Source organism: Streptomyces sp. NPDC048258, assembly GCF_043201995.1.
Classification (GTDB): Bacteria; Actinomycetota; Actinomycetes; order Streptomycetales; family Streptomycetaceae; genus Streptomyces.
Map to the genome: position 1 here is coordinate 1 of NZ_JBICZH010000029.1, position 55,531 is coordinate 55,531.

General features: G+C 73.1%; 53 protein-coding genes and 1 pseudogene (1 of these 54 cut by a window edge). 12 read left to right on the forward strand and 42 right to left on the reverse strand.

The features are described from left to right. The 17 genes from ACGFYQ_RS37590 to ACGFYQ_RS37670 form a co-directional block, all read right to left on the reverse strand. Window positions 1-728: adenosylhomocysteinase (locus ACGFYQ_RS37590; RefSeq protein WP_393751109.1), on the reverse strand; the 728-nt coding region annotated here is incomplete at its 3' end. Window positions 729-763: 35 nt separating this feature from the next. Next, the gene (metF, locus tag ACGFYQ_RS37595) at window positions 764-1,693 is read right to left on the reverse strand and encodes a methylenetetrahydrofolate reductase [NAD(P)H] (RefSeq protein WP_393751111.1); all 930 of its coding nucleotides are present in this window, start codon (window positions 1,691-1,693) and stop codon (window positions 764-766) included. A 43-nt stretch (window positions 1,694-1,736) separates the two neighbouring features. After that, a complete protein-coding gene (metH, locus tag ACGFYQ_RS37600) occupies window positions 1,737-5,186 on the reverse strand; it encodes a methionine synthase (protein ID WP_393751113.1) in 3,450 nt (1,149 codons plus the stop codon). Further along, window positions 5,183-6,175 carry a carbohydrate kinase family protein gene (locus ACGFYQ_RS37605; protein ID WP_393751115.1) on the reverse strand — a complete coding sequence of 331 codons (993 nt, stop codon included), beginning with the start codon at window positions 6,173-6,175 and terminating at the stop codon, window positions 5,183-5,185. The genes metH and ACGFYQ_RS37605 overlap by 4 nt, the downstream gene beginning before the upstream one ends. A gap of 98 nt (window positions 6,176-6,273) precedes the next feature. Further along, window positions 6,274-7,497 carry a methionine adenosyltransferase gene (gene metK, locus ACGFYQ_RS37610; RefSeq protein ID WP_393751117.1) on the reverse strand — a complete coding sequence of 408 codons (1,224 nt, stop codon included), beginning with the start codon at window positions 7,495-7,497 and terminating at the stop codon, window positions 6,274-6,276. An 83-nt stretch (window positions 7,498-7,580) separates the two neighbouring features. Continuing rightward, window positions 7,581-9,713: a condensation domain-containing protein gene (locus tag ACGFYQ_RS37615; RefSeq protein ID WP_393751119.1), complete on the reverse strand. Its 2,133-nt coding sequence runs from the start codon at window positions 9,711-9,713 to the stop codon at window positions 7,581-7,583. A gap of 46 nt (window positions 9,714-9,759) precedes the next feature. Further along, entirely contained in the window at window positions 9,760-10,575 is an 816-nt protein-coding gene (locus ACGFYQ_RS37620) for a 4'-phosphopantetheinyl transferase family protein (RefSeq protein WP_393751121.1), read from the reverse strand. After that, on the reverse strand, window positions 10,572-12,398 hold the full coding sequence (locus tag ACGFYQ_RS37625) for an acyl-CoA dehydrogenase (protein ID WP_393751123.1): 1,827 nt from the start codon (window positions 12,396-12,398) through the stop codon (window positions 10,572-10,574). The genes ACGFYQ_RS37620 and ACGFYQ_RS37625 overlap by 4 nt, the downstream gene beginning before the upstream one ends. A gap of 9 nt (window positions 12,399-12,407) precedes the next feature. Further along, window positions 12,408-13,364, reverse strand: coding sequence for an aromatase/cyclase (locus ACGFYQ_RS37630; protein WP_393751125.1), 957 nt, complete (start codon window positions 13,362-13,364; stop codon window positions 12,408-12,410). Window positions 13,365-13,661: 297 nt separating this feature from the next. Further along, window positions 13,662-14,951 carry an FAD-dependent monooxygenase gene (locus ACGFYQ_RS37635; protein WP_393751127.1) on the reverse strand — a complete coding sequence of 430 codons (1,290 nt, stop codon included), beginning with the start codon at window positions 14,949-14,951 and terminating at the stop codon, window positions 13,662-13,664. Between the two features lie 16 nt (window positions 14,952-14,967). Next, window positions 14,968-15,240, reverse strand: a complete 273-nt coding sequence (locus tag ACGFYQ_RS37640) for an acyl carrier protein (protein WP_328930729.1) — start codon at window positions 15,238-15,240, stop codon at window positions 14,968-14,970. Between the two features lie 31 nt (window positions 15,241-15,271). Then, on the reverse strand, window positions 15,272-16,552 hold the full coding sequence (locus tag ACGFYQ_RS37645) for a ketosynthase chain-length factor (RefSeq protein ID WP_393751129.1): 1,281 nt from the start codon (window positions 16,550-16,552) through the stop codon (window positions 15,272-15,274). After that, window positions 16,549-17,817, reverse strand: coding sequence for a beta-ketoacyl-[acyl-carrier-protein] synthase family protein (locus ACGFYQ_RS37650; protein ID WP_393751131.1), 1,269 nt, complete (start codon window positions 17,815-17,817; stop codon window positions 16,549-16,551). Before ACGFYQ_RS37650 ends, ACGFYQ_RS37645 begins: the two co-directional genes overlap by 4 nt. Window positions 17,818-17,949: 132 nt before the next feature. Continuing rightward, a complete protein-coding gene (locus ACGFYQ_RS37655; protein ID WP_393751134.1) occupies window positions 17,950-18,921 on the reverse strand; it encodes an aromatase/cyclase in 972 nt (323 codons plus the stop codon). Further along, window positions 18,921-19,724, reverse strand: coding sequence for an SDR family NAD(P)-dependent oxidoreductase (locus tag ACGFYQ_RS37660; protein WP_393751136.1), 804 nt, complete (start codon window positions 19,722-19,724; stop codon window positions 18,921-18,923). Before ACGFYQ_RS37660 ends, ACGFYQ_RS37655 begins: the two co-directional genes overlap by 1 nt. Then, window positions 19,721-21,436 carry an FAD-dependent oxidoreductase gene (locus ACGFYQ_RS37665; RefSeq protein ID WP_393751138.1) on the reverse strand — a complete coding sequence of 572 codons (1,716 nt, stop codon included), beginning with the start codon at window positions 21,434-21,436 and terminating at the stop codon, window positions 19,721-19,723. Before ACGFYQ_RS37665 ends, ACGFYQ_RS37660 begins: the two co-directional genes overlap by 4 nt. Before the next feature lie 50 nt (window positions 21,437-21,486). Continuing rightward, window positions 21,487-23,100, reverse strand: coding sequence for a class I adenylate-forming enzyme family protein (locus ACGFYQ_RS37670; RefSeq protein ID WP_393751140.1), 1,614 nt, complete (start codon window positions 23,098-23,100; stop codon window positions 21,487-21,489). A gap of 106 nt (window positions 23,101-23,206) precedes the next feature. Here ACGFYQ_RS37670 and ACGFYQ_RS37675 point away from each other — a divergent pair, with 106 nt between their 5' ends. Next, the gene (locus ACGFYQ_RS37675; RefSeq protein WP_393751142.1) at window positions 23,207-23,668 is read left to right on the forward strand and encodes a nuclear transport factor 2 family protein; all 462 of its coding nucleotides are present in this window, start codon (window positions 23,207-23,209) and stop codon (window positions 23,666-23,668) included. 13 nt (window positions 23,669-23,681) lie between these two features. On the opposite strand, the gene ACGFYQ_RS37680 is transcribed toward ACGFYQ_RS37675, so the two are convergent. The 11 genes from ACGFYQ_RS37680 to ACGFYQ_RS37730 form a co-directional block, all read right to left on the reverse strand. Next, entirely contained in the window at window positions 23,682-24,941 is a 1,260-nt protein-coding gene (locus tag ACGFYQ_RS37680) for a beta-ketoacyl-[acyl-carrier-protein] synthase family protein (RefSeq protein WP_393751144.1), read from the reverse strand. Then, window positions 24,938-25,717, reverse strand: coding sequence for a thioesterase II family protein (locus tag ACGFYQ_RS37685; RefSeq protein ID WP_393751146.1), 780 nt, complete (start codon window positions 25,715-25,717; stop codon window positions 24,938-24,940). Before ACGFYQ_RS37685 ends, ACGFYQ_RS37680 begins: the two co-directional genes overlap by 4 nt. A 26-nt stretch (window positions 25,718-25,743) precedes the next feature. Beyond that, window positions 25,744-26,565, reverse strand: a complete 822-nt coding sequence (locus tag ACGFYQ_RS37690; protein ID WP_393751148.1) for a BTAD domain-containing putative transcriptional regulator — start codon at window positions 26,563-26,565, stop codon at window positions 25,744-25,746. Between the two features lie 271 nt (window positions 26,566-26,836). Then, the gene (locus ACGFYQ_RS37695) at window positions 26,837-27,604 is read right to left on the reverse strand and encodes a 4'-phosphopantetheinyl transferase family protein (RefSeq protein ID WP_393751150.1); all 768 of its coding nucleotides are present in this window, start codon (window positions 27,602-27,604) and stop codon (window positions 26,837-26,839) included. Further along, window positions 27,601-29,298, reverse strand: a complete 1,698-nt coding sequence (locus ACGFYQ_RS37700) for a polyketide synthase (protein ID WP_393751152.1) — start codon at window positions 29,296-29,298, stop codon at window positions 27,601-27,603. Before ACGFYQ_RS37700 ends, ACGFYQ_RS37695 begins: the two co-directional genes overlap by 4 nt. A gap of 16 nt (window positions 29,299-29,314) precedes the next feature. Then, entirely contained in the window at window positions 29,315-30,007 is a 693-nt protein-coding gene (locus ACGFYQ_RS37705) for a phosphopantetheine-binding protein (RefSeq protein WP_393751154.1), read from the reverse strand. Window positions 30,008-30,039: 32 nt separating this feature from the next. Continuing rightward, the gene (locus ACGFYQ_RS37710) at window positions 30,040-30,699 is read right to left on the reverse strand and encodes a ScbR family autoregulator-binding transcription factor (protein WP_393751156.1); all 660 of its coding nucleotides are present in this window, start codon (window positions 30,697-30,699) and stop codon (window positions 30,040-30,042) included. A 67-nt stretch (window positions 30,700-30,766) separates the two neighbouring features. Then, a complete protein-coding gene (locus tag ACGFYQ_RS37715) occupies window positions 30,767-31,633 on the reverse strand; it encodes a BTAD domain-containing putative transcriptional regulator (protein ID WP_393751158.1) in 867 nt (288 codons plus the stop codon). A 295-nt stretch (window positions 31,634-31,928) separates the two neighbouring features. Continuing rightward, window positions 31,929-32,600 (reverse strand): ScbR family autoregulator-binding transcription factor, encoded by a 672-nt coding sequence (locus tag ACGFYQ_RS37720; protein ID WP_393751160.1) that lies wholly within the window; start codon window positions 32,598-32,600, stop codon window positions 31,929-31,931. A 109-nt stretch (window positions 32,601-32,709) separates the two neighbouring features. Continuing rightward, window positions 32,710-33,381: a ScbR family autoregulator-binding transcription factor gene (locus tag ACGFYQ_RS37725; protein WP_393751162.1), complete on the reverse strand. Its 672-nt coding sequence runs from the start codon at window positions 33,379-33,381 to the stop codon at window positions 32,710-32,712. 102 nt (window positions 33,382-33,483) lie between these two features. After that, window positions 33,484-34,746 carry a cytochrome P450 gene (locus ACGFYQ_RS37730; RefSeq protein WP_393751164.1) on the reverse strand — a complete coding sequence of 421 codons (1,263 nt, stop codon included), beginning with the start codon at window positions 34,744-34,746 and terminating at the stop codon, window positions 33,484-33,486. A 459-nt stretch (window positions 34,747-35,205) separates the two neighbouring features. Between ACGFYQ_RS37730 and ACGFYQ_RS37735 the strand changes: the two genes are divergently transcribed. Beyond that, a complete protein-coding gene (locus tag ACGFYQ_RS37735) occupies window positions 35,206-36,210 on the forward strand; it encodes a ScbA/BarX family gamma-butyrolactone biosynthesis protein (RefSeq protein WP_393751166.1) in 1,005 nt (334 codons plus the stop codon). A 48-nt stretch (window positions 36,211-36,258) separates the two neighbouring features. Here the strand turns inward: ACGFYQ_RS37735 and ACGFYQ_RS37740 are convergent, their stop codons facing one another. Continuing rightward, complete coding sequence (locus ACGFYQ_RS37740; RefSeq protein WP_393751169.1) at window positions 36,259-37,194, reverse strand: NAD-dependent epimerase/dehydratase family protein; 936 nt, start codon at window positions 37,192-37,194, stop codon at window positions 36,259-36,261. A 90-nt stretch (window positions 37,195-37,284) separates the two neighbouring features. Here ACGFYQ_RS37740 and ACGFYQ_RS37745 point away from each other — a divergent pair, with 90 nt between their 5' ends. Beyond that, window positions 37,285-38,052, forward strand: coding sequence for an SDR family NAD(P)-dependent oxidoreductase (locus tag ACGFYQ_RS37745; protein WP_393751171.1), 768 nt, complete (start codon window positions 37,285-37,287; stop codon window positions 38,050-38,052). Between the two features lie 19 nt (window positions 38,053-38,071). Here the strand turns inward: ACGFYQ_RS37745 and ACGFYQ_RS37750 are convergent, their stop codons facing one another. Then, a complete protein-coding gene (locus ACGFYQ_RS37750; protein ID WP_393751173.1) occupies window positions 38,072-38,911 on the reverse strand; it encodes an alpha/beta fold hydrolase in 840 nt (279 codons plus the stop codon). A 168-nt stretch (window positions 38,912-39,079) separates the two neighbouring features. Here ACGFYQ_RS37750 and ACGFYQ_RS37755 point away from each other — a divergent pair, with 168 nt between their 5' ends. Next, complete coding sequence (locus tag ACGFYQ_RS37755) at window positions 39,080-39,493, forward strand: MarR family transcriptional regulator (protein ID WP_393751223.1); 414 nt, start codon at window positions 39,080-39,082, stop codon at window positions 39,491-39,493. Here ACGFYQ_RS37755 and ACGFYQ_RS37760 read toward each other — a convergent pair. Then, complete coding sequence (locus tag ACGFYQ_RS37760; RefSeq protein ID WP_393751175.1) at window positions 39,441-40,430, reverse strand: thioesterase II family protein; 990 nt, start codon at window positions 40,428-40,430, stop codon at window positions 39,441-39,443. The two genes, ACGFYQ_RS37755 and ACGFYQ_RS37760, sit on opposite strands and share 53 nt — an antisense overlap. Then, the gene (locus ACGFYQ_RS37765; RefSeq protein ID WP_393751177.1) at window positions 40,427-41,779 is read right to left on the reverse strand and encodes an AMP-binding protein; all 1,353 of its coding nucleotides are present in this window, start codon (window positions 41,777-41,779) and stop codon (window positions 40,427-40,429) included. Before ACGFYQ_RS37765 ends, ACGFYQ_RS37760 begins: the two co-directional genes overlap by 4 nt. 182 nt (window positions 41,780-41,961) lie before the next feature. Between ACGFYQ_RS37765 and ACGFYQ_RS37770 the strand changes: the two genes are divergently transcribed. Next, a complete protein-coding gene (locus ACGFYQ_RS37770) occupies window positions 41,962-42,459 on the forward strand; it encodes a DUF1772 domain-containing protein (RefSeq protein ID WP_393751179.1) in 498 nt (165 codons plus the stop codon). On the opposite strand, the gene ACGFYQ_RS37775 is transcribed toward ACGFYQ_RS37770, so the two are convergent. Then, window positions 42,447-42,989 (reverse strand): anthrone oxygenase family protein, encoded by a 543-nt coding sequence (locus ACGFYQ_RS37775; protein WP_393751181.1) that lies wholly within the window; start codon window positions 42,987-42,989, stop codon window positions 42,447-42,449. The two genes, ACGFYQ_RS37770 and ACGFYQ_RS37775, sit on opposite strands and share 13 nt — an antisense overlap. Before the next feature lie 84 nt (window positions 42,990-43,073). On the opposite strand from ACGFYQ_RS37775, the gene ACGFYQ_RS37780 reads away from it, so the two are divergent. After that, window positions 43,074-43,571: a GNAT family N-acetyltransferase gene (locus tag ACGFYQ_RS37780; protein WP_393751183.1), complete on the forward strand. Its 498-nt coding sequence runs from the start codon at window positions 43,074-43,076 to the stop codon at window positions 43,569-43,571. Here ACGFYQ_RS37780 and ACGFYQ_RS37785 read toward each other — a convergent pair. The 5 genes from ACGFYQ_RS37785 to ACGFYQ_RS37805 all read right to left on the reverse strand — a co-directional run bounded on the left by ACGFYQ_RS37785 (window position 43,564) and on the right by ACGFYQ_RS37805 (window position 46,740). Further along, a complete protein-coding gene (locus ACGFYQ_RS37785; RefSeq protein WP_393751185.1) occupies window positions 43,564-44,556 on the reverse strand; it encodes an AraC family transcriptional regulator in 993 nt (330 codons plus the stop codon). The two genes, ACGFYQ_RS37780 and ACGFYQ_RS37785, sit on opposite strands and share 8 nt — an antisense overlap. 32 nt (window positions 44,557-44,588) lie before the next feature. Beyond that, window positions 44,589-45,431 carry an NAD(P)H-binding protein gene (locus tag ACGFYQ_RS37790; RefSeq protein ID WP_393751187.1) on the reverse strand — a complete coding sequence of 281 codons (843 nt, stop codon included), beginning with the start codon at window positions 45,429-45,431 and terminating at the stop codon, window positions 44,589-44,591. A 127-nt stretch (window positions 45,432-45,558) separates the two neighbouring features. Next, the gene (locus ACGFYQ_RS37795; protein ID WP_393751189.1) at window positions 45,559-45,771 is read right to left on the reverse strand and encodes a DUF4287 domain-containing protein; all 213 of its coding nucleotides are present in this window, start codon (window positions 45,769-45,771) and stop codon (window positions 45,559-45,561) included. 38 nt (window positions 45,772-45,809) lie between these two features. Then, entirely contained in the window at window positions 45,810-46,361 is a 552-nt protein-coding gene (locus ACGFYQ_RS37800) for a dihydrofolate reductase family protein (protein WP_393751191.1), read from the reverse strand. A 199-nt stretch (window positions 46,362-46,560) separates the two neighbouring features. Next, complete coding sequence (locus tag ACGFYQ_RS37805; protein WP_393751225.1) at window positions 46,561-46,740, reverse strand: hypothetical protein; 180 nt, start codon at window positions 46,738-46,740, stop codon at window positions 46,561-46,563. On the opposite strand from ACGFYQ_RS37805, the pseudogene ACGFYQ_RS37810 reads away from it, so the two are divergent. Further along, window positions 46,657-47,031 (forward strand): annotated as a pseudogene (locus tag ACGFYQ_RS37810) (alpha/beta fold hydrolase); the annotation flags it as partial. The gene ACGFYQ_RS37805 and the pseudogene ACGFYQ_RS37810 overlap by 84 nt on opposite strands. Window positions 47,032-47,104: 73 nt before the next feature. Here the strand turns inward: ACGFYQ_RS37810 and ACGFYQ_RS37815 are convergent. Beyond that, window positions 47,105-47,521 (reverse strand): SgcJ/EcaC family oxidoreductase, encoded by a 417-nt coding sequence (locus ACGFYQ_RS37815; RefSeq protein WP_393751193.1) that lies wholly within the window; start codon window positions 47,519-47,521, stop codon window positions 47,105-47,107. Window positions 47,522-47,580: 59 nt separating this feature from the next. On the opposite strand from ACGFYQ_RS37815, the gene ACGFYQ_RS37820 reads away from it, so the two are divergent. Next, the gene (locus ACGFYQ_RS37820; RefSeq protein ID WP_393751195.1) at window positions 47,581-48,129 is read left to right on the forward strand and encodes a flavoprotein; all 549 of its coding nucleotides are present in this window, start codon (window positions 47,581-47,583) and stop codon (window positions 48,127-48,129) included. A gap of 23 nt (window positions 48,130-48,152) precedes the next feature. Here ACGFYQ_RS37820 and ACGFYQ_RS37825 read toward each other — a convergent pair whose 3' ends face one another. From ACGFYQ_RS37825 to ACGFYQ_RS37835, 3 genes are all read right to left on the reverse strand, one after another. Continuing rightward, window positions 48,153-48,659, reverse strand: a complete 507-nt coding sequence (locus tag ACGFYQ_RS37825; RefSeq protein WP_393751197.1) for a DinB family protein — start codon at window positions 48,657-48,659, stop codon at window positions 48,153-48,155. A 33-nt stretch (window positions 48,660-48,692) separates the two neighbouring features. After that, complete coding sequence (locus ACGFYQ_RS37830) at window positions 48,693-49,865, reverse strand: epoxide hydrolase family protein (protein WP_393751199.1); 1,173 nt, start codon at window positions 49,863-49,865, stop codon at window positions 48,693-48,695. 840 nt (window positions 49,866-50,705) lie between these two features. Further along, window positions 50,706-51,500, reverse strand: a complete 795-nt coding sequence (locus ACGFYQ_RS37835; protein WP_393751201.1) for a TetR/AcrR family transcriptional regulator — start codon at window positions 51,498-51,500, stop codon at window positions 50,706-50,708. A 91-nt stretch (window positions 51,501-51,591) separates the two neighbouring features. On the opposite strand from ACGFYQ_RS37835, the gene ACGFYQ_RS37840 reads away from it, so the two are divergent. The 4 genes from ACGFYQ_RS37840 to ACGFYQ_RS37855 all read left to right on the forward strand — a co-directional run. Continuing rightward, complete coding sequence (locus ACGFYQ_RS37840) at window positions 51,592-52,872, forward strand: FAD-dependent monooxygenase (RefSeq protein WP_393751204.1); 1,281 nt, start codon at window positions 51,592-51,594, stop codon at window positions 52,870-52,872. A 104-nt stretch (window positions 52,873-52,976) separates the two neighbouring features. Then, window positions 52,977-53,435, forward strand: coding sequence for a carboxymuconolactone decarboxylase family protein (locus ACGFYQ_RS37845; protein ID WP_393751206.1), 459 nt, complete (start codon window positions 52,977-52,979; stop codon window positions 53,433-53,435). Between the two features lie 262 nt (window positions 53,436-53,697). Next, the gene (locus tag ACGFYQ_RS37850) at window positions 53,698-54,345 is read left to right on the forward strand and encodes a ScbR family autoregulator-binding transcription factor (RefSeq protein ID WP_393751208.1); all 648 of its coding nucleotides are present in this window, start codon (window positions 53,698-53,700) and stop codon (window positions 54,343-54,345) included. A 171-nt stretch (window positions 54,346-54,516) separates the two neighbouring features. After that, window positions 54,517-55,531: the 5' portion of a ParA family protein gene (locus ACGFYQ_RS37855; RefSeq protein WP_393751211.1), read on the forward strand. The gene runs 242 nt beyond the window's last position; the window shows 1,015 of its 1,257 coding nt (coding positions 1-1,015); its start codon is at window positions 54,517-54,519; its stop codon lies off the right edge, out of view.

Genomic DNA, 55,531 nt, shown 5'->3' on the forward strand with positions numbered 1-55,531 from the left:
TTGATGCCGTCGATCAGGGAGTGCCGGCAGCCGTACTTGTTGTCGAACTTCGACTTGGTGACGGCGTCGTTCACGTTGATCGCCGGGAAGAGCAGCGCGCCCGCCTGGTGCATCTCGTACAGGCGGTGGACGCCGGTGGTGGTCTCCTCGGTCACGCCGCGGATCTCCGCCGCCAGCGCCGTCCAGTCGAGGGTGGTCTTCCGCAGCAGGTCCAGGACCAGCGCCATTTCCTCGTTGTCCGCGGTGGACGGGTCCGGAACGGCGCCGGCCTTCTGGTACTCGACGCCCTTGTGGACGAGGAGGGTGGCGTCACCGCCGTCGTCGAGGATCATGTTCGGACCCACGTGGCCCGGCCAGGTCAGCGCCTGCTCCGTGCACCACCAGTACTCCTCCAGCGTCTCGCCCTTCCAGGCGAAGACGGGGATGCCGGCCGCCGCGATCGCCGCCGCCGCGTGGTCCTGCGTCGAGTAGATGTTGCACGACACCCAGCGGACCTGCGCGCCGAGCGCCACCAGCGTCTCGATGAGCACGGCGGTCTGCACGGTCATGTGCAGGGAGCCAGTGATGCGCGCCCCGGCCAGCGGCTGGGCCGCCGCGTACTCGGCACGGATCGACATCAGGCCCGGCATCTCGTGCTCGGCCAGCGTGATCTCCTTGCGGCCGAACGCGGCAAGGGACAGGTCGGCGACCTTGAAGTCGGTGAACTCGGCTGTGGACTGGCTGGGCATGGACTACTCCGGTGTGTGGGCGTCGAGGTTCAGGGTCAGTTGACGTTGAGGTTCTGGTGGATCTCTCGGGTCGCCGTCGAGCGGTTGAGGGTGATGTAGTGCAGGCCCGGGGCGCCTTCGGCCAGCAGCCGTTCGGCCATGGCGGTCGCGTATTCCACTCCGATGGCGTGGCCGGCGGCCGGGTCGTCGCGCACCGCGTCCAGGCGCCGGGCGAGGTGTTCGGGGAAGCGGGCGTCGCTCAGCTCGGCGAAGCGGCGGATCTGCCGTACGTCGGTGGCGGGCATGATCTCGGGGATCACCGGGGTGAGGCAGCCGACGGCGGCCAGCCGGTCGCGCAGCCGCAGGTAGTCCTCCACCTGGAAGAACATCTGCGTGATCGCGTAGTCGGCGCCCGCCTCGCACTTGGCGGCGAAGTGCCGGATGTCCTCGGTCCAGCCCGGTGAGCGCGGGTGGCGCTCGGGGAAGGCGGCCACGCCCACGGTGAAGTCCCCCAGCCGGCGGATCAGGCCGACCAGTTCGTGGGCGTGCGTGAAGCCCTGCGGGTGCGGGGTCCACACGCCCTTCGGGTCGCCCGGCGGGTCGCCGCGCAGGGCGAGGACGTCGCGGATCCCGGCGTCGGCGTACTGGCCGATGATGTGGCGCAGCTCGGCGACCGAGTGCCCGACCGCGGTCAGGTGGGCCACCGGGCGCAGCGTGGTCTCGGTCGCGATCCGCTTGGTGACCTCGACCGTGCGGTCGCGGGAGGAGCCTCCCGCGCCGTAGGTGACGGAGACGAAGGACGGTGCGAGGGCCTCGATCCGGCGGATCGCGTCCCACAGGGTGCGCTCCCCCGCCTCCGTCTTCGGCGGGAAGAACTCGAAGGAGTACGAGCGCCGGCCGCTGGCCAGCAGTTCGCGTACGCCCGGCCGCGCGGGCCCGGGCTTGGGGTGCGCGAGCGCCGGGCGCTCGGTGAGGACTGCTGCCATGGCTCACTTCCGTTCATCGACCGGTATCCGGCGTCCGGAGGGGTCAGCGTGCGTTGAAGTACGTCGCTTCGGGGTGGTGGATCACGATGGCGTCCGTGGACTGCTCGGGGTGGAGCTGGAACTCCTCCGAGAGGTGGACGCCGATCCGCTCCGGCCGCAGGAGGTCGGCGATCTTGGCGCGGTCCTCCAGGTCGGGGCAGGCGGGGTAGCCGAGGGAGTAGCGGCAGCCCTGGTACTCGGTGCGGAACATGCCGTCCATGGAGGCCGGGTCGGATCCGGCGATGCCCAGTTCGGCGCGGACGCGGGCGTGCCAGTACTCGGCGAGGGCCTCGGCCAGCTGCACGGAGAGGCCGTGCAGTTCCATGTACTCGCGGTAGGCGTCGGCCGCGAACAGCCGGGCGGTCTCCTCGCCGATGCGGCTGCCGACGGTGACGACCTGGAGGCCGACGACGTCGGTCTCACCGGATTCCTCGGAGCGGAAGAAGTCCGCGAGGCAGAAGCGGCGGCCGCGCGTCTGGCGGGGGAAGGAGAAGCGGGTCCGCTCGGATCCGTTCTCGTCCAGGATGATCAGGTCGTCGCCCTTGGACACGCAGGGGAAGTAGCCCTGGACGACGGCGGCCTCCAGCAGCCCGTCGGTGTGCAGCCGGTCCAGCCAGCCGCGCAGCCGGGGCCGGCCGTCCGTCTCGATGGTCTCGGCGTCCTTGAGGCCCCACTGGCCCTTGAACAGGGCGGTCTCGTCCAGCCAGGAGGCGTACTCCTTGAGCGGGATGCCCTTGATGACGCGGGTGCCCCAGAACGGCGGGGCGGGGACGGGGTTGTCGACGGCCACGTCGGAGCGGCCGCCGTCCACCGGTTCCGCGACGAGGAAGGGGGTGTCCCGCTTGGGCACGCGGCGCTGCTTGAGGGGCGGGAGTTCCACGCCGGGGACGCCGCGCTTGACGCCCATGAGGGCGTCCATCAGGCGCAGGCCCTCGAAGGCGTCGCGGGCGTAGCGGACTTCGCCCTCGTAGATCTCGTGGAGGTCCTGCTCGACGTAGGCGCGGGTCAGCGCGGCGCCACCGAGGATGACCGGGTAGTCGGCGGCCAGCTTGCGCTGGTTCAACTCTTCCAGGTTCTCCTTCATGATGACCGTCGACTTCACCAGCAGACCGGACATGCCGATCACGTCGGCCTTGTGCTCCTGCGCCGCTTCGAGGATCGCGGAGACGGGCTGCTTGATGCCGATGTTGACGACGTTGTAGCCGTTGTTGGAGAGGATGATGTCGACGAGGTTCTTGCCGATGTCGTGGACATCGCCGCGGACGGTGGCCAGCACGATCGTGCCCTTGCCCTCGTCGTCCGTCTTCTCCATGTGGGGTTCGAGATGGGCGACGGCCGTCTTCATCACCTCGGCGGACTGGAGCACGAAGGGCAGCTGCATCTGACCGGAGCCGAAGAGCTCGCCGACGACCTTCATGCCCTCCAGGAGCGTGTCGTTGACGATGTCCAGCGCCGGACGGGTCTGCAGGGCCTCGTCGAGGTCGGCCTCCAGGCCGTTCTTCTCGCCGTCGATGATGCGGCGCTGCAGACGCTCGTCCAGCGGCAGCGCGAGGAGCTCCTCCGCCCGCCCGTCCTTCAGGGACTTCATGTTGACGCCCTCGAAGAGCGCCATCAGCTTCTGCAACGGGTCGTAGCCCTCGGCCCGCCGGTCGTAGATCAGGTCCAGGGCGACCGTGACCTGCTCCTCGTCGAAACGGGCGATCGGCAGGATCTTGCTCGCGTGCACGATCGCCGAGTCCAGGCCGGCCTTGACGCACTCGTCGAGGAAGACCGAGTTGAGCAGCACGCGTGCGGCCGGGTTCAGGCCGAAGGAGATGTTGGACAGACCGAGGGTCGTCTGGACGTCCGGGTGGCGGCGCTTGAGCTCGCGGATCGCCCCGATGGTGGCGATGCCGTCGCCCCGGGACTCCTCCTGGCCGGTGCAGATGGTGAAGGTCAGGGTGTCGATGAGGATGTCCGACTCGCGGATGCCCCAGTTGGTGGTGAGGTCGGTGATCAGGCGCTCGGCGATGGCGACCTTGTGCTCGACGGTGCGGGCCTGGCCCTCCTCGTCGATGGTCAGCGCGATCAGCGCGGCGCCGTGCTCCTGCGCCAGCCGGGTGACCTTCGCGAAGCGGGACTCGGGACCGTCGCCGTCCTCGTAGTTGACGGAGTTGATGACGGCCCGGCCGCCCAGCTTCTCCAGACCCGCCCGGATGACGGGAACCTCCGTCGAGTCCAGGACGATCGGCAGCGTCGAGGCCGTCGCGAAACGCCCGGCCAGCTCCTCCATGTCCGCGACACCGTCACGGCCCACGTAGTCCACACACAGGTCGAGCATGTGCGCGCCCTCACGGATCTGGTCGCGCACCATCTCCACACAGTCGTCCCAGCGCGCCTCCAGCATCGCCTCCCGGAACTTCTTCGACCCGTTGGCGTTCGTCCGCTCACCGATCGCCATGTACGAGGTGTCCTGGCGGAACGGCACCGTCTGGTACAGCGACGCGGCGCCCGGCTCCGGCTGCGGCTTCCGCTCGGTGACGGCAGCGCCGCGCACCCGCTCCACGACCTGGCGCAGGTGCTCCGGCGTCGTACCGCAGCACCCGCCGACGAGGGAGAGTCCGTACTCGCGGACGAAGGTCTCCTGCGCGTCGGCGAGCTCGGCCGCCGACAGGGGGTAGTGCGCCCCCTCGCTCGTGAGCACGGGCAGGCCGGCGTTCGGCATGCAGGAGAGCGGGATGCGGGCGTTGCGGGCGAGGTAGCGCAGGTGCTCGCTCATCTCCGCCGGACCGGTCGCGCAGTTCAGCCCGATCATGTCGATGCCCAGCGGCTCCAGCGCCGTCAGCGCGGCACCGATCTCCGAACCCAGCAGCATCGTGCCGGTGGTCTCCACGGTCACCGAGCAGATCAGCGGAACGGAGACGCCCAGCGCCTCCATCGCCCGCCGTGCGCCGATGATGGACGACTTGGTCTGCAGGAGGTCCTGGGTGGTCTCGACGAGCAGCGCGTCCGCGCCGCCGGAGAGCAGCCCCTCGGCGTTGATCTGGTAGGCGTCGCGGATCTTCGCGTACGTGATGTGGCCGAGGGTGGGCAGCTTGGTGCCCGGGCCCATCGAACCCAGGACCCAGCGCTGCTGCCCCGTGGAAGCGGTGAACTCGTCCGCGACCTCACGCGCGATACGGGCACCGGACTCCGACAGCTCGAAGTTGCGCTCCGCGATGTCGTACTCGGCGAGCGCCGCGAAGTTCGCACCGAAGGTGTTCGTCTCGACGCAGTCCACGCCGACGGCGAAGTACGCCTCGTGCACGGTGCGGACGATGTCGGGGCGGGTGACGTTGAGGACCTCGTTGCAGCCCTCCAGCTGCTGGAAGTCCTCCATCGTGGGGTCCTGCGCCTGGAGCATCGTTCCCATGGCTCCGTCGGCGACGACCACCCGGGTGGCGAGCGCCTCTCGGAGGGCATCGGCCCGGTTCACGACGCGCCTCCCCGGGACCCCAGTACGCCGTCCAGCCGCCGCTCCGCCGCGGGCCCGTACACGGCCCGGATCGTGTCGAGCAGCGCGGCGGGCTCGACCTCGTACGCCTGCGAGCCGACGGCCCGCAGCACCAGCGCCGCCATCGCGCAGCCGAGCTGGGCGGCGGCCTCCAGCGGCAGTCCCTTGCTCACCGCGGCGAGGAAGCCCGAGCGGAAGGCGTCTCCGACGCCCGTCGGGTCCTCGGCGGGCACGTCCGGAACCGCCGCCACGGTGAGGACGGCAGCGTCCTGGCGGTCGATGCGCACGCCCTTCGCGCCGAGGGTGGTCACCCAGGTGCCGACCCGGGCGAGCACGTCCTCGGCACTCCACTCGGCCCGCTCGCGCAGCAGCGCGGACTCGTACTCGTTCGTGAAGAGCCAGCGGGCCCCGTCGACGAGGCTGCGCACCTCGTCCCGGGAGAGGCGGGCCAGCTGCTGGGAGGGGTCGGCGGCGAAGGGGATGCCGAGCCGGCGGCAGTCCTCGGTGTGGCGGACCATCGCGGCCGGGTCGTTGGGCGAGACGAGGACCAGGTCCAGGGGGCCGCCGCGGGCGATGACCCCGCGCAGGTCGATCTCGGCGGCCTCCGCCATCGCGCCCGCGTAGAAGGAGGCGATCTGGTTGGAGTCCTGGTCGGTCATGCACATGAAGCGGGCGGTCTGGTGCCCGGCGGAGACGTGCACCCCGCCGGTGTCCACGCCGTGCTCCTTGAGCCAGACCTCGTACTCGCCGAAGTCGGGGCCGACGGCTCCGACGAGTACGGGGTCCAGCCCCAGCACGCCGAGCCCGTAGGCGATGTTGGCCGCCACCCCGCCCCGCCGGACCTCCAGGGAGTCGACCAGGAAGGACAGGGAGACGTGCTCCAGCTGGTCGGGAAGCAGCTGGTCGACGAACCGGCCCGGAAAGGCCATGAGGTGATCCGTGGCGATGGATCCTGTCACCGCTATACGCACGTTCTCTCCTGAGGGCAGGTGGGGCCGGACTCCCGCCCGTGGGCGGGGCGGGGCGGGGTGGGACGGGACGGGACGGGGTGGGGTGGGACGGGGCGCTGTCAGCGGGCGGCGGCGGCCTTGAGCGCCTCGGCCCGGTCGGTGCGCTCCCAGGTGAAGTCCGGCAGCTCGCGCCCGAAGTGGCCGTAGGCGGCGGTCTGGGCGTAGATCGGCCGCAGCAGGTCCAGGTCGCGGATGATCGCGGCCGGGCGCAGGTCGAAGACCTCGCCGATCGCGTCCTCGATCCGGTCGGTGGCGACCGTCTCCGTACCGAAGGTCTCGACGAACAGGCCCACCGGTTCGGCCTTGCCGATCGCGTACGCGACCTGGACCTCGCAGCGCGAGGCCAGCCCGGCGGCGACGACGTTCTTGGCGACCCAGCGCATCGCGTACGCGGCGGAGCGGTCGACCTTGGACGGGTCCTTGCCCGAGAAGGCGCCGCCGCCGTGACGGGCCATGCCGCCGTACGTGTCGATGATGATCTTGCGGCCGGTCAGGCCGGCGTCGCCCATCGGGCCGCCGATCTCGAAGCGGCCGGTCGGGTTCACCAGCAGCCGGTAGCCCTCGGTCTCCAGCTTGATGCCGTCCTGCGCCAGTTGGGCCAGCACGTACTCGACCACGTGCTCCTGGATGTCGGGGGCCAGCAGCCCCTCCAGGTCGATGTCGGAGGCGTGCTGCGAGGACACGACCACGGTGTCCAGGCGCACCGCCGCGGCGCCGTCGTACTCGATGGTGACCTGGGTCTTGCCGTCCGGGCGCAGGTACGGGAGCGTGCCGTTCTTGCGGACCTCGGACAGCCGGCGCGAGAGCCGGTGCGCGAGGTGGATCGGCAGCGGCATGAGCTCGGGGGTCTCGTCGCAGGCGTAGCCGAACATCAGGCCCTGGTCGCCGGCGCCCTGCTTGTCCAGCTCGTCACCTTCCTCACCTGTGGCGGCACCCTCGACCCGGCTCTCGTACGCCGTGTCGACACCCTGCGCGATGTCCGGGGACTGCGCGCCGATCGAGACGGACACACCGCACGAGGCGCCGTCGAAGCCCTTGGCCGAGGAGTCGTAGCCGATCTCCAGGATCTTGTCGCGGACGAGCTGCGCGATCGGCGCGTACGCCTTCGTCGTCACCTCGCCCGCGATGTGCACGAGGCCCGTGGTGATGAGGGTCTCCACGGCCACGCGCGAGGCCGGGTCCTCGGTGAGGAGCGCGTCGAGGATCGTGTCGCTGATCTGGTCGGCGATCTTGTCGGGGTGGCCCTCGGTCACAGACTCCGAGGTGAACAGACGGCGGGACATGTCACTCCTGGTGGGTTGGGACGGAGGGCAGAGGGGACGGGGAAGCGGAGAGGGCAGAGGGAACGGAAGGGACGGCGGGCAGGTCATCCGGTGCCCAGCCGCGGGCTGCGCGCCGCGGCCGTCAGCGCACGGGCCAGCGCCCGCAGCAGGCCGGTTCCGCCGTCCGCGGCGCCGGCGACGGCGACCAGCGGCGGTTGCCAGCCGTGCGCGGCGATCCGCTCGGCGGCCCGCCAGGCGGCGTCGCCCGCGCCGGAGGCCCCGCCGAGCCACACCGGCTCCCCGCGTGCCAGCGCGGGCCGCAGGGCCTGCAGGTACAGGGCCGGGTCGTCCCCGCCGGGCAGGGTGACCAGGGCCTGCGGGCCGGCGTAGAACTCGGGGAGCCCGTCGTAGCAGCCGGGCGGCGAACCCGGCGCGGGCAGCAGGCAGATCGTGCCCGCCCCGGGACGGGCGGCCGCGCGCAGGACCCGCACCGCGGCGGCCGGGCGGGGCCGCACCCGCGGTACGGGGATGCCGTCGAGCAGTTCCAGGGCCCCGGACACGTCCAGGGCGCCCCGGCCGTCGGGAAGGGTGCGCAGCAGCAGGGCCGCCTGGGAGAGGAGGCCGGCCGCGTCGGCGTCCTGGAACCTGGCGCGGTCGTGGACCGAGGTCAGGACCAGTCCGCCCGCGGTGTCGTGGTGGGCGAAGAGGGTGAACGGCAGGGCGGTGTGGGCCGCGAGCACCTCCGGCGGGTCCAGCTGTACGCCCGCTTCGGCGAGTTCGTCCACGACGGCGTCACACCCGGGTCCCGTACCGCAGGAGCCCCAGCCAGTGTGGCCGGCGGCGGCCCGCGGTTCGAAGACGACGAGGGACTCGAAGGGCGCGTCCGCCGGGCCGCGGCGGCCGGTCCAGTCCTCGATCTGCCCGGCGGACACCCACTCGTACGCCGCGCGGTCCAGGGCGTGGCCGCTCAGCGTGTCCAGCAGCAGCGCCACCGGCATGCGGCCCCGTACGTCCACGTCCAGCGGAAGGGAGTTGCCGAGCGCGCCGGAGAGCAGCTCGACGCCGGGGAGGGTGATGCCGCGGCCCGAGACGGCCACCGAGAACGCGACGGTCACCGGGTCGGGGAGCTGTGCGCGAGCGGCGGCCCGGTACAGCAGCAGCGCCCACACCGCGTTCAAGGCCGTCGACTCGGTCGCCCCCTGCACGGCCGCCCAGGCCCGCAGCCGCGCCGCCTCCACCGGGGTGAGCCGCGCCCGGGTCCGCCCGTGGCCGGGCCCTTCCTGCGGTACGCGGGCCAGGGTGTCCGGATCGTCGGACGGCAGGGCGGGCAGGGTGACGGCGTCCGGCGGCGGGGCGGCCAGCGACCAGAACTCCCGTGCGGCCGAGGTGTCCTGGCGGGCCAGCCAGTGCGCGTGGTCGCGGACGTCGGGGCGGCGCTCGCCGCCGAGCGGCCTGCCGTCCGCGAGGTAGGCGCGCAGGAAGGCCCGCAGCAGGCCGCGCACGCTGCGCTCGTCGAGGAAGGCGCGGTGGTAGGTGAACAGGATCCGGGTGGGCCCGGACGGGCGCGCCCGCCCGGGCGGTGCGTCCTCGTCCAGCAGCGCGATGCGCAGCTGGCCCGGGTCGCGCAGGTCGAACTCGCGCAGCCGCTCGCGCAGGACGAGGGTGTGCCAGTCGGCCCCGCCGACGCCGTGGTGCTCGATCCGCGGGTCCACCCACGGGTGGACGACCATCGACGGCGGTGCTCCCGCGGAGTCGGCCAGCGCGGTGCGCAGGGCCGCGTCACCGTCGTAGACCGTGCGCCAGGCCGCGGTGAAGCGCGGCAGGTCCAGCGGCCCGTACCAGCGCGCCAGCAGCTGCTCGACGTGGAGTCCGGCGCCGGGGCGCACCAGCGTGTCGAGCAGCAGGTCCCGTTGGAGCGGGGACGCGGGTACGGGCAGCGGGCGCGGGCCGCGGCCCGGACCGGCGGCCCGGGGCCGGGTGGCGGCCGGGCCGGTGGATCGGGTCCGGGGACGCGGGCGCGCGGGCGCCGCGGTGAGCAGGTCGGACAGCAGCCCGACGGGGAAGGGGTGGGGCGCCACGGTGAGGGTGTGGTGGGTGTCCGAGTGCCGTTCCAGGGTGGGCTCGCAGGCCGGGAGGAGGGCGAGTGCCGCCTCCAGGTGTGCCGCCTCCAGCGGCCCGTGCAGCTCCAGCGAGGGAGGCGGGCCGGGCACGAGGACGACCGCCATGGCCGTGATCATCGGATCCTTCCTCCTCTCCTGTCAGGGTTGTCTCGTCACAAGGGGTTCAGCCGGCCTCGAGCTCCTCCTCCACGGCGCTCATGAACCCCTCGTCGAACATCGTGTCCGCCGCCGTGTCACGTGCGGTGTCCAGTCCGGTGTCGGAACAGGCCGTGCTGAGCAGGTACCGCCTCAGCACCCGGTGCGTCCCGAACGACCACGCGCCGCCCCCCGCCGGACTGCCGTCGGGCCCCAGCAGTCCGCCGTCGGCCAGACCGAAGCCGAACTCCGTGAAACCCAGCCTCAGCCCTTGTCCCAGGGCCTTGGTATAGGCCTCCTTGAGGGTCCACAGCCGGAGCATCTCGGCGACCTGCCGCTCCGGGGGCATCCGGTCGAGCTCGGCGGCCTCGGCGGGGATGCACACGCGGTCCCGCAGCAACTCGAAGGACATCCGCCGGTCGGCCGGCTCCACGTCCACGCCGATCCGTCCGGTCCTGCTGATGCCGACGGCGATGAGGTCCTCGGTGTGGCTGAGGCTGACGTCGATCTGGCTCATGCCGCGGATGTACGGGCGTCCGCCGAGCCGGTACGACAGGTCCAGCGCGGCCGGATCGGTGCGCAGCGCCGCCGCCGCCGTGTACTTGACGACCATGCGCGAGGTGACGAAGCGGTAGCGGACCGCCGCGTCCGGGGTGCGCCGGTAGCGCTGCCAGTCCCGGCCCAGCAGCGGGCGCAGCGCGGTGTCCGCGAGCGCCGCGGTCAGCCACTCCCCCCACGTCGCGTACACCACGACGCTGCCGCGCCGTTCGAGTCCCGCGGAAACCGCTTCCCAGGGCCCGTCGGGGCCGGTGACGTGAAGGGGAGGCGCGCCTGCGGGGTTCATCGGGTGAGCTCCGTGCCCTCGAGGTCGCAGCTGCGACCGGTGCGGAACCGGCGGATCAGCTCGTCGAGCACCTGCGCGAGGCAGCCCTCGGGCAGGTCGGGTACGGCGATGCCGAGGCGGCCGCCGATCCGCGTCAGCGCGAGCACGGCCCAGGCGGGGTCGGCGAGGAAGCCGTCCGTGCCGTCCTGCGCCTCCCAGACGCCGAGCACCGAGGCGGCCGCCAGGATCAGCGCGTACCGGTCGGTGAGCACGGCCACCCCGGGCCCGGCCAGCGCGGCCCGTTCGGCGGGCAGCGCCGCGCAGTCCGCGCGCAGCCCGCGCAGTTCGTTCACGAAGCCGTCGGCGAGGTCGCTGAGCGCGGCCATCTGCCCGCCGACCCGGCGGGTCGCGGAGAGCCGGTCGGCCGCGCCCACCAGCGAGGCGGTGAGGAAGTCGTCGCCCCCGGCGATGCCCAGCAGCCGGTAGTCCAGGTCGGGCAGGTGCGGTCCGCCGCGGAACAGGCCGGGCGGCGGCTCGGGCAGGCTGAACCAGGAACGGGCGGCCAGGGAGCGCAGCTGCGGGACGATGACGGCCTGGCAGGCGGCCGTTCCGGCGTGCCCGAGGCCGGCCACCGGCAGGTCGCGGACCAGTTTGTCGAGGGCGCCGTACTGGGCGTCGCCGTGCGCGTAGCCGTGGCCGCCGAGCACCCCGGCGAGCTCCTCCAGGTTCTCGCGGAGCATGTCCGGTACGACGTACTTGACCGCCGCGGCCAGCACGTTGACGTGTCCGGGCAGCAGGCTCAGCGCGCGCAGCGACACGGTCGCCATGCTGTCGGCGGCCAGCAGGTCGGCGAAGACCCCGGCGAGCGGCTTGTGCCAGCGCCGGGCGACCGGGGCGGTGCGGCCCGCGGTGACGGCCCGTACGGCGGAGTGCAGGACGGTGTCCGCCGCGGCGACGGCGACGGCCGGGATCAGGCACCGGTTGACCTGGAAGGTGCGCAGGGCCAGGGCCACGCCCTCGCCCTCGCGTCCGACCAGGGTGCGGCCGGGCAGCAGGCAGTCGCTGAACTCCAGCCCGGAGAAGAGGCCGCCACGCATGCCGGGCGTGGGGACACGGGGCAGGTGGGCGAGCTGTCCGGAGGCGCGCGCAGCCGCGAGTACGTCGGCGTCGAGCAGGAAGACCGAGTGGCTGCGCGGGCCGCGGGCGGGCGCGGTCCGGGCGTAGACCACGTACGCGCCGGACCGGGCGGCGTTCATGATGACGTCCTTGCGGCCGCTGAGCCGGTAGCCGCCACCGGGCCGTCCGGGCCCGCCCTGAGGCTCCGGCTCGGGCTCGGCGGTGAACTCGTCGCGCAGGATGCCGTTCGCGTGGGCGATCTCGTGGTGGACGATCGAGGCCCGGCCGCCGGCCAGCAGCGGCGCGGCGGCCGCGGCCCGCTGCTCGGGCGTGCCCGCGGCCCATACGGCGGCGGTCGCGAACAGCGAGGTGATGCCGTAGCCGAAGCCGAGGGCGACGTCGCGGCGGAAGACGGGGCGCAGCACCTGCGCGAGCAGGTCGGCACGGGTCAGCCGGCCGCACGAGCCGGCGGGCACGAACTCGGCCCCGAGCCCGGCCGCGGCGAGGAGTTCCTCGGTGGCGGCGGGCGGTTCCCGCCGGGCGTCGGCGGCGGCGAGGGCGGCGATGCCGTGCGGATTGGCGGGGTCGTGCGGGTCCCCGAGGAGGCTTTCCAGGCGTGCGGCACGGGTGGCGGCACCGGCCGCGTCGAGCGCGTGGGGCGCACGGGGCGCGTCGGGCGCGGACATGGGCGGGCGGGGTTCCAGGGAGATCGTCATCGTGGTGCTCAACTCCCCGTTTCAGAGGGTACGGACAGCGGATTCCGCGTGGTGGGCGGCGCGGCCGAGGGTGGCGGTGCTGTGGCGGCCGAGCGCCTCGCGCACGTGACCGCGGGCCTGGGCGATGTCGGCGTCCGGGCCGAGCACCTCGGCGATCGCCTCCTCGCGCAGCAGGACGCTGTGCCGGGAGACGGCGGTGACGCCGGTCTCGTCGGGGAACAGCGACCACTCGCCGGTGTGCGCGGCGAGCAGGCGCGGGGTCGTCGTCTGCTTGTGGACGATCCGGTAGGCGTGCGGGAAGCAGATGCGGACGGACTCCGTGGTGTGCCGGGAGCCGTCGACCGTGAGGGTGTCCATGCTCAGCAGCTGGATGCCGGGCACGTCCTCGGTCAGCTCGACGCGGCTGACGTGCGGGAGGACGGCCGGCCAGTCGTCGACCCCGTACAGGAAGGCGTAGACGAGCTCCGGCGGCGCCTTGACCCGGATCCGGTCCTCGAAGGTGAGGAGGAGGTCGTCCAGGCGCGCCCAGTTCTCGGCGGTCTCCTTGATCCGGTCCAGTTCGGCCCTGCTGTTGGTGTCGGTGGCGCGCGCCACCCAGGCCTCGTCGTCGGGCCGGTCCTCGGCCACGGTGAAGTCGTGGTCGAGGGTGAGCCGGGACCGCCCGGGAGCGAGTGCGTCCACGCTCCAGCGCCCGCCCATGGCCAGCGCCGGGGCCGCCGGGGTCTCCTGCCGGAAGTCGACGCGCCGGGCCACCGGGTCCAAGGCGCGGCGCGAGAACCAGGACTTCACCTGGCCGTTGGCCGTGACCCACATCTGGAACCGGTCCTCGGTCCCGTCGAAGTCGAGCCGCTCCACGTGCACGCTGGGCGGCATGATCAGCGGCCACCGGGTGGTGTCGGCGATCAGCCCGTACACCACGCCCGCGGGTGCGGCCACGTCCACCGTGTACGTCTTGCGGTGCACTCGCTCACCTGACATCGGCCCGCCTCTCTCGCCCTGGACTCACGAATGTCCCCGAGGCCGCCGGAAGCGGGCTGGAAGTCCGCTTGAGGACCGGTCAGGGACCGCCACGCCCCGGACAGGGGCTAGGGGGTGTCTTGTCGATCGGGCCGGATCAGGGAGCGGCGTCTGGTGCCGTGCATCGCAAGGCCGAGGATGGGGGTCCCCCCGGACGGAGTCTGGGGGAGAGTCGACGCGGAGCGTCGGGGACCGACGAGAACGCGGCGAGGCGCGGCACCAGACGCCGCGAGCCCGGCCTGATCGGCAAGACACCCCCTAGACGTTCGCGGCTGCCGCGCGGGCGGTGAACAGGTCGGTCCGGACCCCGAGCGGATCGGTGCCGTGGGCGACCCGGCGGGCGATCCGGGCCCCGACCGGGGTACGGCTGAGCGCGGCGGCCGCGCGGGTGCGCGCGAAGTCCGCGAGCGGGCCGTCGCCCCGGCCGAACATCGCGCCGGCCTGGACCCGCTGCATCCGGTGCACCGCCTGCGCGACGGGCGAGCGCCGCCGCTGGTAGGGGACGAGCCGCTCCCGGGAGACCTGGCCGGCGTGCAGCGCGTCGACCAGGACGGGGTGCAGGGCGGCGGCGTCCTGCAGCGCCAGGCTGACGCCCTGGCCGCCGATGGGCCCGTGCGTGTGCGCGGCGTCCCCGAGCAGGACCAGGCCGTCGCGGACCCAGTCCCCGGCGTGCGAGGCGAAGACGTCGAGCAGGGTCAGCTGGGCCGGCGAGGACAGCTGTTCGTGCACCAGGTCGGCGAACTGCGGGATCGCCCGGGTGAGTTCCCTGCGTACGTCGGCCATGCCCCGCGCGACGACGTCCCGCCAGCCGCCGTGCGGCAGGGTCCAGCCCACGCGCAGCCGGTCGGGGTGGGACTCGTGGACGAGCACGAGGCCGCCGCCGGCCCGGTGCACCCTGACCCTGCCCGTCTGCCGCCCGGGCGCGTGCAGCGAGAACCACACCGCGTCCTGGGCGAAGGCCTCCGAGCGCCCGGCGGCGATGCCGGCGAGGGCGCGGGTCTTGGAGTACCGCCCGTCGGCGCCGACGACCACACGGGCGCGGACCTCGGTCGGGGTGTGGTCGGGTCCCCGCGTGACCACCCCGGTGACCGGGGCGCCGGGGCGCTTCTCGACGAGCGACGCGAGCCGGTGGCCTTCCAGGTACGTGAACCCGGGCAGCAGGCGGCAGGCGCCCTGGAGCTCGCCGAGCAGGAAGGGCTGCGGCAGGGCCAGCAGGTGGTCGTACGGGGCGGCCAGGCGCCGGTAGTCGATGTCGAGCAGCAGCCGCTCGCCCTGCACGACCTGGAACCCGTCCAGGGCGCGCGAGCCGCGGCGCCGGGCCGGTGCCAGCACCCCCAGGTCGTCGAGGACGCGCTGCCCTCCGGGCTGCAGGATCTCGCCGTGGAAGTCCCGGCGGAAGGAGGTGGCCCGCTCGACCAGCGTGGTGCGCACGCCCGAGCGCAGCAGCATGAGGGTCAGGGCGAGGCCCGCGGGACCCGCGCCGACCACGCACACGTCGGTCTCCCGTACGTCCGCGCCCCGCACGGCTCGTCCGTCCGTTCCCTGCACGGGCCGCACCTCCATGTCAGACCGCGGCCCGGGAGGCGGACAGCGCCCGGTTGACCATGTCGAGGTAGCGGCGCGGGGTGTAGGCCTCGTCGAGCTCCTCCTCGTCGAGCATGACGGCGTAGTCGCGCTCGACCCGGCCGGTGATCTCCAGCAGGGCCAGCGAGTCGTAGCCGAGGTCCCCGAAATCGCAGTCCAGGATGTCGCCGTCGAGGTCGGTCCCCTCGGCCTGGCCCGCACACTCGCGCACCAGCCTGACCAGGTCCGCCAGTTCGATCTGCTCCTGTCCCATGGACGTCTCTCCCTCTGTTTCGGTGGTGGTGTCAGGCGGCCCGGACGACGGCCGCCGCGTTGAACCCGCCCCGGCCCCGCGCCAGTACAAGGACGGTGCGCAGCGCCACGCCCCTGCGCGGTATGCCGGTGACCAGGTCCAGGGGGCAGTCGGCGGCGGGCCGCACGGTGCCGGTGGTCGGCGGGATCACCTGGTCGCGCAGGGCGAGCAGGGCCGCCGCCAGGTCGAGTGCGGCGCCGCCCGCGGACAGCCGCCCGGCCATGCTCTTGGGTGCGGTGACCGGCACCCCGTACGGTCCGAAGACGGCGGCGATGGCCTCGGCCTCGGCCCGGTCGGCGGCCCGCTCCCCGGCGGCGTCCGCGAACACGAGGTCGACGTCGGCCGGTTCCAGTCCGGCGTCGGCGAGCGCCAGGCGCGCGGCGTCGGCCAGCCGCGGCCGCTCCGGCGAGGCGTCGAAGGTGGCCGCGTGCCCGGCCAGGCTGCCGTACACGCGGGCCCCGCGCAGCTCCGCGCTCCGGGCGTCCTCCAGGACGAGCAGGGCTCCGCCCTCGCCCACCACGTGGCCCGAGGCGTCCTCGGCGAACGGCAGGTAGGCCCGGGCGGGGTCGTCGACGGTGCTCATGGAGCCGCCCGCGAGGTGCGCGGCCCAGCCCCAGGGGCACAGGGCCGAGTCGAGGCCGCCGGTCACCACGAGCCGGGCGCCCTTGCGGAGCTGGCGCCGGGCGTGGGCCACCGCGTCGAGACCGCCGGCCTGTTCGGAGACGACGACGCCGGAGGCGCCGCGCAGCCCGTGCTTGATGGAGATCTGGCCGCTGTTGACGGCGTAGAACCAGGCGAACGACTGGTACGCGCTGACGTGCTGCGGGCCCTGGCTCCACAGGGCCTGCAGTTCACGGTGGCCGAACTCGAATCCGCCGGAGGAGTTCGCGGTGACCACGCCCGCCCCGTACGAGGGCAGTTCGGCGACATCGGCGCCCGCGTCGTCGAGGGCCTCCTGAGCGGCGGCCAGCGACAGCCGGGTCACCCGGTCGGTCTGCGGCAGCAGGCGGCTGGACACGTGGTCCTCGTCGACGAAGCCGGGGACCTCACCGGCCAGCCGGGCCGGGTAGGGGGACGCGTCGAAGCGGGTGACGGGCCCGATGCCGCTCTCGCCGCGGAGCACGGCGGCCCACCATGTCTCGGTGCCCAGTCCGCCCGGGGCCGCCACCCCGATCCCGGTGAAGACGGCGGTGGTCACGGGCGCTGCGGCGGTGTCGGCGGCCGTGCTGTCCGCGGGGGCTGCGGTGTGTGCGGTGTCTGCGACGGCGTTCATGCGGCGGCTGCCTTCAGGCTCGGACGGGTGAGGACCATGGCGCTCTGGAAGCCGCCGAAACCGCTGCCGACCGTCAGGGCGGTGTCCGTGCGCTGTTCGCGGGCCGTGAGCGGGGTGTAGTCGAGGTCGCAGGCCGGGTCGGGCTCGTGCAGGTTGGCGGTCGGCGGCACCACGCCGTGCTCGATGGTGAGCGCGCAGGCCGCCACCTCCAGGGCGCCGACGGCGCCGAGGGAGTGGCCGATCATCGACTTGATCGAGCTGACGGGCACCTCGTGGGCGCGGGCACCCAGGCTCTGCTTGAACGCCTCGGTCTCGTGCCGGTCGTTCTGCTTGGTGCCGGAACCGTGCGCGTTGACGTAGTCGACCGCGCCGGGGTCCAGGCGCGCCTCGTCGAGCGCGGCGCGGATGGCCTCGGCCATCTCCGCTCCGTCGGCCCGCAGACCGGTCATGTGGTAGGCGTTGCTGCGCGAGGCGAAGCCGGCGATCTCGGCGTAGACGTGCGCGCCGCGCCGCCGGGCGTGCTCGAACTCCTCGATGACCAGGACGGCCGCGCCCTCGCCGAGCACGAACCCGTTGCGGGTGCGGTCGAAGGGGCGCGAGGCGCCGGCCGGGTCGTCGTTGCGCGGGGTGGTCGCCTTGATGGCGTCGAAGCAGGCCAGGCTGATGGGCGAGATCGGCGCCTCGCCGGCGCCCGTGACCATCACGTCGGCGCTGCCCTCGCGGACCAGGTCGACGGCGTGCCCGATCGCGTCGAGGCCGGAGGTGCAGCCGGTGGACACCAGGGAGACCGGCCCCTGGGCCCCGGCGGTGCGGGCGACCTCGGCCGCCATCGAGGACGGCACGAAGTAGTCGTAGAGGTGCCGGGCGGCCCGGCTGTGGTCCACCAGCCACCGTCCGCCCCGGTCGCTGATGACGGCGTACTCGCGTTCCAGGGCGGTGGTGCAGCCGAGCGCGCTGCCCAGGGTGACCCCGCACCGGGCGGGGTCGAAGGATCCCGCCACCCCGCTGTCGGCCAGCGCCTCGCGGGCGCTGACGACGGCGAACTGCGCGGCGCGGTCCAGGCGTTCGGCCTCGCGGGGGCCGAGCCCCTGCTCCAGCGGGTCGAAGTCCGCCTCGGCGGCGACCCGGGAACGGTACGGCGCGGGGTCGAGGAGCGTGATGGCGCGGGTGGCCGTGCGCCCGGAGGTCAGCAGGGACCAGAACTCCTTGGTACCGGGCTTCCCGGGGGCGACGACCCCGATGCCGGTGACGACCACACGTCTCATCGCCCTGCCCCCACGAGTAGTTTCCGCTGACGCTCCCCCCGAGCGTCGACGACCGCGCTGGAGGGCGGCTGGAGCGGCCGCCCTCCGGCCGGAACCGTCATCAGCGGGACCCCTCGGCCCGTCGCCGGGCCGTCAGCGCGGCGGCACCGCGAGGCTCTCCGCGTGCCGCTTGGCGTACGTGAGCGTGGCGGTGCTGTTGCGCCCCAGCGCCGTACGGATGTAGTCGCGGGCCGAGCGCAGGTCGGCGCCCTCGCCCAGCACGCGGGTGATGGCCTCCTCGCGCACCACCACCCGGTGCTGCGAGGTGGCGGTGGTCCCGTGCTCGTCCCCGGTCACCGTCCAGGAGCCCGTGTGGGCCTCCATCAGGGCCGGGGTCCGCGTCTGCTTGTAGACGATGCGGCCGCTGTCGGGGAAGCAGACCCGCACCGATTCGGTGGTGTGCGCGGACCCGTCCGCGGTCAGGGTGTCCATCGACATCACCTGCACCGCCCCCCGCTCGGTCACGTCGAGCCGCGAGACGTGCGGCAGCAGCCGCGGCCAGTCGCCGACCCGCTCCAGGAAGGCGTAGACCGCCTCCGGGGGCGCGGCGATGCGCACGGTGTCCTCGAAGGACATCACCAGGGCGTCCAGCTGCCCCCAGCGCTCCCCGAGCCGGGCGAGGTTGCCCAGCTCGGCGCGGCTGTTGGTGTCGGTGGCCCGGTTCACCCAGGCCACGTCCTCGGCCCGGTCGCCGGCCACCGAGAACTCGTGCAGCAGGGTCAGCTTCGCGCGCGCGGCGGCCAGCGGCTCCACGATCCAGGTGCCGGTCATCGCCGACAGCGGGGCCGCGGGGATCTCCTGGCGGAACTCGATCCGCCGGGCGGCCGCGTCCAGGCGGCGGCGCGAGGTCCAGGACTTCGCCTCGCCGTTGGCCGTGGCCCACATCGCGAGGTGCTCGTGGACGCCGTCGAAGGCGAGCCGCTCCACGTGGACGTTGGGCGGGAAGTACAGCGGCCACTTGGCCGCGTCCGCGATCAGCCCGTAGACCACGCCGGCGGGGGCGGCGACCTCGGTCGTGTGGACCGTGCGGTGGATGCGCCCGGTCTCCGGGGCCAGGGCCGTCATCAGAAGTTCCCCAGACCGCCGCAGACGTTCAGCGCCTGGGCCGTGATCGAGGCCGCGAAGGGCGTGGTCAGGTAGCCGACGAGACCGGCGACCTCCTCCGGGGTCGAGTAGCGGCCCAGCGGGATCTTCGCCTCGAACTCCTCCAGCACCTCGTCCTCGGACTTGTCCCACACATTGGCGTACGCGGCGCGCACCCGGGCGGCCATCGGCGTCTCGACGTACCCCGGGCAGACCGCGTTGACGGTGGTCCCGGTCGTCGCCAGCTCCTTGCCGAGCGACTTGGTGAAGCCGACGACGGCGTGCTTGGAGGCCGTGTAGGGCGCGGCGAGCACCACGCCCTGCTTGCCCGCGGTGGAGGCGATGTTGATGATGCGGCCGTACGGGCCCTTGCCGATCCCGCCGTTGCGCAGCACCTCGCGGGTCACCAGGAACACGCTGTTGAGGTTGGTGTCGATGACCTCGTGCCACAGCTCGTCGGAGAGTTCGGCGGTCCGGCCGCCGCCGCTGCGCCCGGCGTTGTTGACCAGGATGCCGATGGGGCCGAAGGTCTCGACGGCCGCCGCGACCAGCGCGACGACATCGTCCTTGTCACGGACGTCGGCGGCCTTGCCCTCGACCTCCAGGCCCTCTTCGCGCAGGTCCTCGACGGCCTGCTTGACGGCCGTTTCGGTGCGGGCGCAGATGAACACCTTGTGGCCGCGCCGGCCCAGGTCCCGGGCCACGGCCAGGCCGATCCCGCTGGTCGCGCCCGTGACCAGTGCCACGGAAGTGGCGGGCACCGTCTGTTCAGTCGTCGCCGTCATCGTCGTCCCTCCAGGACTCGGGTGGTTGCCTCGACCGTGTCGGCAGGCGCTGGGGAGCCGACGGAGGAGCGCTGGAGAGGGACCGGCCCGAGCACGTCCAGGGCCCGCGTCAGGCGCCGCCCGGTCAGCTCGGGGCCGCTCGCCGCGAGGTAGCCGTCGGGGCGGATGAGCACCCAGCCGCCGGAGGCGAGGCCCAGCGCGTCGCGGAGCACTCCGCCCGGGTCGGGCAGCGGCGCCGGCGCGGTGCCCGGGCGGGCGCCGACGGCCCGGACCGAGAGCCAGTCCCCGGCCGCGGCGGCGGCGCCCTCGGCGGTCAGGCTCGCCCCGTCGCCGTCGGGCGCGTACAGCAGCGTCCAGCGGGGGTCGCGGAGTTCGGCGTGCAGCGCGGTCGCGGCGGGCCCTGCGGGCAGGCCGGCCGCGACCGCGGCGGCGCGCGAACCGGCCGGCGGCCGCAGCCCGCCGCCCGTGGTGGTCAGCGGGGAGTCGGGGTAGTCCAGCAGCAGCCCGGACATGCCGCCGAGCACCTTGCGCTGGATGGCGCGGCGCAGCGGCGGGGCGCCCCGTACGACGGAGAAGACGGCCGGCAGCATCACCCCGGCCAGCGCGTTCTTGAGCTGCACCAGGAAGGTGGCCTGCCGGGTGGAGCCGAGCAGCCTGCGGCCGACGGGCACCCGCTCCTGCCCGTACGTGGCGAGCAGCGGCCGCCCCGCCTGGCCGCGCGCGACCATGGCGAGCTTCCAGGCGAGGTTGTACGCCTCCTGGATGCCGGTGTTCATGCCCTGGCCGGAGGCCGGGCTGTGCACGTGCGCCGCGTCGCCCGCCACGAAGACCCGGCCCTCGTGCATGGCGGGCACCATGCGCTGCTGGAAGGTGAAGACGGAACTCCACTCCGGTTCGCCGACCCGCACCTCGCGGCCCAGTCCCGCGCTGAGCCGCTCTTCGAAGCGGGCGGCGCTCTCGCGGGCCTGGGCGGGGCTCGCGATGCCGGGTCGGGCGACGGGGGCGGTGTCGAGCAGCCGCCAGTGGCCCTCGCGCTGGTAGGGCACCATCATCAGGGCCTGACCGCCGGTGTGCACCCAGTAGATGGTGTCGGGCGGCAGGTCCATGGACACCTGCGCGTCCGCCAGCTCCCACGTCTCGCTGGACTCGCCGATCAGCGGCAGCCCGAGCTCCTTGCGCACGGTGCTGTGGCCGCCGTCGCAGCCGACCAGCCAGGCCGCCGGGTACTCCTCGGCGCGGCCGTCGCCGTGCTCCAGGCGGGCCCGTACTCCGTCCGCGTCCTGGCTGAAGCCGGTCAGCCGCACGTCCCATTCGACGGTGACGCCGAGCCGGCCGCAGGCCTCGCGCAGCAGTTCCTCGGTGCGGGTCTGCTCGATGACGACGGTGAAGGGGAAGCGGGTGGGCATCGTGGAGTAGTCGGCCTCCAGCCGCACCAGGCGCCGCCCGCCGGCGTACATCGTGAACGCCTTGTTGTGCCGCCCGCTCGCGAGGACCGGTTCGGCCACGCCCATCTGGTCGAAGGTCTCCAGGGTGCGCGGGTGGACGGCGACCGCACGGCTGGTGCGGGCGGGCCCGGGCGCCGCGTCGACGAGGCGTACGCGCACTCCGCGGCGGGCCAGTTCGTGGGCGGCGGTCAGGCCGACGGGGCCCGCGCCCACGACGAGCACCGTGGCCGGGTCGGGCACCGGCGGCCGTCCGACGAAGGTCACCATGGTGGTCGCTCTCTTCCGGGGGTCGGGGGCGGGCGGTCGGGGTGCAGGGGTCAGGCGGCGGCTTCGGCGGCCGCGCGGCTGCGCAGGGCCTGGCGCAGCGCGCGCCGTTCGGGCTTGCCCACGGGGGTACGGGGCACGGCGTCGACGACCTCGACGCGGCGGATCCGCTCGAACCGGGCCAGGCGCCGGTTGGCGCCGTCCACGATCGAGTCGAGGGTGTCGAGCAGGCCGGGCGCGGTGGGGTCGCGCAGGACGATCCCGGCCCAGGTGACGGCTCCGTGGACGGGATCGGGCCAGCCGACGACCACGCAGTCGGCCACCCGCGGGTCCTCGGCGAGCACGCCCTCGACGGTGGTGGGCGAGACGAGTTCGTTGTCGTACTTGAAGACGTCCCCGAGCCGGTCGACCAGGTACAGCTCGCCGTCCTCGTTGAGGTAGCCGACGTCGCCGGTGGAGAACCAGCCCTCGGGGTCGGCCCCGGGTCCCTCGGGCCCGTCCAGGTAGCCGGCCATCAGCTGGGGCCCGCGCACCTGGACCTCGCCGGTGGCGTACACGTCCAGCGGACGGCGGGTGTCCAGGTGCACGACGCGGCATTCGGTGCCGGGCACGGTCCGGCCGACCGAGCCGCGGTGCCCGCCGCCGCCGGGGCTCTGGCAGTGCGAGAGCGGGGAGAGTTCGGCCATGCCGTAGCCCTGGACGACGGGTACGCCGAGCCGGGAGGAGAGCGCGTGGGCCGTGGCGGGGGCCAGTGCGGTGCCGCCCGAGAGGACCGCCGTCAGGGCGGGCCCGGCGGGCACGCCCTCGGGACTGGGGCCGGTGCCCGCGAGCGTCCCGGCCAGCCGTTGCAGCCGGGCGGGCAGCCCGTAGTAGTGCGTGGCGCCGCTGCGGGCGGCCAGGGCGAGCGAGGCCAGCGGGTCCGGGTCGGTGCACAGGACCTGGCAGGCGCCCGCGAACACGGCCGAGTTCAGGTGCATGGTGTGGTAGAGCGGCAGGTGGTTGAGGGTGACGGAGCGGCCGTCCAGGTGGTGGGCGGCGGCCGTCTGCGCTGCGTTGGCGACCAGGTTGCGGTGGGTGAGCCGGACCCCGCGGGGCCGCCCGGTGGTGCCGGTCGTGAACTGGACGCAGGCGTCGGCGTCGAGGTCGGGGCCGGGGCCGGGGCCGGACCAGGGGAGCCCGGCGGGAACCGCACCCGGCGGGACGGCGAGCGCCACGGCGAGCGGGACGCAGTCCCCGGGCACCACGCCGTCGTCCGCGTCGGTCACCACGACCACGCGCAGCGCCGGCAGCCGGTCGCGCAGCTTCGCGAGCACCTCGGCGGTCGCCGACGGCACGAAGGCGACCTCGACCGCGGCGGCCGTGAAGACGTGCACCAGCCCCGCCTCCCTGATCAGCGGGTTGACCAGCACGGCCGTGCCGCCGCCGCGCACGGCTCCGTAGTACGCGGCGGGGAACTCCAGGCCGAGGGCGTTGGCCACGCCGATCCGGGCTCCGGGGCCGCTGCCGAGGTGCAGGACGCACGAGGCGAACCGGTCGGTGAGGGCGTCGAGTTCCGCGAAGGTGGCCGCTCCGGCGGCGGTGCGCACGGCGCAGCCGTCCGGGTCGCGCTCGGCGGCGCGGCGCAGCAGGCCGTCCAGGGGCAGCTGGGGGTACGTGAATCCCGGCACGGCACGCTCCTCCTGATCGGACTGACCGGACGTGCCCCCACTGTCCGTCCGGGCGCTTGAGGAGGGTTCGAAGAGAGCTCGATGTGCCGTGCAGAGGCTGTACACCATGACCACATCCACCGGAGCGACGGACCGGTCCACCCGCGAACAGCCCGAGTTCGGTGTGCTGTACGCCGAGATCCAGCAGTTCTACGCGCACCAGATGCAGCTCTTCGACTCGTTCCTGGCCGAGCCGTGGGCCGGTACGTTCACCGAGGAGGCCGTCTTCGACGTGCCGACGCTGCCGCGCCCGGTGCGCGGCCGGGCCGGGCTGGCGGCGTGCGTGCGGCACAACGAGGAGGCGGCGCGGCGGACCGGTGAGCGGCTGCGGCACTGGCTCGGCATGCTCGACGTACAGCCGCGGCCCGACGGCACGGTGCACACCCGCGCCTACGCGCTGGTGTACCTGACCCCGCCCGACGGGGAGCCCAGGGTGCACCGGGTGTGCGTCATGGAGGACACGCTGGTGCGCTGCCGCGGCCACTGGCGCACCGCCCACCGCGTGGTCTCCCGCGACGACCTCGCCTGAGAAGGACGGGCCGTCAGAGGCGGGTCACGACCAGCGCGCTGTGCGTGCCGCCGAAGCCGCTGCCCACCGTGAGCGCGGTCCGGACGGGCTGCTCGCGCGCGGTGAGCGGCGTGTAGTCGAGGTCGCAGGCCGGGTCGGGCTCGTGCAGGTTCGCGGTCGGCGGGACCACGCCGTGCTCGACGGCCAGCAGGCAGGCGGCCACGGCGAGGGCTCCGAGCGCCCCCAGCGAATAGCCGATCATGGAGGCGACGGCGCTGACCGGCACGTGGTGCGCGTGCGCGCCCAGGGCCCGCTTGAGGGCCACGGTCTCGTGGACGTCGCCGCTGCGGGTGCCCGAGCCGTGCGCGGCCACGTGGCCGACCGCCCCGGGGTCCAGGCGCGCCTCGTCCAGCGCGGCGCGGACGGCCTCGGCGAGATCGGCTCCGTCGGCGCGCAGCCCGGTCATGTGGTAGGCGCTGCTGCGCGAGCCGAACCCGGCGATCTCGGCGTACACATGGGCTCCGCGGCGCCGCGCGTGGTCGAGCTCCTCCACCACGAGCAGGGCCGCGCCCTCGCCCAGGACGAACCCGTCTCGGGTGCGGTCGAAGGGCCGGGCGGCGCCCGCCGGATCCTCGTTGCGCTGGTACGAGGCGATGCGGACGGCGTCGAAGGAGGCCAGGGTCATCGGCGAGAGCGGGGCCTCGCTCGCCCCGGTGACCATCACGTCGGCGCTGCCCTCGCGGATCAGGTCGACCGCGTGCCCGATCGCGTCCAGGCCGGAGGTGCAGCCGCTGGACATCAGGGACACCGGGCCCTGGGCGCCGACGGTACGGGCCACCTCGGCGGCCATGGAGGAGGGCACGAAGTAGTCGTACAGCCGCTCCGCGACCCGTACGGGCTGCGCCGCGCAGTTGCCGCCGCGGCTCGCGGCGGCGGCGAACTCGCGGTCCAGGGAGCTCGCGCAGCCGAGCGCGCTGCCCAGGGTGACCCCGCAGCGCGGCGGGTCCGGTACACCGGCCGGCCCGCCCAGCCCGCTGTCGGCCAGTGCCTCCCGCGCGCCCGCCACCGCGAACTGGGCGCCGCGGTCGAGCCGCAGGGCCTCGGCCAGGCTGAGCCCGCAGGCCAGCTCGTCGAACTCGGCCTCGGCGGCGACCCGGGAGCGGAACCCGGAGGCGTCGAAGCGGGTCAGGGCGCGGGTGGCTGTCCGCCCGGAGGTGAGCATGTCCCAGTAGCCCCGCACACCGACCCCGCCCGGCGCGACCACGCCCAGGCCGGTGACGACGGCCCGCCTCACCGGCCCGGCGCCACGGCCGGCGCGGGCGTCGCCGCCCGCTCCACGACACGCGCGGCCCGCCCGATCAGCCGGGGCAGGGCCTTGTCGCGTACGAAGAAGTGCCCGCCCGGGACGGTGCGGTGGACGAACGGGCCGGTGGTCCAGCGCGCCCAGCCCGTCAGCGCCTGCGGGGTGCCCAGGGTGTCCTCGCGCCCCGCGACGGCCAGCACCGGCACCGGGAGCGGGCCCTCGGCCGCGGGTTCCCGGGCGGCGGCGCGCAGCGCTCCGGCGAGCCTGAGGTCGTCGCGCAGGACGGGGAAGACGGAGCGGTGCCACAGGTCGCCGGGGGCGGTTCCGGCCGGCACCGCGTCGAGCGTGTCCAGGACCTGGAGCAGTTCGGCGTCGGGCAGGTCCGCGCAGGTCGCGAGCGCGGCGGGCGCGTCGGGCGGCGGCAGGGCCCCGATCGCGAGCAGGGCGGGCAGCGGCAGCCCGCGCGCGTGCAGGTGCCGGGCGAGGGTGTAGGCGACCATGCCGCCGAGGCTGTGCCCGTAGAGCACGTACGGCTCCCCCGCCCGTACGGACGATTCCACCAGCGGGGCCAGGTCCGCCAGGAGGGCGTCCCGGTCGGTCACCCGTGCCTCGCCGCGCCGCCCGTCCCGCCCGGGCAGCAGCCACGGCTTCGTCTCCACTCCCGGCCCGACCAGCCTCGGCCAGCGGTGGAAGGCCGAGACCCCGGCCCCCGCGTGCGCGAAGCACAGCACCCGTACGCCCATCCCCTTGCCCTTCTGCGTCGACATCCGGTCCGTCGTGTTCCTGTCGTGCCCTATGCCGCGTACAGGTTGAAGGTCGAGCTTCGGCGCGGGCCCGCTGCCACGTCCAGAGCCGGGTCGACGGCGAGCATCGCATGGTGCAGCCGCTGCAGCTGGGGCGAGGGCTCGACCCCGAGCTCCTCGATCAGCCGGGCCCGGAGCCTGCGGTAGATGTCGAGGGCGGTGGCCTGGCGGCCCGAGCGGTAGAACGCCACCATCGCCTGCGAGTGCAGCCCCTCGTGCTGCGTGTGGCGGGCGATCAGCTGCTTGAGTTCGGCCAGGAGTTCGGTGTGCCGGCCCAGCCGCAGGTCCACGTCGATGCGCCGCTCGGTGGTCACGAGGCGGCTCTCCTCCAGACGCATGACCTCGATCTCCAGGATCGGTCCGACCCGTACGTCGACCAGGGCCTGCCCCTGCCACAGGCCGAGGGCCCGGCGCAGCAGCATGGCCGCGTTCTCGTCGTCCCCCTGGTCGAAGGCGCTCTGACCGCTCGCGACCAGCTGCTCGTATTCGTGGACGTCGACGGACTCCGGCGGCATTTGCAGAAGGTAGCCCCCGTGCCGGGTGGCCAGCAGCTCCTTGGCATTTCCCGGGGCCCCCGGCCCCATGGCCGTGCCGAGCCGCCGGCGAAGTTGAAGTATGTACGTCTGGAGCGTGGTCAGCGCGCTGTGCGGAAGCTGTGTCCCCCATATTTCTTCCATAAGCGTCGGTACGGGCATGACCCGGCCCGGGTAGAGCGCGAGCAGCGCCAGGATCTGGCGCGGCTTCCTGGCAGTCGGAACAATCGAGCCCCCGTTGACCTCGGCACTCAACGGACCCAGAACCTGAATCCTCATGGTCTCCTCCGTCACTATCGTCGAGTTCCCATCGATTTCCAGCCTTCGACTCGTGCACGGTAGCGGGACCCAGGGAATAGCCGCCAAAACCTTGAGCGGCCATCGAGCGGCCTTCCAATCCATTTGATCCCGGGCCTGCTTCGACCTGACGGAATCCTTAATTCAGAAGGCTTGCCCCGCATTCCGGTTATCACCTCTGATTCGACCGGCACTTGATATTTCCTGGAATTGTCCGGGGAAGTCGAGTCCCGGCTGAGAGGCGGGGGGTGTTTCAGGTCAGGGCGAGGACGCGGGGCGTGGAGCGCCCCCAGGGGAATCCGGTGCGCAGGAGCGCCGCGGGCGGACCCGCCGCGGCCGGCGGACCGGTCTCGACCGCGACCGCGGCGACCGTCTCCGCCGCCGGCTCGAACTCCAGGAAGCGCCAGCGGTGCGGCCGGCCGTCCCCGGCCACGGTGAGGGCCGGCGGGCCGCATTCGTCCGCCCGCGTGAAGGTGTACGCCTCCTCGGCCGGCCCGGGTCCGAGGCCGCGCGCTTTCGCGTACGCCTGCTTGAGCGTCCACAGCCGCAGCGCGCGGCGGGTGCGCGAACGCCCGGCGGGTGCGCGGGCGATCCAGTCCCGCTCCGTCGGCGCGAAGCACTCGACGATGCTCTCCAGGGCGGCCGCGCCACGGCCCGTGTGCTCGACGTCCACGCCGATGCGGTGGCCGCGGGCCACCCCGACGAGGGTGTGGGCCTGGGTGCGGGACAGGCTGAAGTCCAGCGCGCCGCCGCCGCGCGGCAGTCCTTCCGCCGGGGGTCGCAGGAACGGCCGGCCGTGCGCCGAGCGCCGCAGGTCGGCCTCCGCCTCGGGGATCCCGGTCTCCAGGGCCAGTACCCGGCGCAGGAGCGTGTGCGCCACGAGGTACCGGCGCCGGTCCCGTTCGAAGAGGAAGCGGGTGGCGGTCTCCTGCTCGTGGACGTCGAGCCAGTGCGCGGCGAGGGTGGCGGCGAGTCCCGGGGCGAGGTCCGCCTCGGGACAGAACCAGAGGCTGACGCTCACCGCGCCGGCAGCCACAGGGCGGTGCGCAGCAGCGCGGACGGCGGCAGGGGGACCGAGACGGCCCCCGCGCCGGGTGCGGCCTCCAGCGCGGCCCAGTCCACGTCCACCCCGGACAGCCACAGGTCGCGCAGCTGCCCCAGCCTGCCGCCCTGCCACAGGGCGGCCAGGTAGCCGGCGGTCTCGGCGGCCTCGCCGAGGCGCATCGGGTCCCGGTGGCCGCCGCGCAGGTCCGCGCAGGCCGGCTCCTCCAGCACCCGTACCAGTTCCTCCACGCCGTGCACGACGACGGCGAACCGGCAGTCCATGGCCGCGCGACCGGCCCGCAGCCCGCGCGCCACCGCGCCGAGGCCCGGCACCTCGTACCCGGCCCGCAGCCACTCTGCCAACCGCTGCGCGGTGGCCTTCACATGGCGTGGTGTCGGACCCGACAGCACCACCAGCTCCGCGCGTCCGGCCGCGCGCAGGGTGCCGTCGTACCGCGACGCCGTCGGCGGGTACTCCTCCAGGACCACCTGGGCGTCGACTCCGCCCGCACCGCGCAGGCCCGCGACGGCGCGGCGGGGCTGCGACGGATCGGGATGCGTCCAGGGTTCGGCGATGGCGCGGCCCGGGGCGGGGACCAGGACGCCGTGGCGGAGCTGGAGGACGGCGCGCAGGAGCAGCGCCAGTCCGGTGGCCGGTCCGCAGCTGCCCACCGAGGGCTGCGCGCAGGCCGCCGTCTCGCGCAGGCCGAGGCCCTCCTCGGCGACCGCGGCCCGCTCCAGGGCCGCCCCGAGCACCCCGGACTCCGCGTGCGCGGCGGCGCTGCCGCGCACGACGGCGTGGACGGTGTCACCGTCCGCGAGGGCCCGCTCCAGCGGCTTCAGCAGCAGCGCCCCCACCCCTTCGCCGGCCCCGGGCCGCAGGCTCCACCGGTGCAGCAGCAGGTGGACGCCGCCGACCAGGGCGGCCGCGCACTCGCCGCGCTCCAGGGCCGCGAGCGCGAGGTGCAGCGCCGTCGGCACGGAGGCCTCGGCGGTGTCCACGCACTGGCTGGGCCCCGTCAGACCGAGCACCCGGGACACGCTGTTGGCCATGTCCCAGTGCCCGCCGCCCGGTTCCACGCCCGCCTCGGCGGCGAGCAGCGGCCAGTCGCCCGCTCCCGCGCCGACGAACACCCCCACACCGCGCGGGGTGCCGTCGGGGGCGCGCAGCGCGTCGAGCCGGGTGCCGCTGCATCCGGCGTCCTCGAACGCCTCCCAGGCCGTCTCCAGCAGCAGGCGTGCGCGCGGGTCGGTCAGTGCGGCCTCCCGCGGGTCGAGCCCGAAGAACTCCGCGTCGAAGTCCGCGACCCGCTCAAGGTAGTGGCCGGGCTCCGTACCGGGCCGGCCGGGCGGCGGCGCGGCGGCAGCGCCGCGGCCGGTGCACAGCAGCCGCCAGTACGCCGCGAGGTCCGGGGCCTGCGCAAAGCGCCCGGCCATCCCGACGACGGCCACCGGGGCCTGCGCCGCGGCCGGGTCCCGGCCACGGGCGGCCGGTCCGGACGGCGCCGTGGGCACGTCGAGCACGTCGAGCACGACGGGCGCGTCCGGCACGACCGGCACGCCGCCCACAAGGGCGGGGCCGGCGGCCACGGCGGGCGTCAGCAGAGCCACCGCCTGCCTGCGGTCCAGGGTCCCGTCCTTGAAACGGGTCAGGATCTCCCGCTCGTCCATCCCGGCTCGTCTCCCGTCAGACCCGCGCTCGGCGCGGCAGCAGCACGAGCGCTTCGGCCACGCTGAGCCGCCCGTCGCGCAGGGCGTCCAGCAGCAGTTCGAGCTCCCGTACGGCCGGGGGCGCGGCCCGTGCCCCGCTGCGCCGGGCGACGTGGGCCGCGAGCGCGTCCAGGTTCGGGTACTCGTGCAGGACGACGGCCCGTTCGTCCAGGCCGAAGATGCGGTTGACGACCGCGACGAACTCCGCCCCGAGGAGCGAGTCCACGCCGAGCGTCGCGAAGGGGGCGGCCGTGTCGAGGCCCCAGCCGTCGCAGCACAGGATCGCGGTGAGCTGTTCGCGCAGCACCTCGACGATCTCCGCGGCCGGGGCGGGGGCGGGGGCGGGAACGGCCGCGTCGTGCGCCTGCCCCGTGCCCGGGGTCCAGGCGGTCCCGGCGGTCCCGGCGGTCCCGGCAGTGCCAATCGCCGCGGCCGCCCGGGCGACCTCCCGGGCGAAGGCCGCCGGGGTGGGGTGGTCGTAGAGGTCGGCGGCGGGCACCCTGATCCCGTACCGGGCACTGACCACCGCCACGAACTCCGTGGTCAGCAGCGAGTCGAGCCCGAGGAACTGGAAGGTCTGCTCGGGGTCGATCCGCTCCGGTTCGATCCGCAGCACGTCGCCGAGCACCCCGATGAGGTCGGACAACACGTCGGTGCGATCGTTCGTCATCGGTGGCTCCTCCAAGCCGGCGGTGGCGCGGGTCAGACGGCGCTGGCCGAGAACTCGCGCGGGTACGCGGTGTCGGGCGCCGCCGTACGGAACTCCTTGGCCCTGCCCTCGGGGACGAGGGCCGGCAGCAGCATCGACCACAGCGCGGCCACCCTGCGCCGGAGTTCCGCGGAGGGCATCCCGGTGCCCGCCATGACCTCGATCCCGCACGCGGCCGAGGCGACGAGCGACTCGACGCCCTCCCAGGAGCACCCGTCGCGCAGTTCGCCCGCGTCCCGGGCCTGGCGCAGCAGACCGCAGACCGCCGCGACCCAGACGCGGTGGAAATCGGTGACGGGCGGCTGTGTGCCCGTGCACTCCTTGGTGATCCGGAAGCTGGCGGGGACCGCCGGTTCCTCGTGCAGGGCGCGGGCCAGCCAGTGCGTCGTGTCGACCAGCGCCTGCAAGGGGGAGAGCCCGGATTCGCGCAGCGTGCGCACGCACGCGTGGAGCAGGGCGCAGCCGCATTGCTGGACGGCCTCGGCGAGTTCGTCCTTGGAGGCGAAGTGGAAGTACAGCGCCCCCTTGGTCACCCCGGCCGACGCGGCGATCCCGCTGAGCGTCGCGTTCGCGTAGCCGTTGCGGTTGAACAAGTCGGCCCCTGCGTGGACGAGCTTGCGGCGGGTCCGCTCCGACCTCTCCTGCACCGCCATGCCTCCTCGGCCCGTTGCCCGGCCCCGCGGCCGGCGCGTGGTCTGGGTCGTCGTGAGAGCGCCCATGTCAGCCCACGCGCACGAGACGCTCGCCGTTGGCCTCCGGCGCCTCCAGCGGGCTCTCGGGGCCTGCCATCAGGATGGAGCGCTGCAGCCGGCGCAGTGCGGCCGACGGCTCCAGGCCCAGTTCCCGCACGAGCGTCGCGCGCAGCCGCTGGTAGACGTCGAGGGCCTCGCTGCGGCGGCCCGAGCGGTGCAGCGCGAGCATGAACTGGCCGTGCAGGTTCTCGTGCGTGCGGTACCGGCTGGCGAGCACGGTCAGTTCGGCGAGCAGCTCACGGTGCCGGCCGAGCCGCAGGTCTGCCTCGATGCGCTGGTCGAGCGCGCACAGCCGGGTCTCCTCCAGCCGCCTGGTCTCCATGTCCAGCTGGATGCCGCCGTGCACGTCGGCGAAGGCGGGGCCGGACCACAGCGACAGGGCGTCGCGCAGCTGCCGGGCCGCGCCCGGGAAGTCGCCCGCGTCCATCGCCCGGTAGCCCATGCCGGACAGCCGCTCGAACTCGCGGACGTCGCTGACGCCGCCGCCGCTGTCGAGCAGGTAGCCGCCGGGCAGCGTGACCAGCACGTCCTTGGCGGTGCGCCGGCCGCGTCCGGCGCGGGGGTCGCCGTCCTCGGAGCCGGTGTCGCCGCGGGGGCCCTGCTCCAGGGCGTTCGCGATCAGGGCGCGCAGCTGCAGCACGTAGGTCTGGAGCGTGGTGCGCGCGCTGCGCGGCGGTGCGCCGGCCCACAGTTCCTCGATGAGGGCGGATACGGGGACCACCTGGTCCGCGTGAAGGGCCAGCAGCGCCAGCACCTGGCGTGGCTTGGGGGCGGTGGGTGTGATGGATATTCCGTTCTCACGCACCGCCAGTGCGCCCAGTACATCGATGTCCACGCCGTACTCCCCTGCCTGGTCGGTGGGTTGAGGGATCGACTCTCGCCGCAGTCAGTAAAAAACAGGACCGACGGTTTGTCAATATCAAACCGGTCGCGCTGTTTTGTGGTTCGAGAGGGCGGGTCACCATCGACGGAAAGTAGGTCTGACCTGCGGATTCATTGGCGATCCGGGCGCTCTGCGGGCAGCCCAAGCGTTCCAGGCGCACCTCGCACCCGCCTCAAGAGCGCGCAGACTTCCCAAAAAAGAGACCATACGGTCCGCTTGTTGGTCGGGTCGGTCGGGGGTCAGTCGGTCAGTCGGTCAGCCGCTGAACCGGCCGGTCGGCCGCCTGCGGCCCGGGCGCGGGTTCCGCGCCGGATCCCGCGGCCACGAGCCCCGCGAGCACGTGCTGCGCGGCGAGCCGCGGCAGCAGCAGCGCCCAGAAGCGGGTGAGCGACCCGTGCGACACCCAGTCGGGCTCGCCGGCGCCGAGCACCTCGAAGCCCACGGTCGCCGCCACGACGGCCAGCGCCCCGTCCTCGGCCGACACCCCGTCGGCCAGCTGGTCCTCCCGCTCCGCGGCGCGGAACACGTCCTGCACCCACCCCTGCCAGATCCGCCGCAGATCGCAGCCGGCGTCGCGGCGCCAGTCCGTGCACAGACCGAACCCGGCCCGCACGACGACGTCGTGCGCCAGCAGCGCCGCCAGTCCGTGCGCCCCGTCGATGAGCAGTTGCAGGGCGCCGCCGGAACGGCCCGGCACGGCCGCGGTGATCCGCCGTACGGCTTCCACCGCGCGGCCCTGGACGGCCTCGGCCAGCTCCGTCTTGCTGCCGAAGTGGAAGTGCAGCCCTCCCGCGCTGACCCCCGCCTTCCTGCTGATGGTCCCGATGGAGGCGGTGACGAAGCCCTCCTCCGCGAAGATCTCGGCGGCGGCGCGGATCAGGGCTTCACGCGTGCGGGCGGCACGTTCCTGCTTGACCATGAGTTCTCCACAAACCGCTGACGCGGTTTGCCCAGGGGATGACACCGTTCGCAGTCATGATCGGCGAGAGCGCTGAAGGACCACTCGAAGACCACTCACGCGAGCCGCGTCAGGGCAGGGCGGGCTCCCGCGGCTCCGCGGACTCCAGCGCCTCGATCTCCGCCACGACCCGGGCGCCGCGGTCCGCGCCCATGTCGAGGCGGGCCAGCACGGCGGGCGTCGCAATGCTGGGGTAGAGGTGCTGGTAGACGCCCGAGATCCGGTACTCGATGTCCTCGCGGTCGGTGAGGGTCTGCGAGTAGATCTGGGCGCCCGTCCAGCAGGCCGAGATGATCCAGGCCGTCTCCGCGGGGTCCACGTGCGGCAGCAGTTCACCCTGCGCCTTGGCCTGGGCCAGCCGTTCCTCGGTGAACTCGATCCATCCGGGCACCGATCCGCCGCCGAAGATCTCGCGCATGTCCGGCCCCAGCGAGAGCCGCGCACCGGCGCTGAGCATGGGCTGGTACTTCATCCGGTGCGCGAGGACCAGGGCGACATCGACCAGTTCCTGCAGCTTGCTCTCCCGGGGCGGCACGCCGCCCTCGGCGAACTGCTCGTCCAGTACGCCCTGGGCCAGCTCCTGCTTCGACGCGAAGTGGAAGTACAGCGCGCCCTTGGTGACGCCGGCCCGGGAGAGGATGTCCGCGATCGTCGCGGCCTCGTATCCACGCTCGTCGAAGACCGCCGCGGCCGCTTCCAAGATCGCGCGACGCGTACGTACCGCACGCTCCTGCCGTGCCACAGTGCCTCCGAATGTCCGTGCGTCCCTGCGGATGGTCCCTTACAGGATCCGTCTCCACCTATAAAAACCAACCAGAAGGTCCTTACTTTATCAAGCACAAAGTCACGAGTGCGGGACTCCGTCTTCCTGTACGGTGTCCGGCCCGAGCCTCACGGGCAGCTCCCGAAGCCCGTTCGAGATGAACGACTCCACACGGCCCAGCCCTTGCGGCGGGACGGCGAGGGACATCTCGGGGAAGCGTCCGAAGAGGCCGGCCACGGCGACCGCGGCCTCCAGCCGGGACAGCGTCGCGCCCATGCAGTAGTGGGGCCCGAAGCCGAACGCCATGTGGTCGCTCCGGGTGGCCCGGGTGATGTCGAACTCGTCCGCGTCGACGCCGTGGACCTCGGGGTCACGCCCGGCCGAGGCCAGGGAGACGATGATCGGGTCGCCCTTGGGGATCACCGTTCCCTCGACGTCGATGTCCTCGACGGCGTACCGCAGGATGGCGTTGGCGGCGGGCGGCTGCCTGCGCAGCGTCTCCTCGACCGCGTCCTCCCACGAGGCCAGTCCCGACCGGATCAGTTCCCGTTGGGACGGGTGGGCCAGCAGTTCGTGCACCGCGCTGGAGATCAGGTTCACCGAGGTCTCGTAGCCGGCGGTGAAGAGCAGGATCAGGTTGTCGACGAGCTCCTTCTCCGTCAGCTGGGCGCCACCCTCGTCGTCCCGGGCGGCGATCAGGCCGCTGGTCAGGTCTTCCGCGGGGTGGGCGCGCTTGTGGGAGACGAGGTCGCCCATGGTCTCGTAGAGGTCGACCCCGTTGCGGTGCGCGTCCTCGGCCGATATCGCGGTGTCGAAGAAGCCATTGATGATCTTGTACAGCCTGGCCCGGGCCCACTCGGGGATGCCGAAGAGCTCGAACATGATGCGCGTGGGAACCTCGTGCGCGAAGTGCGCCCGCAGGTCTACCGGTTCGTCCGCGGGCCGCCGGGCGAGTTCCTCCAGGACTTCGGCGACGACCTCGCCGATCCGCGGGCGCATCACGGCGACCCGGCGCGAGGTGAACGCCTTCAGCACCAGCCGGCGCAGGCGGGTGTGCTCGGGACCGTGCGCGGTGATCATGTTCTGCACCGACACCCAGATCGCCAGCGGCCATTCGGGGCCGACCTCGCCGCTGATCCAGGCGGGCCAGTGCCGGTAGGCGTCCTTCGAGACGCGCGGATCGGCGAGCAGCTTCCTGAGCGCGTGGTGGCCGGCCACGGCCCACCCCTGCACCCCGCCCGGAAGTGTCACCCTGACGGCCGGTCCCAACTCCCGCAGCCGTGCGGCTTCGCCGTGGACGTCGTGACCTGAGGGGTCGATGGCGATGGGACATTGACGAAGCATTGCGGTGCCTCCTGCGGTCGGCGGTCCGAGAGTCGAGTGGCCTCGACCCGCATTTTCAAAACCGCCTGCCCGGTTCGTATACACCCGGTGGCGGGCCCAAGTCTGGCACCTTCACAACGTCACCGCCAAGCGGGCTCCCGGCGGGCCGCGAGGCCGAGAAGAGGCGGACCCGTGTCGGCCGACGGCCATATCCACCCCTTGCGACACGCCCGCCATCCGAACGGAATACCAACTCCCACTTGGGACGGAGCCAGCGATCCCCCTGCACCGTGATCCGACCGTGACTTCCCTGGTGGGGGCTGGATCGGGCTGATTCGCACACCCCTGATCCACCCCTAACCAGAGGGACGTGTGCGACACATGAACCCCAATACCACCTTGCAAACAAAACCGGAGAGTACGTATCTTGCGGTTGGGAGTGCTCATCCCATCCGTCACCCCGGCTCTGTGGAGAGGTCCATGACCCTGCTGACGTTCCAGAAGAACGCCCCCGCGCTGGCCGACCAGGCTTCCGGAGCACCATGGACGCGCTGTAACGAACTTCCCCAACTGACCACCACCGTCCCGAGGGAGTACGTGCACCGCACGTCACTCGCGGAGGTCTTCCTGACCGGCTGCACGAAGATCGGCGACAACGTTTTCTCGCTCACCGGCCAGTGGCCCCGCGCCCATACGTTCTTCACCAGCGCCGACGGCACCAGCCACGACCCGGTCCAGGCCGGGGAAACGATCCGGCAGGTCGGCCTCTTCCTCTGCCACGCGGAGTACGGGGTCCCGCTGGGGCACAACGTGCTGCTGTGGACCCTCGGCTTCGAGTCCGACCTCTCCCAGCTGCGCATCGGCTCCAGCCCCACCGACCTCGAACTCATCGCGACCTGCACGGACTTCGCCTGGAAGGGCAACCGGTTCTCCGGCTTCCTGCGCGTGACCATCCGCCGCAACGGCGTGGTCGCGGCCTCGGGGACGGCGCTCTTCACCTGTGTTCCCCCGGCGGTGTACCGCCGGGTCCGCGGCGAGCGCGGCCCCGGCGCGTTACTCGAGCCGCTGGCCCGCGAGATCCCGGTCCCCGCGGCGACCGCGGGACGCCTGCTGCCGTTCGACGTCGTGCTCGCCCCGTCGGACCGGCCGGACCGCTGGCTGCTGAGCCCCGACCTGGGCCACCCGATCCTCTTCGAGCACGCCAATGACCACCACCCGGGCATGGTCCTGGTCGAGGCCGCCCGCCAGGCCGCCTACAGCCTGCTGCCCGACGACGCCTTCACCCCGTCGGGCATCGAGACCGCGTTCCACAGCTACGCCGAGCTCGACGCCCCCTGCTGGATCGACGCCCGGGAGATACCCGCCGCCGACGGTTCGGGGCTCCGCAGGGTGGAGGTGACCGGCCATCAGGACGGCCGCAGGATATTCGAGGCGACCGTCACGGGCACCGTCGGCGCGGAGCACGGCGGCCGGCGCGGGGCGTGACCGGCAGCAGACCCTGCCGTCGGGCACTGCTGAACCGCTGCGAGGGGATCAGCGGCTCAGCAGTGCCCGGTACCAGGGTGCGTGGCGCGCGAACGCGTCGGCGAAGACCGGCCCGGCGCCGGCCGGGACGAGGGACCACAGGCGCGTGCTGTCGTACCAGTGATCCACGGCCAGCAGCGAGATGCGGCGGCGGGTGACAGGATCGTCGGCCGCGCCGAGCAGTTCCAGCGCCTGAGCGATGGTGAGGTCGCCCCGCGGCGCCTCCAGCCCCAGCTCCCTGGTCACGGTCGTGACCAGCTCGCGTGCGGACACCGCTTCGGGATGGCTCGCGTGCAGCACCTGCCCGCCGACGGGACCGGCGGGCAGCCGGACGAGCGCCGCCAGCGCCCCGGCCAGGGCGTCCACGGACACCAGGGAGATCCGCGCTCGGCCGCCGTCCAGCCAGTACGGCAGCTTGTCCAGCAGCTGGACCAGGGCCGGGATCATCCAGGTGTCGCCGTCACCGTAGATCAAATGCGGACGCAACACGGTCCCACCCGCGGCCAGTACGAGGCGCTCCCCTTCCAGCCGGGTGACGCTGGTCGGTGACGTCGGTGCCTCGGTGAGCACGCCCTCGGCCTCGCCCCGGTGGGCGACGTCCTTGTACACGGCGGCGGTGCCGAGCTGCACGACACGCCCCACACCCGCCCGCCGGGCCTCGGCCAGCAGCGCCCGGGTGCCCTCGGCGTTGACCTCGCGGCACTCCTCCTCGCTGCCACCGATCCGCGCCGCCAGATGCATCACGGTCGTGACGCCGTCACAGATCCCGCGCAGGGACGCGGGGTCGGTGAGGCTTCCCACGGCCACCTCCGCATCGGCGCAGTCGGCAGGCGCCGCCGTCCGGTGGGTCAGCAGCCGCAGCGACGCGGGGAACGTACCCCGCCGGGTCTCGGCGAGCAGCCGCTTCACGACATGGGAGCCGACGAAGCCAGTGGCTCCGGTCACGAGTATCCGTTCAGTGCTCAACTACAGCCTCTCACCTGAGCCTTGCCAATTATGATCATGAAAAATCGTGTGCTGCTACTGTCGTACACCATGACTGCTGGTAGAGGCCTCCTTGAGGGAAAGTCGACTCTGATCACGGGCGCCAGCGCGGGAATCGGCTCTGCCGCCGCCCGGGTCTTCTGCCGTGAGGGGGCCGCCGTCACACTGGTCGCCCGCCGGGAACGGCAGTTGGCCGAGCTCACCGCGGAACTCGTGGCCGCGGGACACCGGGCCCAGTACGTCGTCGCCGACGTGACGGACCCCGCGGCCATGGCCGAAGCCGTCTCCGCCGCCGTCGAGACGTACGGAGCCCTCGACGCCGCCTTCAACAACGCGGGCGTGGGCGCGGAGCCCAAGCCCATGCACCTGCTGGACGAGAACGTCTACGACTCCGTCATGGACACCAACGTGCGCGGCGTGTGGAACTGCATGCGCGCCCAGGTGAAGGCGATGATCGGCCGCGGCGGTGCCATCGTCAACAACAGCAGCACCGGCGGGCTGGTCGCCACCCCCGTGTCCTCGGTCTACATCGCCTCGAAGCACGCGGTGATCGGCCTGACCAAGGCCGCCGCGGCCGAGTACGCCGCCCACGGCATCCGGGTCAACGCCATCGCACCCGGCTCGACCCGCAGCGAAATGGTCGACGACTGGCTCGGCCGGCAACCCGCGATGGAAAAGGTGCTCCTCGACTCGGCGCTCCTCCCCCGAATCGCCGACCCCCACGAGATCGCGGAGGCCGCCGCCTGGCTGTGCAGCGACCGCGCCTCGTTCGTCGTCGGCACCACCCTGACGGTCGACGGCGGCTGGACCACCCGCTAGAGCCTGGCACCCGCCCGCCTCACGCCGTGGCGAGCACGGCCCGCAGGGTGGCCGCGTAGGCCCTCGGGTGGGTGGTGTTGCCGTTGTGCCCGCCCGGGAACGTGCGTATCCCGGTGCCCAGCAGGTCCGCCAGAGCGGTGGCGCACTGGTGGTCGAAGACGGTCGGCGCAGTGGTCGCGCCCAGCGCCGGCAGGATCCGGGTCGTGGTGCGGGTGAGCTCGGCCGGGTCGAGGATGTCGTGGATCAGCGCCGAGAAGTCGTGCTCGATGAAGTAGCGGAAGTTCGCGCGCCGCCGGTCATCCATGGGCTGGGCGGTGAGGCCGGGCTCCGCGTCCCGCCGGGTGAGGTCTATGCCGAGCACCCGCGCCATCTCCGGGAAGGTCGCATCGAGGCCGCCCGTCCGGTAGGTGTCCTGGAGGGCGGCGAGCTCCGCCTCGTGGCGGACGCGGGCGGCCTCGGGCAGCAGCCTCGGGGCGACCGGCTCGTGGGCGACCAGGGTGGCGACCTGCTCCGGGTGCCGGGCCGCCAAGTGGAGGCCTATGACCGCGCCCAGACTGCAGCCGAGCATCAGGACGGGCTCGTCGGTGACGGCGGCCAGCAGGTGGTGCGCGTCCTCGGCGTGCTCGGCGATCGTCGTGGTCCGCCCGTGGTCGTCCGCCCGGCTGCGCGAGAGCCCGCGCCGGTCGTAGGTCAGGACGGTGTACGCGTCGGTGAGGTGCGGGACCAGGTCCACGGTGCGGTCCGCGTCGCCCTCGCCACTCTGGGAGATGAGCAACAGCGGGCCGGAGCCCTGGAGTTGGTAGTGCAGCGTCGCCCCGGGAACCGGGAGGGCGGCAGCGGTGATCACGGCGGCGGACATGGCGACTCCTTCGTACGGTCGGCGCGGCCCCTTCGTCCGCTGCTCTGCGACCAGCCTAACCCATCGAAACAGATACATCAATAGAGATGCATCTCCAGCGATGCATCTGCGCTGATGTACCTTGGCGGGGTGGATGGCATCGAACTGTTCCTGCTCGGCCGCGCCCTCATGAAACTCGGGGAAGAGGCCCTGCCCGAACCCCCGGGCGGCTCCGGCCAGTACGCCGGCAGCACCCGCGCCGTGGTGATCGTGGCAGGGGACATCGCCGCGCACCCGGAGACCACCGTGGGCGAGACCGCCCTGCGCACGGGCCTGCCGCAGAGTCAGGTCTCGGGCGCCGTCGCCCGCCTGCGCGAGGCCGGGTCCGTCGAGACGGCGCCCGACCCCGCCGACCGCCGCCGTACGCTGGTCCGCCAGGCCCCCGGGGTCTCCGCGCGCGTGGCCGCCGTACGGGCCGCCGGGTCCTCCAAGGTGGAGGAGGCCCTCGCACGCGTCCTCGGCGAGGCGGAGGCGGAGCGACTGCCCGAGGTCACCGAGGCGCTGGAGGTACTGGCCCGCCACCTGGTACGCGACGGGCGCTGACGGCAGCCGTCGGATCCGACCCGCTGACGGTAGCCGTCGGATCGGCGTCGCTGACGGTAGCGACAGGACCGGCGCCGCTGACGGTGGCCATCGGCCCGCCGCCGCTGAGGCTGACCTTCGGGACAGCCGCCCCGAAGGACACCAGGTCCTCCGCGACGGCCCGGACCACGGCCTCCTGCTGGTCGGTCAGGTAGAAGTGCCCGCCGGGAAAACCGCGGAAGGTGAACGCCCCGTCGGTCAGGTCCCGCCAGGCCATGGCTTCGGACGGGCTCACCCGCGGGTCCGACTCTCCGGTCAGCACGCTCACCGGCACGCGCAGCGCCGGCCCGGACTCGTAGCGGTAGGTCTCGACGGCCCGGTAGTCCCCGCGCAGCGCCGGCAGGATCAGTTCCCGGAACCCCTCGTCGGCGAGCAGCCGCGGGTCGGTGCCGGCCAGCGCGCCGACCCGGGCGAGCAGCGCCTCGTCGCCCCGCGCATGGTGGCTGTCCTCCTCGCGGTGGATCAGCGGGGAGCACCGCCCGGACAGGATCAGCCCCCGCAGCCCGCCCTCGACCGGCCCGCCCCCGGCAGGGCCCTCACCGGCTTCCCGGTCCGCCTCCAACCGGCGCGCCAGCTCGAAGGCGAGGACCGCCCCCATGCTGTGCCCGAAGAGCACCAACGGCCGGTCGCCCCACGGCCGCAGCGCCCCCCGCACACCCTCGACCAGCGCGTCGACCGTGTCCGCCGCGGGTTCCCCGAGCCGGTCCTGACGGCCCGGGTACTGCACCGTCAGCACCTCGGCGTACGCGGCGAGGGCCTGGGAGTACGGGAAGTAGAAGGAGGCGTTCCCACCCGCGTGCGGCAGCAGCACCAGCACCGGGGCGGGCCCCGCCGGCGCCGGGTGGAAGCGCCGTATCCAGGGGTCGGGCCGGACGTCCGCGGCGAGGCCGCGCGTCATCGTTCCTCCCCCGCCTCGTCCGCCAGCAGCAGCTTCTTCTGGGGCTTGCCCATGGCGTTGCGCGGCACGGCGGCGACGAAGCGGACCTCGCGCGGGCGCTTGTGCACCGACAGGTGCGCGGCGACGAAGTCGGTGAGCTCGGCGCCGGTGACCCCCTCGGCGACGACGAAGGCGACGATCCGCTGGCCGAGGTCCGCGTCCGGGACGCCGACCACCGCCGCCTCGCTCACCTTGGGGTGGTCCAGCAGCGCGTTCTCGATCTCGCCCGCGCCGATCCGGTAGCCGCCCGACTTGATCATGTCGATGGAGGCGCGGCCCACGATCCGGTGGACGCCGTCCGCCTCGTCGACGGCCGCGATGTCGCCCGTACGGAACCAGCCGTCCTCGGTGTACGCGGCGGCGGTGGCCTCCGGGCGGCCCAGGTACCCCGAGAACAACGTGGGGCCGGTGAGCTGGAGTTCCCCGATCTCGGCGCCCGGCTCGGCGGCGACGCGCGTACGGATGCCGGGCAGCGGCGTGCCGACCGTACCGGGGCGGACCTCGCCGCCCGCGCGGCCGCTGATCGTGATCAGGGTCTCCGTCATCCCGTACCGCTCGACGGGCCGGTGCCCGGTGAGCCGTTCCAGGTCCCGGAAGACGGGGGCGGGCAGCGCGGCGCTCCCGGACACCAGCAGCCGGGCCCCGGACAGCGCGGCGGCGGCCTCCGGCTCACGGGCGATCCGGGACCACACGGTCGGCACCCCGAAGTACAGGCTGCCGCCGGCCTCCGCGTAGGCCTCGGGCGTGGGCCGGCCGGTGTGCACGAGGCGGCTGCCGGTGCGCAGTGCGCCGAGTACGCCGAGCACGAGCCCGTGCACGTGGAACAGCGGCAGGCCGTGCACGAGGGTGTCCTCGGCGCTCCACTGCCAGGCCTCGGCCAGCGCGTCCAGGTCGGCGGCGATCGCCGCGCCGCTGAGCACCACGCCCTTGGGCGCGCCCGTGGTCCCGGACGTGTAGAGGATCAGTGCGGGGTCCTCGGGCGCCGCGGCCTTCCCCGGCCAGGTGGAGGAGCGCCGGGCGAAGTCCACCTCGACCGGGGCCGCGCCGGAGTCCCGCAGGATGTGCTCGCGCTCGGCGGGCCCCGCGTCGGGCGGCAGCGGTACGCAGGGCACCCCGGCGAGCAGCCCGCCGACCACGGCGGCCACGGTCTCCAGGGAGGCCGTCGCGGTCACCGCGAAGGCGGGCGCTCCGGCGACGTCGGCCGCGACCGCGCCGGCCGCGCCGAGCAGGTCCTCGTACGAAGTGGAACGGCCTGCGACGGTGACGGCGTCCGGCCGGTCCCCGTACACCCCGTCGAGCGCGGTCAGCATGGTTCGCCAGCTCCCCTTCCGGATGGCCCGAACGGCCCGGACGGCCCGGACAACCGGGACGACCCGACGCCCCGTACGGCCCTCACGCGCCCGGACGATCCGCACGCTCCTGCCAGCCTACGACCGTTCTCCGCCTATGATCGGCGGGACTTGACGGTTCGCCGACCTCGGGGGAGACCGACGTGGAAACGGCACGGTTCGTGTCCTTGCTCGCCGCGACCATCACCACTGGCCTGGTCAGCGGCCTCTTCTACGGGTTCTCCGTATCCGTGATGCCGGGCCTGCGGCGCACCGGCGACCGGACGGTCATCGAGGTGATGCAGCGCATCAACGTGGCCATCCTCAACGGCTGGTTCCTGCTGGGCTACCTCGGCGCCCTCGTCTTCACCGGGCTGGCGCTGGGGCTGTCCGTCCCTTCCGACGGCCGCGAGGCACTGCCCCAGCTGATCGGCGCGTTCGTCTGCTACGTCCTCGCGCTGGGGTTGACCGCCAGGGTGAACATCCCGCTGAACAACGCCCTGGAGAAGGCCGGTCCGCTCGACCGGATCCCCGACCCGGCCGCCGTCCGCAGTGCCTTCGAGCAGCCCTGGGTACGGGCCAACGTGTGGCGGACGGTGCTGTGCACGGTGGCATTCGGCCTGCTCGCCTGGGCGCTGGTCCTGCACGGTCAGGGCCGGTAGGAGGAAGCGGCGGTGGCGCGCCCGTAGCGGACCAGGGTGCCCGCGAGCGCGACGAGGGCCGCCGTGCAGAGCACGGTACGGACGATGTTCGTGGCGACCCAGATGGTCTTGAACTTCTCCACGATCGAGAAGTCCGTCATGTCCGCCACCGCGCCCGCGCCCGCGAGCTCGTCGTTGAGCGGGATGTTCACGGTGAAGGTGATCACGAGGGCGGCCAGGTACGCCGAGGCGGCCGCCGCCACCCACAGGGCGGTCCCGCGCCGGCCCGCCCGGTACTCGACGACCGCCGACGCGACGGCCGCCGCCAGAGCCAGCACGAAGACCGCGCCGAAGAGGGGGTTCCCGTCGATGGCGGCGTTGAAGTTCCGCATCGCGGTGACGTAGGTCCGCTCGTCGCCGGCCGCCAGTCCCGGCATCACCGAGAGGTCGAAGGCGAGGAACAGCCCGGCCATCAGGCCCACGAGGACCGTAGAAACGATGACCAGAGTGGTGGCGAGCCGGGTGCTCCCGGCGGTCGGGCTGGGGCTCATGCTGCTGCGTCCTTGTCTGAAGTCGGGAAACGGGACGGTCCGGACGGCCTTCGCGGGGCTCCGGACAGGACCTACGCTGACCACATGATCAGCTCATCTCTCCGCCTGGAACCCGTCACCGCCGAAAATTTCGACGCGGTCTGCGCGGTACAGGTCCGCCCCGACCAGGGACACCTGGTCTCCCCGGTGACGAAGTCCCTGGCCGAGGCATACGTCCACGGCGAAGTCGCCTGGCCCCGAGCCGTCGTCGACGGCGACGAGGTGGTCGGTTTCGTCATGGCCTTCCTCGACATCGTCTGGGACCCGGCGAAGGACCCGGCCGGCCGGCGCTCCGGCATCTGGCGTCTGAACATCTCCGCCGACCGGCAGGGCAAGGGCTACGGCCGCTTCGCGGTCGACGCGGTCGTCGAGGAGATCCGCCGCCGCGGCCTCGGCCCGGCGTACGTCTGCTGGCACACCGGCGAAGGCAGCCCCGAGCCCTTCTACCTGGGCCTGGGCTTCCGCCCCACCGGTGAGCTCAGCGGCGACGAGCCGGTCGGCGTGCTGCCCCTGGACGCTCCGGCCGGAACGGGCACTACGTGAGCACCACCGTGCGCGACGGTCCCGCGGGCATCGCCGCGGCCGGAGCGGCCGCCCCCGAGCGGAACTGCCGGGGGCTGACCCCGCGTACCCGTTTGAAGGCCGTGGACAGGGCGAAGGCGCTGCTGTAGCCGACGCGTCGGGCCACCGTCTCGACGGTGGCGTCCGGCTCGCGCAGCAGGTCGGCGGCCAGGGCGAGCCGCCAGCCCGTCAGATAGCCGACCGGCGGCTCGCCGACGACCTCCGTGAAGCGCCGGGCCAGCGAGGCCCGGGACACACCGACCTTGAGGGCCAGCTCCTCCACCGTCCAGCCGTACGCCGGGTTCTCGTGCAGCATCCGCAGCGCGGGGCCGACCACGGGATCGCCCTGCGCCCGGTGCCAGGCCGGGGCGCCCGAGCCCGGTGCCGCGAGCCAGGTGCGCAGTACGCCGATCAGCAGCAGGTCCAGCAGCCGGTCCAGGACGACCTCCTGGCCCGGCTCGTCCCGGGAGATCTCCGAGGCGAGCAGGGTGATGAGCGTGGTGTCCGCGCTCCCCGCCGGCCGGACCAGGATCGTGGGCAGCGCGCCCAGCAGCCGGCGGCCCAGCTCGCTCGGCGCCTGGTAGGTGCCGCTCAGCAACACCGCCGACCCGGCGTCCTGGGAGGCCGCGCCCCAGGTACGGACGCCCAGCGCCATGGAGTCGGTGACGTCCACGCCCCCCTCCGTGCTGCACCGCTGGTCCGGCCCCACCCTGATCTGCACCGGGGTGCCCGGGGAGTCGGCGACCGTGTACGGCTCGGGCCCCCGTACCACGGCCACGTCCCCGGGGCTGATCCGCACCCGCTCCCCCGCGTCGGGCAGCAGCCACGCCGAACCGTGCACCATCGTCACCACCGACAGCGGGGCGCGGTCCTCGATGCGCACCGCCCACGGCGGGTTGAGGACGGACTTGAGGAGGAAGGCGCTCCGGGCCTTGGGCCCTTCGAGGAGACCGGTCAGCGTGTCCATGCGTCCATCCTCCCCGTACCTTCCCTTCTCCGTCAGGACCGCGGGTCCCAGACACCGGTCGCCGCCGCCTCGCGGACGAAGTCGGCGAAGTCCCGGGGCGGACGGCCCAGTACCTCCTCGACCCCGTGCACCAGGTGCGCGTTGCGCCCGTCCAGGATCAGGGTGAACAGTTCGGCGAAGTCCTCCGGCAGGTCGTTCTCGCGCAGCACCGCGCGGTAGTCCGCGTCCGAGACCGGGACGTACGCGATCTCGCGCCCGGTCACCTTCGACAGCTCGGCGGCGACCTCGAAGAAGCTGAGCAGGCGCGGGCCGGACAACTCGTAGGTCCTGCCGATGTGCCGGTCGTCGGTCAGGGCGGCGACCACCACGTCGGCGACGTCGTCGGTGTCGACGAAGGCTTCGACGGCGTCCGCCGTGGGCAGGGCGATCTCGCCGGCCAGTACGGGCTCCAGGAAGAAGCTCTCGTCGAAGTTCTGGTTGAACCAGCTGGACCTGACGACGGTCCAGTCGGCGCCGGAGGCCTTCAGCTCCTCCTCGCTGCGCCGCGCCGCCTCCTCGCCGCGCCCGGACAGCAGCACCAGGCGGCGCGCGCCGGCGGCCACGGCCACCCGGGCGAAGGCGCCGACCTGCTCGGCGGCTCCGGGGAAGGCAAGGTCGGGGTAGTAGGTGACGTACACCCGGTCCACTCCCTCCAGCGCCGGGAGCCAGCTCGCGGGTTCGTTCCAGTCGAAGGCCGGCTCGCCGCTGCGGGATCCGACCCGGACCGGGCGGCCCTGTGCGCTCAGCTTCTCGGCGACGCGCCGGCCGGTCTTGCCGGTGCCCCCGATGACGAGGGTGGTCCGTGTGTGCGTGGGGTTCTTCGTCGTCTGCGTCATGGGTACAGTCAAGCCCCGCCACACGAGACGGAACATAGCCGAAAAGCTCACCTGCATACGCGTGCGTCTCAGCACGCGTCACGCCTCCCTCGGGCCCGACCCCGCCGCCGGGTGACCCGGCGGCGGCTCACCTGCCGTTGTCCTCGGCGAGGGTGTGCGCGACGAGGGCGTTGGCGTGGCCGTGCCCCAGGCCGTGCTCGGTCTTGAGCCAGGAGACGAGCTCCATGTGCTTGGTCAGGGGCGAGGACCGGATGAGGTCCTTCCACTCCGCGATCGGGCGGCCGTACTTCTTCTCGATCGAGGGGAAGTAACTGGCGGGGCCCTTCACCGGCTCGGTCATGTCGTGGTGTCCCGTCTCCGTGTCATGCCGGTCGTCTCTCAGGCGGAAGGCGTGGCGGGGGCGTAGGCGTGGACCTGCGCGCCGCTGCCGAGGTCGGTGGTCCCGACCAGCCGGAAGGTCTTGACCGGGGAGTCCTCCCCGAAGAGCTTCTTGCCCTTCCCCACCACCACCGGGAGGGTCCACAGCCGCAGTTCGTCGATGAGGTCGTCGGCGAGGAGGGCGTTGACGAGCTGCCCGCTGCCGTAGACCAGCAGGTCGCCGCCGTCCTGGCGCTTGAGCGCCGCCACCTCGTCGGCGAGGTCGCCCGTCAGGAAGGTGGCGTTCCACTCGGGGGTCTCGAGGGTGCTGGTGGCGACGTACTTCGGCATCGCGTTCATCCGCTCGGTGCCTGCGTCGGCTCCCTCGGCGCGTGCGGTCCAGGCCGGCGCCATGCCTTCGTAGGTGACCCGGCCCAGGAGCAGGGCGTCGCTGGCGGCGAGCTGCTCGCCCGCGAACTTCTCCGCCTCCTCGTTCCAGAACGGCATCGACCAACTCGGGTCCTCGATGACGCCGTCGAGCGAGATGAACACGGAGGCGATGACCTTGCGCATGACGATTCCCCTTGGATGTATACGGCGTCCACATCGGACGTTCCGTAGCCTAACCGAATATGTGGACGCCGTCCACATACCTCTTTCCCGCAGTCACAGGGGTAGACCCGGGCCCCGCCCCGAACTCATCGCCCACCGCGAGGAAAAGTCGGATGATCACCAGATGATGCGGATCGAACGCACCGTCACCCGGGAGGGCCTACGCCTCTCCTGCCACGACGGCGGCGATCCCCACGGCCCCGGCACCCCCGGCACCCCCGTCGTCCCGCTCCACGGACTCGCGGGCCACGTGCGAATGGGACGCACTCGCGACGGCCCTCGCCCCGCCCACCGCGTCGTGGCCGTCGACCAGCGCGGCCACGGAGCCTCCGAACGCCACCCGGCGGACGTCTCCCGCGCGGCCTACGCCGCGGACGTGGTCGCCGTCATCGCACAACTGGGGCTGGACCGCCCGGTCCTGGTCGGCCAGTCACGCGGAGGCCACACCGCCATGCTGACGGCGTCCGCCCACCCGGACCTGGTCCGCGGCCCGGTCCTGGTCGAGGCGGGCGCGGCCGCCGCCGACCCCGTCACCCCGCGCGAGATCGGCGACCGACTCGACACCTGGCCGCCGAGTCGGCGCGGATGCTCCGCCGGTCCGCGCGCCCACGACAGGCCTCCGTCCCGGCCGCGAGCCACGACGTCCGCCTCGACCACCCGGCGGCCCTGCACGCCCTGGTCTCACCCTTTCTGCGGACCGCCTCCTAGTGGGCGTCCGCCACCACCTGGGTGTTCTGGCAGGCCGTCAGCAGCCAGCGCCCGTCCGGCTCCCGGGTCATCACGTACAGCGGTGCGCCCTCGCTGTGGTCGCCGTCCGCCCCGTGGTAGCGCTGGCGCACCTTGACCGCTGCCACGTCCGGGCGCAGGAACTGCGTGTGCACCACCTCGTAGGTGACCTTGCCGTCCCAGCTCGCCGCCGGCAGCACCGCCCGCGTGAACTCGGCGATCGCGTCGAAGCCGATGAGGACCTTCCCGTGCGCGGTGGTCCACAGCGCGTCCGGGTGGAAGAGGGCGAGGAACCCCTCCGCGTCCTTGGCCTGCTGCGTGCGCTCGACGGTGGCGACGACCAGCGCGATCGCCTCGACTGCTGCGGCGGCTTCCGCCGTGATGTCGGTGTCCATGACCCCGAGCCTGCTCCCTCAAGTATGGTCGAGGTCAAGCAATATGATCATATGGCGACATGACCACGAGGACTCTCTACCTGCTCTGCTCCGCCGCCCAGCCCGTCTTCGACGTGGCCCACGCGATCGAGGACGCCCAGACCCGCGGCTGGGACGTGTGCCTGGGACTGACCCCCACTGCGGCGCACTGGCTGGCCGGGAGCCTCGACGGCCTGGCCGCCCTGACCGGCCACCCCGTGCGCTGGCAGTACAAACTGCCCGGCGAGCCCGACGTCTGGCCGCCTGCCGACGCCCTGCTCTTCGCCCCCGCCACCTTCAACTCGGTCAACGCCTGGGCCCTCGGCCTCACCGACCGGTTCGCCGTCGGCGTCGCCGCCGAGGCGATCGGCAAGGGCACCCCGGTCGTCGCCATGCCCTGTACCAACGCCGCCCTGGCCGCGCACCCCCAGTTCGAGCAGTCCCTGGCCGTCCTGCGCGGCGCGGGAGTCGAACTCCTCCACGGCGAGGGCGGCTTCGTCCCCGGCCCGGCCGGCCAGGACGAGACGCCGCACTTCCCGTGGCAGCTCGCCCTGAACGCCGTGGACCGCGCGGGCACGCCCCCGGCCTAGCGAAGGTGCTGGGACTCCCCCCCTCACTCCCCCGTCGTCCCGTCGATCGCCTCGCGCAACAGGTCCGCGTGCCCGTTGTGCCGGGCGTACTCCTCGATCATGTGAGCCAGGATGTAGTGCAGCGAGTACGGCTGGCCGCCGAAGTGCCCCGTCACGTCAAGGGACTCGGCGGCCTCCACGATCGCCCGCGAGCGCGCGCAGGTCTCCTCCCAGATCCTGAACGACTCCGCCGGATCCGCGTCCTCGACGTGGAACTCGGTCCGCTCCCCGGCCTCGTTCTTCGGGAAGTAGCCGCGCACGTCCTCACCGCCCAGGACGTTGCGGAACCACCCGCGCTCCACCTCCGCCAGATGCCGCACCAGCCCCAGCAGGCTCAGCCCGGACGGCGCCACCGCCTTCCGCCTCAGCTGCTCGGCGGTCAGCCCCGCGCACTTCATCGTCAGGGTGTCCCGCTGCCACTGCAGGACGCTGGTCAAGGTGGCGCGCTCGTCGCCCGCCAGTACGGGCCGGGTCCGCTGTTCGTCGATCATCGGCTGATCATGCCGGACGCCGGCCCGCGGAGCTCACCCGAGCTTCCGGAAGAACTCCCGTACGTCCCCCACCAGCAGCTCCGGCACCTCCATGGCCGGGAAGTGCCCGCCCCGGTCGTACGAGGTCCAGCGCACGACCCGGTCGGTACGCGCGGCCACGTGCCGCAGCGGGATGAAGTTGTCCCGCGGGAAGTCGGCGAGGGCGGTCGGCGTCCGCGACACCTCGGGCGGCTGCCCGGCGTAGTCGGCGTGCGCCCGCTCGTAGTAGATCCGGGCGGCGGAACCGGCCGTCCCGGTCAGCCAGTACAGCATCACGTTGGTCAGCATCTGGTCCCGGTCGATCGGGTACCGGGGGTCGCTCCACTCGGCGAACTTCTCACCGATCCAGGCCAGCAGCCCGACGGGCGAGTCGTTCAGTCCGTACGCGAGGGTCTGCGGCCGGGTCGCCTGGATGTCGGCGTACCCCTGCCGCTCGCGCGCCCACACCCGGTACCGCTCCCAGGATGCCAGCGTCCGCTCCTGCTCGGCGGGACTCAGCGCGGCCAGCTCCTCGGCCCCCGGCTCGGCGGTGGCCCCGCCGCCCGGCAACAGGTTCAGATGCACCCCGACCACGTTGCCGGGCCGCAACCGCCCCAACTCCCTCGATACGGCGGCCCCCCAGTCGCCGCCCTGGACGCCGTACGCCGCGTACCCGAGCCGTTCCATCAGCACCCCGAAGGCCCGCGCGACCCGCTTGAACTCCCAGCCCGCCTCGGTCGTCGGCCCGGACAACCCGAAGCCGGGGATGCTCGGCAGCACCAGGTGGAAGGCATCGGCCGGATCACCGCCGTGCGCCCGCGGATCGGTGAGCGGACCCGCGACCCGCTGGAACTCCACGAAGGACCCCGGCCAGCCGTGGGTCATCAGCAGCGGGGTGGCGTCCGGCTCGGGCGACCGCAGATGCGCGAAGTGCACGCGGGCCCCGTCGATGACCGTGGTGAACTGCGGCCAGTCGTTCAACCGTGCCTCGGCCACACGCCAGTCGTACTCCTCGCGCCAATACCGTACGAGCTCCCGCACCTCCCCGAGCGGCATCCCGTACGCCCGTCCCACCCCGGGCAGCTCATCGGGCCACCGCACCCGCCCCAGCCGCTCGTCGAGGTCGTCCAACTCCGCCTGCGCCACGTCGAGCCGAAACCCGCGCAGCCCTTCCCCAAGATCGCTCATAGACCGGCCATGCTAGGCCGCCCCCTCAACGCCGTTAACGCCACCCACCGCCCCCGCGGACCCTTAACGCCGTTAACGCCACTCCACCCACCGGGCACTGCGCCCGGCCACCGTTAACGGCGTTAACGCCGTTAACGCCAAGCCGCCCACCCGCGCGCACGCTTAACGCCGTTAACGCTGCCACCGCCCGCCCCCCGCACCTCCCGAAGGACCCGGCGACCGTTAACGCCGTTAACCCTGCTGCCCAGACCCGGCCCTCCCCCGAAGGAGCCGGGACCGTTAACGGCGTTAACGCCACCCTCGCAACGCTCCACCCAGCACTCCACCGGACCACCGTTAACGCCGTTAACGCCGCTGCCCGTCCCCACGCTCCGCCCGAACGACCAAGGCCTCTTAACGCCGTTAACAGCGACCCGCCGACCTGGGCGCTCCGCCCGCTCCACCGTTAACGCCGTTAACGGTGCCGCCCACATCCCCTCCCCGAGGACCGGAGCCCGTTAACGGCGTTAACGCCGTTAACGCCACCCCGCCCACCGGGCGCTCCGCCCAGGCCACCTCTAACCCTGCCCCCAACCCAGCCCTCCTCCCGAAGGAGCCAGGACCCGTTAACGCCGTTAACGCGGCCGCCCCGCACCTCCCGAGGGACCCAGGACCGTTAACGCCGTTAACGCCGCCGCCCCACACCACCCGAAGGACCCAGGACCGTTAACGCCGTTAACGCCGCCGCCCCACACCACCCGAAGGACCCGCGACCGTTAACGCCGTTAACGCCGCCGCCCCACACCACCCGAAGGACCGGGAACCGTTAACGGCGTTAACGCCGTTAACGCCGCCCCACCCCTACGCCCCACCCGCCCTCCGGGCAACCAGCAGCCCGAGCCCGTCCAGGATCCGCTCCAGCCCGAACTCCAGCGCCTGGTCCCGCCCCCCGTGCTCCGCCGCCGAGGCCAACGCCGCCCCGAGCGCCGGGAACTCCGCCCCGTGCGTCCGCATCACCTCACCCAGCATCACCGCGAGCTGCGCATCGGGCCCCTCGCCCTCACCAGCCCCGGCGCCGACCCCGCCACCCGCACCAGCCCCGGCCGCCCGCTCCTGCTCCGCGATCCCCCGTACATGCCCGGCCAGCAGCACGACCGCGTCCATCGCTTCCGCCCCGCTCAGCCCGCACCCGTCCAGCGCCGCGAGCGCCCGCTCCATCCACCCCAGCTCCCGCGGGCCCATCACCCGTACCCCGACCGTCGCCTCCAACATCCACGGATGCCGCCGGAACCCCCCGAGCAACTCCCGCGCCCACGCCTCCAACCGCTCCCGCCACCCCCCACCGGGCTCCGCCCCCGCATAAGCCCCCGCCCCCACCCCCGGCGCCGCAGGCACCGGCACCGGCATCGCCCCCTCCACCATCAACGCGACCAGCTCCGCCTTCCCCGGCACGTACCGGTACAGCGCCATCTTCGTGACCGCCAACTCACCGGCCACCCGCTGCATCGACACCGCGCCCAGCCCCTCCGCGTCGGCGATCCCGATCCCCGCCAGAGCGATCCCCTCCAGCGTGAGCCCCCGCTTCGGCCCCCGTGCGGGCTTGGCCGGCGGCCCCCACAACAACCGCACCGCCGCGCCCCACTGCTCATTCGTCATCGGAATCCCCTTGCGCTCGCGCGAAAACTGCGTCTACCGTACACGGTAGCGCTTCAGTGTCCGCCGGACACAGTTACTCAAGGGAGTCCCCATGCCCCAGGCCCAGCCCCGTCCCCAGCCCCAGCCCCAGCCCCAGTTCCTCCCGCACCAGCCCGCGGCGGGCGCCCGCACCGTCCTCGTCTCCGGCGCGAGCATCGCCGGCCCCGCCCTCGCCCACTGGCTCGGCCGCCACGGCTTCCGCCCCACCGTCGTCGAACTCGCCCCCGCCCTCCGCCCCGGCGGCCAGGCCGTCGACTTCCGCGGCGAGACCCACCTCTCCGTCCTCCGACGCATGGGCATCCTCGAAGACCTCCGCCGCATCCAGACCGGCGGCTCCCCCATGACCTTCGTCGACGCCGACGGCAAGCAGCTCCTCCACCTCCCGGCCGAGTTCGCCGGCGGCGACATCGAAGTCCTGCGCGGCGACCTCTCCCGCGTCCTCCACGAGGCCTCGCTCCCCTTCACCGAGTACGTCTTCGGGGACTCGGTCACCTCCCTCACCGAGACCGCCACCGGCGTGGACGTCACCTTCCGCGACTCCCCGCCCCGCACCTTCGACCTCGTCATCGGCGCCGACGGCCTCCACTCCAACGTCCGCCGCCTCGCCTTCGGCCCGGAGTCCGACCACGTCACCCACCTCGGCCACTACGCCGCCACCTGGACCCTCCCCAACGACCTGAACCTCCGCCCCGGCACCGGCTCCATCGGCTACAACGCCCCCGGCCGCCTGGCCAGCGTCGGCGCCTCCCGGACCGACCCCACCCGGGCCGGCGCCTTCCTCGTCTTCGCGTCCCCCGAGCTCACGTACGACCGCCACGACCCCGAGGCCCACAAGGCGATCCTCAAGCAGGCCTTCGCGGGCCTCCCCTGGAAGGTCGACCACCTCCTCGACTCCCTCACCACCGCCGACGACCTCTACTTCGACTCCATCAGCCGCGCCGACGTCCCCACCTGGTCCACCGGCCGGATCGCCCTCGTCGGCGACGCCGCCTGCGGCGCGACCATCGGCGGCATGGGAACCGGCACCGGGATCGTCGCCGCGTACGTCCTGGCGGGCGAGCTCTCCCGCTCGCCCGAGGACCACCGGGGTGCCTTCGCCCGCTACGAGTCCCTGCTCCGTACCTACGCCCAGGGCTGCCAGAAGAGCGGCGACCGTACGGGCCCCTTCCTCGCCCCGGCATCGAGGCTCGGCCTGTTCCTGCGCAACGGCATGCTCAGCCGGCGCCGCGTCCTCGACTGGATGCTGAAGGCCGGCGCGGAGGTCACGACGCTTCCCCTCCCCACCTACGCGACCGCCCGCGAGAGCGCCGGAACCACGCGAACGACCCGCTGAAAAGAAGTTCCCGAGAGCGGTCACACTCCCGCCCGCGGCTCCGTCAGTGCAGTGAAGGCCCCCACCGGAGCCCCACACCGGAACCACCACCCAGGGAGATCACAATGAACGCACGCATGGGAAACCCCGCCCTCGTCGTCCCCGGCGCCATGGCGGCCCTCATCGCGGTCGGCAAGACCGTCACCGACACCGGCATCAGCGAGCGCACCCTCGAACTCGTCCACATCCGGGCCAGCCAGATCAACGGCTGCGGCGTCTGCCTCGACATGCACCACAAGATCGCCAAGAAGCACGGCGAGACCGACGACCGCATCCACGTCATCGCCGGCTGGCGCGACACCCCGTACTTCTCGGACGCCGAACGCGCCGCCCTCGCCCTCGCCGAGGCCGTGACCCGCGTCGCCGACCGCAGCAACGCCGTCCCCGACGACGTCTACGAGGATGCGGCCAAGCACTACGACGAGCAGCAGCTCGCCGCGCTGCTCCTCTCCATCTCCATGGTCAACGTCTGGAACCGCATCAACCTCGCCACCCACCAGCAGGCGGGCACCCCCTGGGCCTGACCCGCGACGCCCCCCGCCCCGCCCCGCCCCAGGGGACCCTTAACGGCGTTAACGGCGTTAAGGGTCCGCCACCGTTAACGGCGTTAACGCCGTTAACGCCGTTAACGCCCCACGCCCTCTAACGAACCCACCAACGCACCAGCCCACCAGCCCACCAGCCCACCAAAAAAAGTACTGGTCGACTGGTTTTCTTCGCCGTCCGCCGACTAGATTGACCCCCCGCGGGACCAGCCCGCACACCGACCGACCAGGAGACGCACACGTGGCGAGGGTCAGGCAGGAACGGGCCGAGATCACCCGGCAGGCCATCCTGGACGGCGCGGCCATCGCCTTCGACCACGCCGGCTTCGGCGGCACCAGCCTCAGCGACGTGGTCAAGCACGCCGGAGTCACCAAGGGCGCCCTGTACTTCCACTTCCAGTCCAAGGAAGCCCTCGCCCGCACCCTGATGGACGAGCAGTTCCAGGTCTCCGAGGGCGTCCCCGCCATCGAGAACCCGGGGCTCCAGACGGTCATCGACCTCACCCACCAGATGGCGTTCGGGCTGCGCACCAACGTCCGCATCCGCGCCGGCATCCGCCTGGTCATCGAGTTCGGCTCCTTCACGAACCCCGACCCCACCCCGTACAACACCTGGATCGACACCTGCCACGGCTGTCTGACACCGGCCCAGGAACGCGGCGACGTCCTCCCGTCGCTCGACGTGTACGACCTCTCGACCTTCCTGGTCGGCTCGTTCACCGGGATCCAGGTCACCTCCCACGTCCGCACCGGCCGCGAGGACCTCCACACCCGGGTCATCGACCTGTGGAACCTCCTCCTCCCCGGGATCGTGCCAGCGCACCGGATCCCCCACTTCGACCCGGCGGGCTCACCCGCGTGCCGGGCCGAACTCGCTCTGCCCGCCTGACCGGCGTATCCAGGGCGGCCTCGCACACGCCGTGGCGAACCACGGGGGTGCTCGCTACGGCGTGTGCGAGGCCGCCCTGTCGCGTATCCGGAACCGGAAGGGCGCCACTTCGTTAGCAAAACTCAAGCGTGGCGCCCACGAGCACCCACGAACGTTAGTAAAGTCCCTCTCATGACTTCGCCCTCGTCTCAGAGCGACCGAGAGAAGGTCGTCTCCAAACTCCCCCCGTGGCTGCGCCAGGAGTTGAAAATCCGCACCGCCCAACTGCGGGTGGACATCCAGGACGCCGTCCACCAGGGGATCGCCCACTGGAGCGCGCTCGCCTCCGCCCCCTCCCCCGTCGACACCTCCGGCGCCGAATCGTTCTCCACCTGGCTGCCCGCCGGCCAGTGGGAGTCCTTCCGCGCCGACTCCAAGGACCGCGGCGTCTCCCTCATCCAGGGACTCGCCCAGGCCGTCAGCCTCTGGCTGGAGATGAACCCGGCCCCCACGGTCAAGCGGCCCTCCGTCGTACGCCGCATCATCGTGTGCAACCAGAAGGGCGGAGTCGGCAAGACCGCCATCACCGCGGGCACCGCCGAGGCCCTCGCCGAGGACCCCTCGACCCTCCACCCCGTCCGCGTCGCCCGCCAACTGGCCCGCCTCACGTCGGACGAGGACCACCAGCCGGATCCGGCATCCACCTCCCTGGACCTGGAGGACCTCCCGGGCCTGGGCATGCGCGTCCTGCTGATCGACTTCGACCCCCAGGGCCACCTCACCAAGCAGCTCGGCCAGCAGCCGCTCCCGATCGGCGGCGACAGCCTCACCTGCCACATGGCCGGCGAGACCAAGGGCCCGCTCTCCGACCTGATCGTCCCCATCGCGGACGAGCGCTTCGGCGACCGGCTGCACATCCTCCCCGCCTGCACGGACGCCTTCCTCCTCGACGTCCGCCTCTCCACCGTCCGCGCCCGCGAGGCCGCCCTCGAACGCGCCCTGGCCCCCGTCGAGTCCGACTACGACGTCATCCTCGTCGACTGCCCCCCGAGCCTCGGCCTGAGCATGGACGCGGCCATCTACTACGGCCGCCGCCGCGACACCGAACAGCCGGGCGCCTCCGGCGCGCTGATCGTCGTACAGGCGGAGGACTCCTCGGCGGACGCCTACGACCTCCTCACCTCCCAGATCAACGACCTGCGCGACG

Coding starts and splice junctions, on each gene's coding strand:
- ACGFYQ_RS37760 (WP_393751175.1), bottom strand. CDS start 40,430: ATGACGCGCGGCCTCGCCGCGGACGTCCGGCCCGACCCCTGGATACGG.
- ACGFYQ_RS37795 (WP_393751189.1), bottom strand. CDS start 45,771: ATGACCGAGCCGGTGAAGGGCCCCGCCAGTTACTTCCCCTCGATCGAG.
- ACGFYQ_RS37730 (WP_393751164.1), bottom strand. CDS start 34,746: ATGCTTCGTCAATGTCCCATCGCCATCGACCCCTCAGGTCACGACGTC.
- ACGFYQ_RS37690 (WP_393751148.1), bottom strand. CDS start 26,565: ATGAGGATTCAGGTTCTGGGTCCGTTGAGTGCCGAGGTCAACGGGGGC.
- ACGFYQ_RS37845 (WP_393751206.1), top strand. CDS start 52,977: ATGAACGCACGCATGGGAAACCCCGCCCTCGTCGTCCCCGGCGCCATG.
- ACGFYQ_RS37640 (WP_328930729.1), bottom strand. CDS start 15,240: ATGGGACAGGAGCAGATCGAACTGGCGGACCTGGTCAGGCTGGTGCGC.
- ACGFYQ_RS37765 (WP_393751177.1), bottom strand. CDS start 41,779: ATGCTGACCGCGCTCGACGGGGTGTACGGGGACCGGCCGGACGCCGTC.
- ACGFYQ_RS37745 (WP_393751171.1), top strand. CDS start 37,285: ATGACTGCTGGTAGAGGCCTCCTTGAGGGAAAGTCGACTCTGATCACG.
- ACGFYQ_RS37830 (WP_393751199.1), bottom strand. CDS start 49,865: ATGAGCGATCTTGGGGAAGGGCTGCGCGGGTTTCGGCTCGACGTGGCG.
- ACGFYQ_RS37685 (WP_393751146.1), bottom strand. CDS start 25,717: ATGTCGACGCAGAAGGGCAAGGGGATGGGCGTACGGGTGCTGTGCTTC.
- ACGFYQ_RS37620 (WP_393751121.1), bottom strand. CDS start 10,575: ATGAACCCCGCAGGCGCGCCTCCCCTTCACGTCACCGGCCCCGACGGG.
- ACGFYQ_RS37675 (WP_393751142.1), top strand. CDS start 23,207: ATGACCACATCCACCGGAGCGACGGACCGGTCCACCCGCGAACAGCCC.
- ACGFYQ_RS37790 (WP_393751187.1), bottom strand. CDS start 45,431: ATGACGCAGACGACGAAGAACCCCACGCACACACGGACCACCCTCGTC.
- ACGFYQ_RS37815 (WP_393751193.1), bottom strand. CDS start 47,521: ATGGACACCGACATCACGGCGGAAGCCGCCGCAGCAGTCGAGGCGATC.
- ACGFYQ_RS37775 (WP_393751181.1), bottom strand. CDS start 42,989: ATGAGCCCCAGCCCGACCGCCGGGAGCACCCGGCTCGCCACCACTCTG.
- ACGFYQ_RS37660 (WP_393751136.1), bottom strand. CDS start 19,724: ATGACGGCGACGACTGAACAGACGGTGCCCGCCACTTCCGTGGCACTG.
- ACGFYQ_RS37750 (WP_393751173.1), bottom strand. CDS start 38,911: ATGTCCGCCGCCGTGATCACCGCTGCCGCCCTCCCGGTTCCCGGGGCG.
- metF (WP_393751111.1), bottom strand. CDS start 1,693: ATGGCAGCAGTCCTCACCGAGCGCCCGGCGCTCGCGCACCCCAAGCCC.
- ACGFYQ_RS37700 (WP_393751152.1), bottom strand. CDS start 29,298: ATGGACGAGCGGGAGATCCTGACCCGTTTCAAGGACGGGACCCTGGAC.
- ACGFYQ_RS37720 (WP_393751160.1), bottom strand. CDS start 32,600: ATGGTCAAGCAGGAACGTGCCGCCCGCACGCGTGAAGCCCTGATCCGC.
- ACGFYQ_RS37785 (WP_393751185.1), bottom strand. CDS start 44,556: ATGGACACGCTGACCGGTCTCCTCGAAGGGCCCAAGGCCCGGAGCGCC.
- ACGFYQ_RS37630 (WP_393751125.1), bottom strand. CDS start 13,364: ATGTCAGGTGAGCGAGTGCACCGCAAGACGTACACGGTGGACGTGGCC.
- ACGFYQ_RS37755 (WP_393751223.1), top strand. CDS start 39,080: ATGAAACTCGGGGAAGAGGCCCTGCCCGAACCCCCGGGCGGCTCCGGC.
- ACGFYQ_RS37705 (WP_393751154.1), bottom strand. CDS start 30,007: ATGACGAACGATCGCACCGACGTGTTGTCCGACCTCATCGGGGTGCTC.
- ACGFYQ_RS37710 (WP_393751156.1), bottom strand. CDS start 30,699: ATGGCGGTGCAGGAGAGGTCGGAGCGGACCCGCCGCAAGCTCGTCCAC.
- ACGFYQ_RS37825 (WP_393751197.1), bottom strand. CDS start 48,659: ATGATCGACGAACAGCGGACCCGGCCCGTACTGGCGGGCGACGAGCGC.
- ACGFYQ_RS37835 (WP_393751201.1), bottom strand. CDS start 51,500: ATGACGAATGAGCAGTGGGGCGCGGCGGTGCGGTTGTTGTGGGGGCCG.
- ACGFYQ_RS37735 (WP_393751166.1), top strand. CDS start 35,206: ATGACCCTGCTGACGTTCCAGAAGAACGCCCCCGCGCTGGCCGACCAG.
- ACGFYQ_RS37655 (WP_393751134.1), bottom strand. CDS start 18,921: ATGACGGCCCTGGCCCCGGAGACCGGGCGCATCCACCGCACGGTCCAC.
- ACGFYQ_RS37665 (WP_393751138.1), bottom strand. CDS start 21,436: ATGGTGACCTTCGTCGGACGGCCGCCGGTGCCCGACCCGGCCACGGTG.
- ACGFYQ_RS37645 (WP_393751129.1), bottom strand. CDS start 16,552: ATGAACGCCGTCGCAGACACCGCACACACCGCAGCCCCCGCGGACAGC.
- ACGFYQ_RS37650 (WP_393751131.1), bottom strand. CDS start 17,817: ATGAGACGTGTGGTCGTCACCGGCATCGGGGTCGTCGCCCCCGGGAAG.
- ACGFYQ_RS37820 (WP_393751195.1), top strand. CDS start 47,581: ATGACCACGAGGACTCTCTACCTGCTCTGCTCCGCCGCCCAGCCCGTC.
- ACGFYQ_RS37800 (WP_393751191.1), bottom strand. CDS start 46,361: ATGCGCAAGGTCATCGCCTCCGTGTTCATCTCGCTCGACGGCGTCATC.
- ACGFYQ_RS37840 (WP_393751204.1), top strand. CDS start 51,592: ATGCCCCAGGCCCAGCCCCGTCCCCAGCCCCAGCCCCAGCCCCAGTTC.
- ACGFYQ_RS37780 (WP_393751183.1), top strand. CDS start 43,074: ATGATCAGCTCATCTCTCCGCCTGGAACCCGTCACCGCCGAAAATTTC.
- metK (WP_393751117.1), bottom strand. CDS start 7,497: ATGTCCCGCCGTCTGTTCACCTCGGAGTCTGTGACCGAGGGCCACCCC.
- ACGFYQ_RS37615 (WP_393751119.1), bottom strand. CDS start 9,713: ATGATCACGGCCATGGCGGTCGTCCTCGTGCCCGGCCCGCCTCCCTCG.